Raw genomic sequence first — 56333 nt, 5'->3', positions numbered from 1 at the left:
GCCACCAAACCCGCCAACGGGCCGTTGTGGACAAAGCCAGGGTCATTTTTCCCTGCGACTAACGCTGCTAAAATCCCACCTACCATTGCCATTAGCGAGTTAATCGCGACCAAACCACTTAAGCCGCCAACTTTTTGTGCTGACATAACGTTAAAGCCAAACCAGCCGACGGTTAAAATCCACGCGCCAATGGCTAAAAACGGAATACTGGAAGGTGGATGCGCCGACATCGGTTTGCCATCCTTGGTATAACGCCCGTGCCGATGCCCCAGCATAATTACCGCGCCTAAGGCCAGCCAGCCACCCATTGCATGAACCACTACCGAACCGGCAAAGTCATGGAATGCAACGCCAAACAGCCCTTTAATCCATTCCTGCACGCCGTACAAATTGTTCCAGATCATGCCTTCGTAAAACGGGTAAATGAACGCCACAATCAGGAAGGTTGCCAGCAGTTGCGGGTAAAACCGCGCCCGCTCCGCAATCCCACCGGAAATAATCGCCGGAATTGCCGCTGCAAAGGTCAGTAAAAAGAAGAATTTGACCAAATCGTAACCGTTATTTACCGCCAGTTCGCTGGCACTGCTCAAGAAGCCTGTTTGATAGGCAATCATGTAACCAATGAAAAAATAAGCAATGGTGGAAACGGCAAAATCGACAATGATCTTAACTAAGGCATTTACCTGATTTTTGTGGCGTACCGTGCCCACTTCCAAAAAGGCAAAACCTGCGTGCATCGCGAGAACCATCACGGCTCCCATTAACACAAACAGGGTATCTAATGCGGAAACAAGTTGCTCCATAACAGTGACCTCTACAACACCAAAACGGAAAAAGATGCTCCATCATAAATACCTTGCGCGTGCTGACTAGTGGATTTTGCACAAAACTAGTGATTTTTGAAGATGTTGCGCGGAAATAGGCTTTAATGGGGGTAAATACTCCCTTTTATGGTGCTTTGGTATGAATATGCACTATTGTAGTGCTTTATTTGCACCAAAATGATTTTGCGAGTTGTGCCGTTGATCTGAGAAATGTTGCGCTGCATTGTGCAGGGTAGACAGACTATTCCTATACTTGTGGATTCGTCTTTTAAGGAAACGGTACAACACATGCTCATGACCGCGAAGTTGCCTTTGCCTCACCTTGGCCTGTTTTTGGGGAGTTTGGTGTGGATCATTGCTTTGTTTTTGCCGGTATTCCACACCACCAATGGCGTAGTGATGGGCTATTGGGTATTGGCGACAGGGTGGATGGGATTTATGGTGTTTCAGTTTGCGTGGTATGCCAACTTATTGGAATTACTGGGTATATTGCTGATTTCACGTCACCCGAATTGGGCAATGGGTTTAGCTGTGGCAGGTATTTTGCTGGCTGGGCAGGCATTTTGGTTTGAGGAAATTCCCCGTGATACCGGAACCATGCATGTAGTGCGTTTGGGGTTAGGCTTTTGGCTGTGGTATGTGGGGTTACTGTTGATTACATTTAGCGTGATTTTCGGGGTACACGACGACGAAACGTAAAGGCGTAACGGGTACGCCTTTACGCAAGGGGTTTAGAAGTCGCCTTCCGCGCCGCCTTTCATAATCGCAGTCATGATTTCTTGCACTTTGATGGCTTCTGCATGAAGTTCAGGTGGCAAGGTTTTGCCGCCGTAAATCATCATGTCCATGTTCAGTGAATACAGGTGATATTTTCCTGCTTTGTCTTGAATCATGGAAATCCGGCAAGGGAGGAATGCTGAGAATGCATCACTGAAATCCACCATTTTCATGGCAGTCTGTGGATTACAGAACTGATAGATTTTCAGGAAACGCTGATCTTGTCCGGTTTCCAGTTTCACCTGTTCTGATAATGGCAGTTCGCCGACCGCTTTGATGTTGAGTTTGTTAGCAACGGATTTCATTGCTTCTTCAGCATCTTCGGGGGTAATGCCGTCTGCCAGTGAATATTTCACCACGGAAGCGTCTGCTGAATTGCCGCTTTCCTTGAGCTTTTTCCACATATCGGTGTAAACATCTTTCGCTTTAGGGTCAAGTTGTTGCAGGGCAGCCATTTCGTTGCCCATTTCACCGGCTTTGCTCAGCATGTCGCCGTACTGGGTATAAGCGTATGCGCCGCCGAGAATAGCGACTAAACCAATCAGGGCAAGAAGGTTACGGATAAAGTTCATGAGTTCTCCTAAGCGTTATATTGCACATTCCGCCCATCCATCGTCATGAGGGTTGAGGATGGGGGAATTATCATTCGATTATTGCGTGTTGATTTTTGCCATCAGTGCGAAAGACTTAACGAACGGGCCAGCCATTGCAGGGTTCTTCAGCATTGCGCCGTAGTCACCGGAGAGGAATTTCAGCTTGCCGAAGGTGTAAGCTGTGCCTAAGCCAACCATGCCCATCGGTTCTTTAGTCCATTTCATCCAGTCTTTGCGGTCAGCACGCATATCCCAATCGGGTTTCTCATCCGCGTAATCGCCAGCACGCACGCATTCGCCGTTTTCAACGATGAAAACGCCCATCGGCTTAGCTTCGCCTTTCAGGCCGCAGGTAATAACAGAATTGAACCCAATGGCAGCGAGCTTGTCTTTAACATCAGGGTCTGCGTTCCAAAGATCCTTGAGTTCGTTCATCCAATCAGCAGAAAATAATTGCGGCATAGTTCCTCTCCTAGTACGTGTTATGAAACGGGTTTGATTAATGAATTTTACAATGACCTATATATCCTTCATTCTTGTATTTCGCAACCATCAGAAAGTGATAGAAATGATGCGACACTTTGGTTTACCCCAGTACGCGCTGTTTACAGGGCTGTTTTTAGGCACAATCAACCCTGTCTGGGCTGCAACTTCGCTAGACAGCGAGCCGTTAGCGGTGACATTAATTCCGTTAGCGAAGGTACTGCAAATCAGTGAGCGCAGTGTACCTGCCACCTTAGTCAGCTTAAACGACAGCACGTTAAGCGCGGAAGTGGCGGGCAAAGTCACCCGTCTTTTGGTGGATGTGGGGGCGACTGTCAAAGCAGGGCAGGTCTTAGCAAACCTCGATTGCCGCGATTACACCCACAGTTTGAGTCAGGCGAAAGCCAGCATGACCGCCGCCAAAGCGCGTCTGAGCTTTGCCCAAAGTCAGTGGCAGCGCAATCAGCAATTACGCAAAACGGGTTTGTTACCCGCCGAGCAACTGGAAAAAGCCCAAGCCGATTTTGACAGTGCGCAAGCCGATGTGGCAGTGAATCAAGCGCAAGTAGATACCGCCAGTTTAGCGGTGTCGCGTTGTGAAGTTACCGCGCCGTTTGCGGGACAGATTACCCAGCGTCACCTGCAACTGGGGCAACAAGCAACACCGGGCAGCCCCGCGTTTCAGCTATTACAACACGATGTGCAAGAGTTGAGTGCGCAGTTATCCGCCGAAGAAGTCGCGGAGCAGGCGCAGGGTAAGCAATTACGCTTTGTTGCCGATGGGGTAACGCTTGCGGTGAAGCGTCGTGCGGTGGTGGGGCAAATCAGCGGTAATACCCGCACCCAAGAAGTGCGTTTCAGCCTGCAAGAGCCGACGACGTTAGCCGCAGGGCAAAGCGGACGGTTGGTGTGGCAAAGCCCGTTACCGGCATTACCGGCTAGTTGGCTGGTGCGCCGCGATACGAGTTTAGGGGTTATGTTGGGTGAGGATGATGCGGCTAAGTTTCACCCATTGCCCAAAGCGCAGGAAGGGCAGGCGGCGATCGTGGATTTACCCGATACGACGTTGCTGATTGACCAAAATCGCTTGCGGGTACAGCATGGGCAGGCGATTAAGGTGGAGTCGCCGTAATGTATAAACGCTTGCTGCAAAATCATGTGCTGGCTAATTTGACTTTTGGGCTGGTGTTGGTGATTGGCTTGATTGCCTACAATACGATGCCGCGCCAGCAAGACCCGACGATCAATTTTAACTGGATTTCCATCATTACCGCGTTGCCGGGGGCGAGTGCGGAAGATGTGGAAAAGCGCGTCACAGATCCGTTGGAAGAGGCGATTCGTGGCGTGCCGGATATGAAATTCGTTTCTAGCAATAGTCGTGAAAATATTTCCAGTTTGCTGGTGCGCTTTGAAGACATTGACGAGCGTATGTTCGATAAGCGCATTGCTGATTTGCGCCGCGAAATCCAAAACACTAAAGATTTGTTGCCCAGCGAAGCGGTTGAGTCGATTATTCTGGAAATTACCACGGCGAATGCGTTTCCGGCGGCAATGATTGCGGTACAGGGCGTGGCTGACGATGAGAATTTGCGGGTACAGGCGAAAAATATCAAAAAAGCACTGGAGCAGGTTAAAGGTGTGGAGCGGGTTGATACGATCGCGCTGGATGACCCGGAATTGCAGGTGCGCTTTGATGCCCATGCTTTGGAAGCCTTGGGGCTGTTACCTGGGCAGTTGGCAGATACGGTGCGGGTGTGGTTTCGGGATTTGTCCGCCGGTAGCGTGGATATTGACCGCCAGAGTTGGCTGGTACGACTGAGCGGGAAAGATAGTGATCCGCAGGCATTGGGGGCATTGCCGATTACGGGTTTGCAAGGTGATGTGCCGTTAGCGCGGGTAGCAACAGTGGAACGCGCCCGTGAAAAAGCCACGCAAAAGGTCTCATTGGATGGCAAACCCGCGATTTTATTTGCGGTGATGAAACAGGATAAAGCGAACAGTCTGGATTTATTGGCGCAATTACAAAGCTACCTTGATACCCGCAATGCCCAAACACAATCCACGGGCGTGACCCTGACGCTGGTGGATGATCAAACGGTGCCGACCCGTGAAGCGATTGCGGTGATGGAAAGCAACGCGCTGGTGGGGTTTTTACTGGTGTTGGCGGTCACTTGGCTGTTTTTGGGTTTTCGGCTTGGTTTGCTGACCACGATTGGCATTCCGTTTACTTTGGCGGCGACGTTTTGGGTGTTGTCGAGCATGGGGGAAACCTTGAATGTCTCGGTGTTACTTGGGGTCGTGATTGTGCTGGGAATGCTGGTGGATGATGCGGTAGTGGTGGTGGAGTCCATTTACTATCGCTTGCAACAGGGCATGGATGGAATAACAGCAGCGGTGGAGGCGATGCGTGAAGTTGCGTTGCCAGTGACGACGGCAGTGTTGACTACGGTGGCGGCTTTTTTGCCGTTGATGTTATTGCCGGGGATTTTAGGCAAATTCATGCAAGTGATTCCGATGGTGGTGACATTGGCTTTGTTTTTGAGTTTGATCGAAGCTTTTTGGATGCTGCCAGCCCACGTTGGGGTCGGCAAAATCGACTTTTCCAAACCGTCACGCATTCAGCAATACCGCCAGCGTTTTACCCATGTTTTGCAAGTGAAATACGCGCGGTGGTTGTTGAAGGTATTGCGTTATCCGCGTGCGGCGTTGGGTGGTGTGGTGCTGCTGTTTTTTATCGCCGTGGGCGTGGTTGGTGCAGGTTTGATTCCGATGAACTTTTTCGCATCGGATAATTTGCGGATTTTCTACGTGAATGTGGAAATGCCCAGTTCCACTTCATTAAACGAGACGATGCAAAAAACCTTGGAAGTCGAACAGCAGGTGAAACAACACTTACAGCCACAGGATGCGCGGTCGGTGGTGGCATATGCGGGGATGATGTTTACCGAAACTGAGCCATTGTACGGTGCGCGTTATGGGCAGTTGGTGGTGAGTTTGCAGCCGTTATCTGCTGGCGCACGTGAAGTAAAAGCCATTATTGAATCCATGCGGTCGGCAGTAGAAGGCGTGCCGGGCGCGGTGAATATTGCGTTTTTGGAATTGGCGGGTGGCCCTCCGGCAGCGAAACCGATTAGCGTTAAGGTGCGCGGTGATGATTACGCCGAGATTCAGGCCGCGACTAATGCCCTCAAGCAAAGCCTTGCTGCGAATGCCGGGATCAAAGATATTACTGATGATGCCAGCCCCGGTCGGCAGGAAATGAACCTGAAATTACGCCAAGATGCGATTCGGCAGGCAGGTATTGCACCGGATAATGTAGCGCGAACCTTGCGCTTGTTAGTGGATGGTGAAGTGGTCGCTGATATGCAGGATCAGGGTGAAAAACTCGCAGTGCGGGTGCAAAGTCAGGCAAATGATTGGCAGGCTATCCGGCAATTGCTAGACGTGCGTTTGCCCACGCCCAGTGGCGGTAGTGTACCGTTGAGTGAGTTGGTCGAAGCTAACGAAGGGGTTTCGATTGGGAATATTCGTCATTACAACTTCCGGCGTGCGATTACGTTGGAGGCGGATTTGGTGAAACGCCCGGATGAGCCATTTTACGATTGCCGTTTAAAGCCGGTGTTTACGGCTGCTGCCCCCGATTACAGCTTGTGTGCGCTGGATACGGTGCAGGCAAATCAGTGGTTGTTGGCGGCATGGGAACAGCGTAAAGCGGAGTTTCCTAACATTGATCTGGATTTCGCAGGACAGTTGGATGATTTGCAGGAAAGTCTGGATGCGATTGGGGTGCTGTTTTTGTTTGGTATCGGCTTGATGTATTTGATTTTGGGAACGCAGTTTAGTAGCTATTGGCAGCCGTTAATGATTCTGTCGACCGTGCCAATGGCGTTTACCGGCGTGGTGTTTGGGTTGTTGCTGACACAAAATCCGCTGAGTTTGTATACCTTGTACGGCGTGGTAGCGTTGGCGGGCATTGCGGTGAATGCGGCGATTGTATTGATCGCGGCAGCCAATGATCGTATTGAGCTGGGAATGAGCGTGTTATATGCCACGGTTTATGCGGCGCGGCGGCGATTGATTCCGATCTTAATCACCTCATTGACCACGATGGCGGGCTTGTTTTCCTTGGCAACCGGCTTGGGTGGTAAATCGCTGTTGTGGGGGCCGGTAGCAACAGCGATTGTCTGGGGTGTCGGGTTTTCCACGGTACTGACGCTTTTTGCGATTCCGGTGCTGTATCGCGTCGTCAGTCGGCGGGGTTAACGGCAACTCGCGGCTTGCTGGCGTAATTGATTGGCCTCGCGGAATAAGCGCATGGATGCCTGACGATCACCGCGTTGCGAGGCTATTACCGCTTGGCTTTCACGCTGTTTGGCAAGGGTAAACAGGTGTTGGCGTTGTGCGTCGCAAGACGATGGCGCGTTAGTAACAACCGGCGGGCGATTGGCAGGAATAACGCGCACGCTGACATCTGCTGCCGGACGCATTACCGCTGCGGGCGAAGAAGGCGTGGTACGGCGTGGCGTGACAGGCTGTGGCGCGGCGCGGGGGCGTAATGCCATGATTGCATTGTTACGCTGCGGCAAGCTTCGTATATTCGGTGGCGGCAAGGGCGCGGGGCGCGTTGTAACCGCCAACGTGTGGGCACTATTACCGTAACAGTAAAACGATGTGCCGCAGTTGTCGGTGGTGGCGTATGCAGGGTTGTAAATGCTGGCGAGGCCAGTTAACAGTAAGAGCAGTTGCGGTTTCATTGGGTGTTTCCTTGAAAGAATTATCCCACGAGTGTAGTCAATGAATCCGATTCTTGCCTATATGTGATTGATATTTATACATAAAATAAAAAGTCCGCACGGAGCGGACTTTTCTAGCAAGGCGTAATAGCGTTAAATCGCTGCCAATGCCGCATCGTAATTAGGTTCTTGAACAATTTCAGGTACTTGTTCGGTATAAACTACGTTGCCGTCTTTGATCACAACCACTGCGCGTGATAATAAGCCTGCCAATACGCCGCTAGTAATGGTTACGCCATAATCGTTGCCAAATGCAGGATTGCGGAAATTAGACAGTGAGACCACGTTTTCCAAACCTTCCGCCCCGCAGAAACGCCCGTGTGCAAACGGTAAGTCAGCGGAAATACACAGCACAGCTACGTTGTCATTGCTGCTGGCTATTTCGTTGAAACGGCGCGTGGATGTTGCGCAAACGCCGGTATCAATGCTGGGGAAGATGTTTAAAATGACGGTTTTTCCGGCGAAATCGCCTAAGCCGACTTCAGATAAATCGGTTTTAACCAGTGTAAAGGCCGGAGCGGCTGCGCCAACCGCAGGCAGTGTGCCAACAGTTTCTAGCGGGTTGCCTTGTAAAGTAATCGTTGCCATGAGTGTCTCCTTTGTTAATGAATTAGTGATTGTGTCCGCAACCGCCGTGGCTGTGAACATGACCGTGAGCCATTTCTTCATCAGTAGCAGCGCGAACATCCAAAATAGTGACATCGAATGTCAATGCAACGCCCGCTAGTGGGTGATTCGCGTCAATCGTAATCGTCGCGTCGTCGACTGCCGTGATGGTAATAACCTCAATCCCGCCGTTGGTTTGCGCTTGGAATTGCGCTCCCACAACCAATTGCTCGGTAGGCACATCGCCAAACATTTCGCGTGGAATTTGTTGGGTTAAACGCTCATCACGTTCCCCGTAAGCGTCTTCAGCAGTCACATTAACCACTGCACTATCGGTGGCTTGTTTACCCACTAACGCATTTTCCAAGCCCGGAATAATGTTGTTGGCACCGTGCAGGTACACGAAAGGGTGATCGGTATCCGCTTGATCCAATACCACGCCCTGTGGGTTAGTAAGGGTGTAAGTCATGGTGACAACGGTGTTTACTGCGATTTGCATGAAGATTCCTTAATATAAGCGTCGTAACGGTTGCCGCCTTCGGGTCTGTCCTTAAAGCGGCGATGAGTCCACAAATATTGGGCGGGGAACTCGCGAACCTGTTGCTCAATGATGTGATTGATTAATGTCGTGTCTGCGAGCATGGAGTCGCTGGGGAAATTTTCAAGAGCGGGTAGAAAACGCAGCAAATAACCTGTTTCAGTACGCAACGTGAAAAAGGGGACAACTTGCGCGTGACCGAGTTTGCTAATACGGCTAGTGGCGGTGTTTGTCGCTGCCGGAATGCCAAAAAATGGCGCGAATACGCTGTTTTTGTGCCCAAAATTTTGATCTTGCGCGTACCACACCACATGTCCTTGGTGCAGGCTGCGTAACATGGCACGAATATCATCACGTGGAATGGCTTTGCCGTAACGTTTGCTCCGTAAACGGGCAGTACGCCATTCAATCAGGGGATTTTGATGCGGACGGTACACCACATGCAGCGGTAACTGTTGTGCGAGTAAACGACCACCGAGTTCCAAACTGGTAAAATGCGCACTGAGTAAGACTACCCCGCCACGTTCGTGTGCCGTCAGAACGTGTTCTAAACCTTCCAGTGTGGTGCGTTGTGTGAGTTTTTCAGCATTTCCCCACCAACTGAGAGCCGCTTCAAACACGCCTTTTCCTAAGGAAATGAAATGGTCACGATTGATTTGATAACGTTCATCGACAGTGGTGTTGGGGAAAGCCAATTCCAAATTGATACAACTGATTAAACGCCGTCGCGGTAGCGCGTGGAACATGGATAACCCGATCATTTTGCCGAGCCACATTTGCACCGCCCAAGGCAGTTTGGTGACGAGCCATAAACATCCCAAACCGAGCCAAGTAGGCCAGAAGCGCGGGTGCATAAATTGTTTGCCAGAAATTCTTTCCACGTACAGTTTCATGTTTGGATAAGCTGCTTATGGTAAACTTTCCAGCCTGCTTTTTCCTGTTTTTGTGTGAAAATAACGATGAGTTTACAAATTCCAGCCTTTGATCAGGCGCGTGTATTGGTTGTTGGTGATGTGATGCTTGACCGCTATTGGTCGGGACAGACTTCGCGCATCTCCCCGGAAGCCCCGGTTCCAGTGGTGCATGTGAATACCAATGCGCGTGATGAACGCCCAGGTGGTGCGGCAAACGTGGCGTTAAATATTGCCAGTCTTGGTGGGCAGGTGAGCTTGCTGGGGTATATCGGCGACGATGAAGCGGGTGAGTCCTTATCACGTGTTTTGCAGCAGCGTGGGGTGAAAACCCGTTTTATTACCCTCGACAATACGCCAACGATTACCAAATTACGCATTCTCAGCCGTCATCAGCAATTGATTCGTCTGGACTTTGAGGAAGGTTTTTTGGGGCGTGACCACAGTGCGTTGCTGGCGCAGTTTACCCAATTGCTGGCCGAGGTGGATGTGGTGGTGCTGTCGGATTACCGCAAAGGTACGTTGGAACACGCCCAGCAATTGGTGGCTTTGGCACGGGCGGCGGGTAAGCCGGTGGTGGTTGACCCCAAAGCGCAGGATTTTGCGAGTTACCAAGGTGCAACGGTGATTACCCCGAATCTGGCGGAATTTCGAGAAGCAGTGGGCGACTGGTTGGACGAAGCGGATTTGGTGCGGCGTGGGCAGGCATTATTGCAACGCTGCGAACTCGACAATTTACTGCTGACCCGCAGCGAACAGGGGATGACGTTATTACGCCCGGATGCTGCACCGGTTAATTTGCCCACTCGTGCGCAGGAAGTGTTTGATGTGACGGGTGCGGGGGATACGGTGGTGGCGGTATTAGCCGCTAGCATGGGTGCGGGTTTAAGCGTGGAACACGCAATGGCATTGGCTAACTTGGCGGCGGGCATTGTGGTGGGCAAGGTAGGTACGGCTACGGTGAGTGTGCCTGAATTACACAAGGCGTTGCAGCAGCATAAAGCGCAGCTCAAAGGCGTGGTCTCAGAAGCGCAATTACTGGCGGCGGTGCAAGAAGCGCGTATCCACGGCGAACGGGTAGTGATGACCAACGGTTGTTTTGATATTTTGCACGTCGGTCATGTCACGTATTTGCAAGAAGCCCGTAAGTTGGGCGATCGTTTAATCGTTGCGGTGAATACCGATGAGTCGGTGCGGGCATTGAAAGGCGAGACGCGCCCGGTCAATACGATGGCAAATCGCATGAAAATGCTGGCAGCATTGGCTTGTGTCGATTGGGTGGTGGATTTTAGTGAGGATACGCCGGAACGATTGATTTGTGCGGTTAAACCCGATTTGTTGGTCAAGGGTGGAGATAATGATCCGCAGAAAATTCCGGGTAATCGCTGTGTGTGGGAGAACGGCGGCGATGTGGTGGTGTTGAGTTTTGTTGATGGGGTTTCCACCACTAATACCATTGCACGGATTCAGAATATGGCGAAGGAGTCTTGATGAACGTCGATGTGCTGATCGTCGGTGGTGGTATCGCAGGATTGTGGTTGCTGGCGGAATTGCGTGCAGCAGGTGTTAACGCACTGCTGGCGACGGATGAACTTGGCAAGGGACAAACCATTGCTTCTCAAGGGATTATTCACGGTGGTACGAAATACGCGCTGACGGGTAAACTGACTGGGGCAACGCTGGCGATTGGCGATATGCCGCGCATTTGGCGCAGCGCACTCAATGGCGAGGGTGCGGTTGATCTTAAGCGCGTCAATATTTTGGCGGAATCACAATTATTGTGGACTTCCGGCGGTATTGGTTCACGTTTAACCGGATTTTTTGCCAGCAAAGCGATGAAAAGTCGCATGGAAGCCGTGCCGAATCACGCTTACCCCGAATTATTTCAAACGGATGCCTTTCATGGCGGACTGTATCGTTTGGATGAGCCAGTGTTGGATGTGCCTTCACTGTTGATGGCGTTGCGTGAACAGTTGGCGGAAGCGTTGATGCAGGTTGATGTTGCCCGTTCGCGCTTGCGACTGCGGGATGGCAAGTATTATTACGAGGCTGTATTGCCCGATGGCACGGTGGTGGATGTCATGGCGCAACAGATTGTGCTGACGGCGGGAGCGGGTAATGAGGCATTGTTGGCTTCCACTGCGATTAGCCAACGGATGCAGCGTCGCCCGCTACAAATGGTGATGATGCGCGGCGATATGCCGATGGTTTATGCGCACGCGCTGGGGATGAGTGATAAGCCACGCGCTACGATTACCTCGCACAAAGATTCGCAGGGGAAAACCGTTTGGTATATCGGCGGGCAACCTGCGGAACAGGGTGTTGGTAAACCGCCTTCCGAGGTGATTGCCGCTACCCGTCACGAATTGGCTGAGTTGTTACCGTGGGTCGATTTTAGCAATACCGAATGGGCAACGTGGGATGTTGACCGTGCGGAAATGGCGCAATCCGATGGTGGTCGCCCCGACCAGCCCGGTGTGACTCAAGTGGCAAATGTGACAGTGGCATGGCCTACTAAGCTGGCTTTTGCCCCGATGTTGGCACGTCAGTTGTTAGACGCTTTTGCTTCCCCCGCAAGGGGGGAAGGGGGCAAGAGAGAAAAGTGGGGATTTGCGCTTCCCCCCGTCGCCACTCCAATCTGGGATCAGGTCACATGGAACACGTATTAACTCAACGCCGCCCCGTTGCCCAAACTGGCATTACTATTAGCCCGCTGGGGTTGGGTACGGTCAAGTTTGGGCGCAATCAGGGCGTGAAATATCCCCAAGGTTTTGAGTTGCCTTCTGATAATGAAGTGCGTGATTTGTTGGCGTTGGGTTTTGATTTGGGCATTAATCTGCTCGATACCGCACCTGCTTACGGCTTGAGTGAGGAACGTATTGGCAAGTTGTTGCCCAATTCACGCCACGAATGGGTAATTGAAACCAAAGTGGGGGAACGTTTTATTGACGGCGAGTCCAGCTTTGACTTTAGTGCTATCGGGACGCGCACGAGCGTGGAAAACAGTTTGCGCCTGCTGAAAACCGATTATCTCGATATGGTGCTGATCCATTCAGATGGCGATGATGTGCGGATTTTGCGTGAAGAGGCGGTGCTGGATACCTTGTTGCAGATGCGTGAGGAAGGTTGGGTGCGGGCTGTCGGGATTTCTTCTAAAACCGTCGATGGTGCGTTACTAGCGTATGAATTGGGTTGTGATGTGGTGATGGCGGCGTATAGCCCATTATATACCGACGAATTGCCGGTATTGGAATCAGCAGCAGCACAAGGGCGTGGGCTTTTAGTAAAAAAAGCCTTTGCCAGCGGTCATCTCGACAAACTGGGCGGTAAGAACCCGGTGGAGTACGCGCTGGATTTCATTTTTTCCCAGCCGGGTGCAACCAGTGTGGTATTGGGGACAATCAACCCAAAGCATTTGCGGGAGAATGTGGCGGTGGCAAGTGAAGTACTTGCTGATAAGCTCGCAGCACTTCCATCACGCTAATATCGGCAACATCACGACTGTCAGGTTGCAGCAGAACGTGCGGAACACCCCACGGATGCCACTGTTCCGCGCAAGAGTCGCCGAAGAAACAAACCAGTGGTTTACCTAGCCCAGCGGCAATGTGCATAGCACCACCATCACTACAAATAAACTGGTCACATAAACTAATGCCCGCAATCAATTGGCGCAGCGTGGTAGTCGGCATCGGTAGGATGGGCAACTGATTGAGTTGCGCCATGATGCGTGCGGCTTTTTGGTCATCACCGGGGTGCAATGGGTTGTTTTCATCACCGGGTGCCCAGAACAACAGGATCTGTACTTGATATTGTTGGTGAAGTTGTTGAATTAGCTCACTGAAATGCTGCTCCGACCAGCGTTGGCTGGGTTTACGGGAGCTGATGTGGATACCGATGGTGGGAACGTGTTGATGCCAAGGTTGTTCGTACAATTGGGCGCGTAGTACGGCTTGTTCATGTGGGTCAGGGTGCAAAGTCAGTGGGTGCGTTTGTGCTGAAATACCTAGGGGTTGTAGCAACAGCAGGGTTTTTTCGACTTCATGCAAAGGTTGTTTGGGTTCAGGAACGGAAATTGTTATGTCATCGATTTCTTCGCCATTGGGAGCTGGACTGAGGATAGCTTTGGGTTTGGCACTTTTTGCCAGTTTCAAGGCGTGGCGTGAGAATGCGCCACTGGCTAAGATGGCAAGATCATAGTGTTTACGGCGTAGTGTCAGGGTGAGCTTGATGCGCTGCCAGTATACGCCTAGTAGACTTTGCCCAGCATCGCGGTGTTTTCCTTTGGTGTAAACATAAACATGGTTGATGTCAGGGTTATGTTCCACGGCCTGATAGTTGTAGCTGTTGACGAGGATGTCGATTTCCGCGTTGGGGTAGTGACTACGTAAGTTGCTGATCAGTGGGGTGGTGCAGATCAGGTCGCCGATGTTGTCACGGCGGATGAGGAGGATACGATTCATGGATGGTTTGCTTGATTTCAAAGGGATATTCTTGCATTGATGTGCTAGGATTCGCAATGTTTTTAATCGTTGGGATGTTGTAACGATGCTTTTGAAAAAGAGTTTGAGCAGTGAGTATGTTTTTAAGGGTGAAACATGCCAAAGTTAATAGAGTTGAACTTATGGTCTGGTAGTTTTCTTTTGTTAATATTGCCTGTTACGCATACGGCTGGTATTCGTGCTTTTTTACTGTCTGTTTTTTTTATATCGGCACTTTTCTTGTTGAAGGAATTTAAACCCGTTAAAATTCAGTATTGGTTTGTGATTCTGCTATGGGCTTTGTTACCGCTTATTCTCTTGCCATATTCAAATAATATTGAGTTTTCCCTTAAAGAAATAAAAAGAGAAGTAATTTATGGGATGATGGCATTTTTGGGTTTTTTTATCGTAACCTATGATGAGAAAATACTTAAGCGATGGTTTTTATTTTTAGCTATAGGCTGTTCATTCTTAGTGTTGTGGACTTCAAGTAATTATGTTTTTTATGAAAGGGATTTAGAATCTTTGTATGCTTGGCGATGGCATCATGGATATGCTAGTGTGGCCACGTACATAACAATCTTGTTACCCTTGTTTATTCCAGCATGGTTGTTGTTTGAGAGGTATAGATATGTAGTCTTCGCTGTATTTATTGGGGTGTTGTGGATGGCTGTTTTTTCTTCGCAAAGAGCTATGATTTTTGTATTGATCGGTCAATTATCTGTATTTACTTTTTTGTTATTTAAGTCAACTGATGTCGCCAATGATGGAAAAAAAAGATTGTGGTTTTTTTTGGGGGGGGGCTTATTTTCATTAGGTGCATCTTTTTATTTTATGTATGATCGGTTAAGTGTTTTATGGAAAAGTTCTGATTTTTTAAGTTCGGATATTAGAATACTTCAGCTTCCAATGTTGGCTTTTGATTTAATCATACAAAATCCATTAGTCGGCCATGGATTTGGTCGAACATTAATGCGCAGTCACTTTGAGCAAGTTGGCTTGGAACACGCTCATAATATAATTCTATCTTATGGTGTGGAGATGGGTATTTTGGGGATGTTGATCATTGTTTTGTTGTTTTGGTCTTTATTTTTTAATTATTATAAATTATTTCGATCAAGTTTAGATAACAAGATTGTACGCAGTGTCGTTCTTGCTGGTACTATGGTTGTAGTTGGTGTTTTTATCAGGGAGCAGTTCAACTACATGTTAAATCGAGAGTTATCTATTTTATTTTGGGCGGTTAATGGAATGTTGTTGGGTTTTGCATTGAGGCAAGGTGAACGATGTTAAAATTGGCTATTATTCGTCAATCATACCGTCCTGATGGTGGGGCAGAAAAAATTATTAGCCGTCTATTAGATGGCTTGCGTCGCCGTGCTGATGTGCAAGTTTCGATAATTACTCAAAAATGGCAAAAAAATATACTATCCGATAGTGTTTCTATTCTTCAAGTAGCGCGTAAAGGTTGGTTTCGTAGTAGCCGTTTTAAGTATTTTATCAATGGTGTTAATCGGGTGTTGCACACCACACACTTTGATCTAGTTCAATCTCATGAACGAGTTCCTGGATGTCAAATATATCGTGCGGGTGACGGTGTTCATGCAGAATGGTTACGTATTAAGATAAGCAGAGAAGGAATATTAGGTCGTTTATTTTCTTTTTTTAGTTTGTTTCATCGCGTAATGTTGAGGGCAGAGTCTAAGCTTTTCCATCATCCAAATTTAGAGGTGGTTATATGTATTTCACAACGAGGAAAGCGAGATGTTTTACATCATTATCCAACAATTGATCCATCTAAGATAACGTGTATTTACAATGGAATAGATATTGATAACTATCATCCCCAGTTTAATGTTATTAATGATCCAGTGCGAGTAAAATTGGATTTTTCTCCAGATACTCCAGTTGCTATTTTTGTCGGCTCAGGTTTTACTCGTAAAGGTTTGGACGATCTTTTGGAAGCATTAGTATTTGCTGTTGATTGGCAATTATTGGTTATTGGTAAAGATAAGAAGCAGAATCGATTTATAGAAAAATCCCGGAAATTAGGTGTAAATAATCGGGTGCATTTTCTTGGCGTACAAACGCAGGTGCAGGATTTTTACAGCGCAGCGGATCTATTGATTCACCCCGCATGGTACGAGCCTTTCGGTAATGTTGTTTTGGAGGCCATGGCAATGGGGCGTGGCGTATTGGTTTCTAGTAATTGCGGGGCAAGTGAACTGGTAGAGGAAGGAATTAATGGGTATGTTTTTGATACAGGGGATAGTAAGCAGCTTGCCAATTTACTGGATAAGTGCAAGGATCGCACTCTTTTGAAGTCGTTAGGAAGTAATGCACGTCGTACTGCTGAGCAGTATCCAATTTCACGTATGGTGGATGAGTTGTTAGCGGTTTATCAAACATTATTGACAGAAAATTTCGATGAAAATGAGAAATAATTTGCGTATATTACATACTGAATCTTCTTGTGGTTGGGGGGGGCAGGAAATTCGCATACTTAATGAAGCTGCCGGTTTTATTGCGCGTGGACATCAGGTTGAATTGGTATGCAGTCCTGATTCAGAAATTGCATCAGCCGCTGAAAGATTAAATATTCCTGTTCATAAACTGCCTATTGAAAAGAAAACGTTATCTGCTTTAAGGGCTATGCGTAAATGGTTGTCCAATAATCAATTTCGATTTGATTTAATCAATACTCATAGTTCGACAGATAGTTGGTTATGTGCCTTAGCTAATCTTACGTTATCAGCGTCGCTTCCTATTGTACGTACTCGGCATGTTTCAACACCTGTTAATTCGTCATTTACTACAAAATGGCTTTATCGGTCAGCGACCAAGCACATTGTCACGACAGGAGAACGTTTGCGTCAGCAGCTTGCTAAGCAGAATGGTTTTATATTAAAGCGTATGACTTCTATTCCAACTGGGGTGGATTTTAAGGTATTTCATCCCCTAGAAAAATCTGAATGTAGACATAAACTGGGTATTTCTGATGTAGGTCAGTTTACGATTGGTATTGTTGCAACGTTGAGGAGTTGGAAAGGGCATACAGATCTGTTTGACGCTTTAGCTATCATCAACGGTGGGATTCCTTGGCAGTTAGTCATTGTAGGCGATGGCCCTTATGAGGAAACGCTACATAAAAAGGTTACGTCATTGAATTTAGAGGGGCAGATCAAGTTTGTTGGCAGACAAAGTAATGTTGCAGAATGGTTAAACACATTTGATTTGTTTTGCTTGCCTTCTTATGGTGAAGAAGGCGTTCCTCAGTCGATTATGCAGGCAATGTCATGTGGAGTACCTGTTATATCTACACCCATTGGGTCTATTTCTGAAGCTGTACTAGATGGAGAAACTGGTATTTTAGTTCCTGCAAGAGACACCGCACGTTTAGCTGATGCTCTCTATAAGTTGATGAATGATGATGGTTTAAGAGAGAGAATGGGGCAGGCTAGTTTGAAATATGCTCGGCAAACATTTGATATGAATGTTATGTTAGATAAAATGGAACATGCATTTTATCAAGCTCTTGTTGGTGTGAAAAATGATGAATAGTCGATTGTGGGGGCGTTTATTTTTAATATTGATGGCTTTTCCTCAGCTTGTTGTTAAGCCTTGGAAGAAAAAGCCTGTTAGTGCGCATCGAATTTTAGTGCTTAGTCACTTATTATTAGGTGATACGTTAATGTTAACCGCTTTATTGAAGCGGTTGCATTGTAAGTATCCAGATGCAATTTTGACATTAGTGTGTCAAGAAGCTGTTGTTCCTTTGTATCAAACGCAACCTTATGGGATTAATGCTATTGCATTTAATCCTAAGAAATTTTCTTCTATTTTTTACCTAATTCGTCACTGTCGCCAATATGATTTGGCATTTATTCCTGGTGATAATCGTTGGTCATGGTTGGCATTAGCAATGGGAAGTCGTTGGATTGTTGCTTTTTCAGGAGGAGCTGCATGGAAAAATTTACCTATTAGTGAATTGAAAAGTTTTCCTGTTTCTATTTTATCTTGGGGTGATTTGGTTGCATCTTTAGCTGGTGATTTGCCGCGCGTCGAATATAACCCAGATGATTGGATAGCTCCATCTTGTTACCCGTTTGATCTACCTTCGTCCCCTTATGCAGTGCTTCATTTGGGTGCGAGTAAGCCTCATAAATATTGGGATGCAGATAATTGGATGGCCGTGGCAGAGTGGTTGCGTGTTAGAGGTATAACAATTGTCTGGAGCGTGGGAGCAAAAGAAATCACATTATTGGAATCAATTCGGCAAATGGATGGTGATTATTGCTACAAAGGTGAGCTTGATTTGACTCAGTTATGGCATTTATTAAAATATGCGCAAGTATTAGTTTGCCCTGATACGGGAATTGCCCATTTGGGGCGTTTAACAAATACGCCTACCATAGCCTTATTTGGCCCTGGTTCTCCTTTGATTTCAGGTGCGGGAAGTTTTTGGAAGAATAGCCCTTTTATGCCAGTTTGGGATGAAAGCGTGTTGTGTCGTGATATGAATCGTTTGTTTCAGAGACAGATTCCTTGGGTTAAACATTGCTTGAGAGGATCAAAGGAATGTCCTACTCCCTATTGTATGGATAAAATATCTGTAGATAATGTACTAGAATTACTCACTAAATCTTTTGATTCGGTAAATGACTTATAAAAGTTGCAGCGCGATGGCTATACATATGATTTTCTAAGACTTGATAGTGTAGTGCTTCTGCACGATCGCGTAAGGTATTTAAGTTTTTTAAATAGAATATTACTTTTTCTACGCACTCTTTCGTATCGTGGAAGTCATCATACGTTGTTGCTATGAAAGTATCTTTAAGGCAATCTCGATATTCGGTGAGGAGAAAACCTCCAGCAGCAGGTATGCCAAATACTCGTTCTGGAAGTCCCCACGAAAGCTGTTCAGGAAGATCGCAGTTCGCTCCATAATTTAGATTAATTTTACTACGTTGGATTAACTGTAGCTGTTCTCGTAATGACGGTTTTTCAATGCTGGTGTCTATAATTTTGATGCGAATGGATGGATTTTGTTGTTTTAGTAGATGTTGCAATTCTTTGACAAATAATCGGCGTTGTAGACAACCTGCTCGTTTAGTATTTTCTAATGCCCCCATAAAACAAATATCATATAAATAATGTTGCTCATCTCGTAATTCTTCTAGATTTCCTGTGAACTTATATTCAGGGCGGGCAGCATTTGGAAGATAACAAAATTGTTCGCATGGGAAGTGTTCTTGACCGGAATGTGTGAAATAAATGTCTAGTGGTTTCATTGTATGAAGCACCCAGCGATGCCATGTTTTCATGCCGCAATTCCAAGGTGCATCACGATTCCAAAAGACATAAGGTATTGAATGCTTACGTAGTTTTGATACTAGGTTGTATAATGCGATAGGATGTTTTAGTTCAGTAAAAAGATTGCTGAACCATAAGTCCACCGTTTCTAATGGAATAGTAGAAAATTCTTCTATCTTTTTTATGTGGGTAATTTGTACCCCCTCTTCGATAAGCGCTCGAATCAGAGGTTGTGATGGAGAATGGGTGGTTAAAATATGTGTCATACAGTTATGCTATATTCGATGTATTTTGTGATATTCGATTGAGATTCATTAGGTTTTTCTACGGCAATGTTTCTAGGCAATTACTGCGTTCAATCCCTTGTGGTATCTATTTTTTTCTTAATAAAAAATTTCTTTTCTTTGATTTTGTTATATTCTTGCATGGCGTTAATGATCTTTTGTTTATCTCGAATATCAAGAAGCCATAGTCTCGAATAATTTCTTCAACTTTTCTCATGGAATTCTTGTCGCTTTCTTTGAGCTCTATTAATATGGTTGGAGAGTTTTTGGTGAAAAATTCTTTTCCCCCAAGTAAAACATTAGCTTGATAACCTTCAACATCAATTTTTATAATATTGGCAGGTTTTATTACTTTATTGCTCAGTAAGTTATCAATAGAGTCTATTTTTATGATTTCATGATGCTTTTTTGTGTCACTTTCAACAATTGATGCCGTTCCTTCCGCACTGTTAGCATTATCATAATATAAGTTAACATCTTCTTGTTGTGCTCCTATTCCTAATTGATAGGGGGTGACTTTTTCATCGAAATTGTTGTTATTTATTTGTCGGCATAAGTATTTATAAGTTTCTTTAGCAGGCTCAAAGGTATAGACATGTCCATTGGTTGAGATGTTTTGTGCAAAAAAACATGTGTAAAAACCAATGTTTGCACCAATATCCCAGCATATGTTGTTAGGTTTTATGAGTGATTTTAAACAGTTTGTTTCATAGCGCTCATCATGATCGCTATATAGCCACATTCTTAGATGCTCTGAGTTGGATAAATTTAGCTCAAGATTGAAGCCATGCTTCATCGTCGCCATTTGATTTGGATTTGCTGGTATGATAAACCGTTTTGTGAGGTTAATGAGCTGTTTTTTTCCCTCGGTAATGGGGGATGTTTTTGTATACCACCGAATTAGATTGCTGAGTTTCTCTAAGTACATGTTGTTTTTTACCTTTTCGCTATTTCAATAGTGATGTTATTGTTCCAATAATAATATTTGGATATAAGTTGTTCAAGCATTTGCTGATTTTGGTATTATTACAACCCGCCTGCCCGCAAGGTACGCACTCCAAGTCGTGGCGTATAACACTGTGTTTTCTAATGTTAGATATGCCCCTATCTCCAAAATCAGGATTGTTATTTATCTGTGTCCACCCATTTGGCCACGGCCCCCAATCGAATGCACCCGATGGACCAAAAATGGCTACAACAGGTGTATCCACTGCTGCTGCTATGTGCATTGGCGCACTATCCACTCCAAAAAATAGTTTTGCTAGTGCTGACAATGAACCCATTTGTTTCAGGCTTAATTGTCCACCCAAATTAATAGGCTGAGTTTGGCAGAGGGTAATAATGTCCGCTAGTTTGCCCAATTCGCGTGTATCAGGTGCACTAGTCAACACGATTTGATAGTTTAATTCTTGCTGAAGATGGTCGATAAGCTGTGCCATATAATCATCACGCCAGCATTTAAAAAACCAACGCGATACAGGGTGTACATGAATTAACGGTTGTTTCCCATCCCAACCTGCTTGTTTGAGTTTCTCAATGACTGCTTGTTTATCCTGTGCAGTAAAATGGAAGCTTACTTGAATATCAGTTGGGGTAATTAAGCTGCGGATCAAGTCGAGATTTCTCAGGACGGTGTGAAATTTTCCCTGACGTTCTGTATACGGTTCAGTGACAAGCTGTTTGCGCCACCATTTTTCTTGTTTTTTGAGGTATCCAATGCGACGTTTTGCACCACTTAGCCAGCCTAAAATGAGGCCACGATCTCCTTCTGTTGTATTAATACTAATATCAAAATGTTGCGAACGAATGGTTTTGATAAATGCCAGTTGACGCAATAGAAACGCGATTTTCTTTTCCCCGTTTTTCTTTTCCGGTAAGGTTAGGACGGAATGGATGTCTGGATGTCCCGTTAGCATTTCTTCTGTGCCTTTTTTGACTAAAAAGGTCACTTCTGGTTTATCAGATAATGTTGCAAGTCCAGAGGCCATTGGACTTGTTAGCAACACATCTCCAATATTTCGGAATTTCATAATCAGGATTTTCACATTTTCCCCAATAAGAAAGGTAATGCTTCAGCAATCCTCTGCGTAAATGCGTCCAAGGTAAATTGCTGTAAATGTTGCTGATGTGTGCTGGGCTGTAGCCGTTCTTTGTCCCCATTGATGATGTCATTCAGTATGTCATGCAAATGTTGCCCTTGGTCTCGACGGGGGTCATTGAATAAATAGCCCGTTTTACCATCGAGTACAGTTTCCTGAAATGGAAGAGCATCTACCGCTAAAACAGGGAGATTACAGGCTTGAGCCTCTAAAACATTTAATCCTAGAGCTTCTTTTTCAGGTAAGCCGGTTAAAAGAAAGTCTAATTTATTATAAATTGAGGCAACATTGTTTTGATGCCCCCAAAATCGAACTTGATTTTTAATAGGTAGTAAAGCTTGTTTCAAATCACGGACAGAGGCGTAACCACCACTGCCGAATATTTCGATATTGAGGTTTGGAATCTTATGTAAAGTAGGTGCAATGGTATTAAATAGCAAAGGAAATTGTTTGATGGGCGTGATACGCGACACAATACCTAGTGTTAGCCCCGACTTTTTTTGCCAAACAGTTTTTGGAAGGAATGGGGTGTATAAAGGTTCAATCCAAGACAATAGACGGTCGCGTCCTTTGCGTAAATCCCAGTCATAAAGGGATTTATGTGTGATGGTTTGGCTGGTATCCGTCATACGGTGCAAATTGGCAACACCGTACCAAGGTTGCGGATATACCGATTTCAAGCCAGCATCATGCAGACTATCGACCACGTATTGCGATACACCAATCACGCAGTCATATCCATCAAATGCCTGTTGATCGCGCCCGTATAATGGCATATGGACAATACCTACCAGTCGATGACCAGATGCAGTGATTCGCATCCGCCAGTCTTTGGGAATACTGCCATGAGTCAATACAGTAGCATTGGCGGTCATATTGTCTAAGATAGGTTGAATGTCCGGCGTAATAGCTTGGATACGAGTATTGCCGAATACCATATCGTGCCAGAAATTTGCATTGGGATGAACAAATAGGGTGTGATTAATTCCCACATTATCCAGTGCTTGACAGAGAAACTGGGTATAGACTTCCCCACCACCAAATTGTTTCTGAAAGTTAATTTGATAAAAAGGAGTAGTGTTATGGGTGTGCATTATTATTCCTTTTTACCCATAAATCCGCATACTTGGCAAATGTAAAATACGCATTCGTCACTGCAATTAAAAAACCCTGTACGCCATCTAATAATCCCCGCCGAATAATATACATGCGCAAGAAACAACCTATGCCGTGAGTAATTGCTTGACCGATAGAGCTGCTTTTACCTTCATGTGCTTTTTGTTCTGCCCACAAATTTGAATATTGGCTCATCTTCGCAAGGTATTGCGGCATATCGCGGTAAGTGTAATGCAGTAAATCCGTTTTCAGTGTTTGGATTTTGCTATTAGGTGGCAACAGAACCTTTTCATGCACCAACGAATCATCATACTGCGTCAGTTGAGTAGGATATAACCGCAGCACATAATCAGGATACCAGCCCGAATGCCGGATAAAACGTCCAAATGCCCAAGACAAGCGAGGCATGGCAAATACCGTATCCGCAGGTGGATTTTGCAATACTGCTAAAATTTCGTCACGCAATTCCGGTGTTACCCGCTCATCTGCGTCAAGCCAAAGCACCCAATCCGCTTGCACATGGCTTTGCGCAAGCTGGCGTTGTTTCCCGAAACCCGGCCAGTCAGCATTGATGAATACCCGTGCATTCAATGACTCGGCAATACTGACAGTAGCATCGGTACTCCCGGAATCCAACACCACTATTTCATCGACCCAATCAGCAACGCTGGCAAGGCACGCAGCCAAGTTGTCCGCTTCATTTTTGACAATGAGCGCGACAGCAAGCGTAGGGCGTTGTGGGTGCGTGTTTGTCATCCAATATCCAATAAATCTGCAAAGCGTTGCACAACAATCGCGGCATCATTCACCTCTTCGCCCGCCAACGTAATCATCGGGTGAGGGGCGGTGCTATTGCCAACAATGCCAGTCAATTGCGCAGCGGTGACAGGATACAACGCCACGCCGCGTTGGTCGAGTGCGGCAGCAATGTGCATTAAGCCCGTGTCCATGCCGATTACACCTTTAGCTCCTTGCAGGATCGCTGCTAATTCACTTAATCGGCAACGCGGCAGGCAATGGGCGTAAGGGTGTTGTGCCAAACGGGTGGCTCGTGCTTGCTCTCGCGCATTGCCCCACGGTAATAGGGTGTGAATGCCGCGTTCCGCCATGTTCTGAATCAGCATTTGCCAGTGGGATTCTGCCCATTCTTTCGCGGGGCGACTCGTGCCGTGTAACGCGACGATATAAGGTTGTGGTAACGCGCTGTCAGGCTTGGCAAAAGTATGCTGGGCAATGCCGTAATCCAGCGGCAAACCTTCCAGCGTATAGTCCAACGCAGCAGCAGTCAGCAAGCGATTACGTGTAACCGCGTGTTGGGTTCGCGAAACCGTATGGCGGTGCTGGTAACACAAGCTTGCCAGTGGTTCTCGGATGCTATGCCAGTCATACCCATGGCGTGTGCCGTGAGCAAAACACCCTACCAAGGCACTTTTTAATAGACCTTGAGTATCCATTATTAGGTCATAATTTGTTTGCTGCAAGGTTTCGCGCCATGCCTGAATTTCTGCGCGGGTTGTGGCGGCAAACAAGCTCTTGCGCCAACGACGGATCGCCAGCGGAATGACACGCGATACCCCCGAATGCCACACGGGAACTTCCGCAAAACCTTCTTCCACTACCCAGTCCACGCTTAAATCAGGGATGCGTGCATGGGCATCGCTGATGGCGGGGAGCATGTGTACCACGTCACCCAACGAAGAGGTTTTGACGACGAGGATTTTCATGCGCTTGCCCCTTGTGACGCGGGGTTGGGGGATAGCAATGCGCTGATAGGCTGCATGATGCAGGCTAATACACCTTGTTGCTGGGCAAAAAATTGCGCTGCATTTGCGCCAACTTGCTGCCGTTGTTGCGGATTTTGCAACCAGTTCAAACACTGTGAGTACAATGCGCTTTCATCGCTGGTTTCGACTGCACCACCTGCTGCGTACAATGCGGGAAAGATGTCGGGAAAGTTGTGGGTGTGCGTACCGCTGACGACTGGTACGCCAAATGCTGCCGCTTCCAACGGGTTATGCCCGCCGTGCGCAACAAGACTGCCACCGATAAAAGCGATGTCCGCCATCGCAAACCACAATAACATTTCACCCATGCTATCACCGAGGAGTACGGCGGTATTGGGGGTAATCGTTTGTGCGGTACTGCGCCGGATGGTGGTTAACCCCGCATTGCTGCACTGTTGATAAACATTGTCGAAACGTTCCGGGTGGCGCGGCACGAGGATTAATAAGGCGTTCGGGATGGTTTGTTGCAGGCAGGTGAAGACCCGTAACACGATTTCATCTTCCCCCGCATGAGTGCTGGCGGCGACTAATACCGGGCGTTCGCCCCATTGTTGTTTCAGCTCATGTGCCGTTTCGCGCAATCCGACTGGGATTTGCAGGGCGAATTTGAGGTTGCCGCAGGTTCCGATTTGCGCGGGTGTTGCGCCGAGTTGTTGGAAATAGTGCGCATCTTGCGTGCTACGTGCGCCAATCCAGTGAACACAGCGCAGCGTGTCGCGGGTTAATGCCCCTAGTTTGCGGTAACGTCGAAAAGAGCGTTCCGACAACCGCGCATTCAGTAACAACAACGGTACGCCGCGTTGCTGGCAGGCAGCGTACAAGTTCGGCCAAATTTCGGTTTCCATCACCAGTAACAATTGCGGTTGGACACGTTGTAAAAAACGCGCCATCGCATCCGGCAAATCGTAAGGGAAGTAACTGTGTTGTACTCGTGCGCCGTATAAACGTTTGACCGTATCCGAGCCGGTCGGGGTGGTGGTGGTAATCCAAATGCGGTGCGCGGGGTATGTGTGTAACAGGTGTTCGACTAATGGGCGGGCCGCAAGGGTTTCCCCGACCGAAACACTGTGTATCCACACACACGGTTGCTGCGAAGGATTGCGCACAAAGCCAAAACGCTCTGCCAGTCGTTGCCGATACGCTGGATTGCTACGCCCACGCCACCAAAGCCGCAGCACCAACACGGGCAGCAATAGGTAAAAGGCAAGGCTGTAGAAAAAACGTGTCACGGGTGCAGGATTTCGTTTCAGTCAAGATTTGCGGCATACTACAGGGCGTTTATCTGAAATGGAATGGAGAATTCTGTGCCTAAAGTGTTTTTACTGGCGTTATGTGCTGCAACGTTGACATTAACTGCGTGCGGCGAAAAACAACCCGCTGCCACCTCGCCCAACGCGCCACCCTCGGCCACCATGCAACCTGTCAGCGATTTATCCGGCAAAGCCTTGCACGATGCGAATTGCATCAGTTGCCATGATTCGGCGGTGTATACCCGTGCGGAGCGTAAAGTACAGGATTTGTCAGCATTGGGTGCGCAAGTGCGGCGTTGCAATGCGAATTTGGGGACGCAGTTATTTGACGAAGACCTCGACAAGATCGTTGTTTATTTGAACGATTCCTTCTACAAATTTCCGAAGTAATGACGATGGCTTATAACGTTAAAATCAAAAATACTCCGTATCATTTCACTGTTGATGCTGGTGAAAGCCTGTTACAGGCGGCATTGCGCCAAGATATTCCCGTGCCGTGGGGTTGCGGCGGCGGGGTTTGCGGGGTGTGTATGTCGCAATTGGTGAGCGGCACATTGAGTTACCCCGACGGCGATCCGCTGGCACTGTTTGAAGAAGATGCAGCGGATGGCAAATGTTTATTGTGCGTCGGCTATCCGCAATCCGATGTGGTTTTGGAAGTGCCGGAAATGGGCGAAAACTGGGAGCCGTTTGCGTAACTATTCGCTGGTGAGCGCGTCCCGCCAAGGTTTGCCATTAATCAGCAAATCTTTAATGACGGCATTGCCTTGCGCATCGACGGCTAATACCAGTGAGCCTTGTTTATCACGGACTTTGCTATCCAGCACCGCAGCATGTTCTTCGGGAATATAAAAACGGTTCAGGTTTTCCACCGAAAATCCTGTATTGGTGTCGCAATACCCGCGTAAAAACAACCGGCAATCGTCCGGGCGTTGATTGTGGGGGTAAACAGCGCGGGTTGGCTCTAAGCATAAGTCAGCCTGCGTTTCGTACATTTCACCGCAACTCGTTGGTATGCCGTAATCCACGCGGTACGTCAGATAATGCCCGGATAACAAATCACGCGGATCAAAGCCCTCAATTGGTAATACGACCTCTACGCCGCTGGCACGTTGTTGCGCTTTCATGCCCGCCACAGCAATTAGTGCTAGGATCGGAATAGCTAAAGCGATAGCCAGTAAGACACGCTGGTTCATGCTTGCGCCCCCTTGCTCCAGTTGCGTAAACGTTCGCGCCACGAATGCCAAGCCCATGCCACTCCAATAATCAGTAACCCGGAAAGGATTAAACCGACTCCGGTTGCCGCTAACCCGCCGACCGCTTGAAAGTACAACACCACAAAGCGCAGTCCAATCAAAAATGTCATCAAGTTAAAAGTGCGCTGATGCCCAATATTGCCCGCATGAATCGCGTATAAAAACAAAATGGTTAAGGTCAACAATGCCGCACGAATATCATCACCCAGCCACCAGCTACCCCCCGCATCCGCACCCAACGTGGTGTAATGTTCGCCGCTAAACAGTCCGCCCGGTTGGTAATACAGCAGTAACAAGCCCAACGCGCTAAGCAGTAAGATTTTATTTAGCCAACGATAAGTGGGGTGCGTCGCAACGCCTACCACCAATAATCCCGTAATGATGTAAGTTAACGTCATGTGCCATGCATTGCCTAAACCGCTGGTTTCACCCATTGAACGGCTACCATCAATGAAAACGAGCGAAGCTACTGCACTGATTTGAAACCAGAAAAATAAGCTGCCCGCAAAATCAAGCAACTTATGCACGCGATTACTCAAACCGTACAACACCCCGACGAATAACGGCGCGAGCAGAAAGAAAGTCGGTAGGATTTCCACATCGCTGTAAAAATCTACGCTATTGAAATGCAGTTTCACCATGCTCCACAACGCTCCGTGCAGAAACAGCGTGATCCAAAAGAAGCGGGTAAACACGTGACGTGCAAACAGGCTCAAGGGTAGGGTAATACTCGCCCAGAACAGCAAAGCGTGATACCACGCGCCGCCAGTGTGGAAGATTTGCGCAATTAGCCCAATGCTTGCCAAACATAACAATAAGAAGCTGATGGTTAATACTTCAAACCCGACACCGTGTAGCCGCTGCGGGTATTGGCTATAAATCCCCCCGGCAAGCAGGGTTAACAACGCAAAGTCGCTTCCCAATTTGACGCTATCCGGGATTTCCGACCAATTCGCCGCAATCAAAGAGATAATCCCTAAGCCAATAATGACTGCGCCGAGAATCATAAAGCTGTACAGCCACCAGCTTGCGCGTTGCGGTTGTTTGGCTTCAAATTCCAACAGAGTGGTTTGTTGTTCAATAGTCATCAGTCCGGCTTGCACCCATTGTTGCAATTTTCGGTCAATGATTCCCATGCCATGCTCTCACTGTTATTGTTGTCTATTGAGTATTATCCTGCTTTTTGTGTTTAAGTGTAGTAATGATTGAACTTGACCAGACACAACACGACGAAACGCTGCACCTCAGTTTGCAGGGGTGTTGGGTATTGGCTGAGTCTGTCGCTATTCACAACGCTTTAAATGCCATCAAACCCGCGACAAATAACGTATTGGTGCTGGATGCCAGTCACGTAGAAAGCGTGGATGTCAGTGGTGCATGGTTGGTTTATCAGCAAGCACAACGCTGGCAACAGCAGGGAATCAACGTCCAGTTTGAACAGTTCCCCGCCGAATATCTCGCTTATTTCACTGCCACTTCTTCTGCATCCTCTGAAGCGGGAAAATCGGGCGGGGTTGTTTCGATGATTCAAGGTTTAGGCAAGCGAGTCTTCGGTTTGGGCAACACCCTCCATTCTGCCATTGCCTTTTTAGGTCACAGTGTCATCGCGCTGTTCCAGAGTTTGTTTGCACCGCGTGAATTCCGGTTGCGCTCGGTATTGCATCACGTTTTTGCCACAGGTATTACCGCAACTCCGATTGTGGGGCTGATTGCGTGCCTGATTAGTATTGTGATTACTTACCAAGGCGGGGGGCAGTTGCGCGAATTAGGGGCAGAAATTTATACCGTGGATATGGTGGCGATTTCGGTGTTGCGTGAATTAGGCGTGTTGTTGACGGCGATTATGGTGGCGGGGCGTTCGGGCAGTGCGTTTGCGGCGGAAATTGGTTTGATGAAAACCAATCAGGAAATTGATGCGCTTGAGGTATTAGGCAAAGACCCGATCCTGATTTTAGTTGTGCCGCGTTTGGTGGCATTGGTGATTGCATTGCCGTTGTTAACCATTATTGCCGATATTATGGCGTTGGTGGCGGCAGCGTTGATTGCGTCGACGATTTTGGATATTTCCTTTACCCAGTTTTTTGCGCGGGTGGCGGCGAATATTGAGTTTAAAACCTTTGCCGCTGGATTAATCAAAGCACCCTTTTTTGCGGTGGGTATCGCCCTGATTGCGTGTTGGCAGGGAATGCGCGTCACCGGTTCTTCGGAAAGTTTGGGTAAACACACTACCAAAGCGGTGGTGGATGCAATCTTTTTGGTGCTGGTGTTGGATGCGCTGTTTTCCATGTTGTTCTATCGGTTGGGGTTTTAGGCATGGAAACGCTGATCAATATTAAACATCTCGTCAATCAGTTTGGCACGCAACGGGTACATGACGATTTGAATCTGGAGATTTATCGCGGGGAAATTCTTGGCCTGGTGGGTGGCTCTGGTTCGGGTAAATCAGTGTTGTTACGCACGATTTTAGGCTTACATCGCGCTAACAGTGGCGAGATTTATTTCGGTGAGCAAGAAATTACGCGCTTGTCAGCCGAGGAGTTTGCGCGATTAAAGCAGTATTGGGGGGTGATGTTTCAGCGCGGCGCATTATTTTCCTCGTTGAGTGTGGCGGATAATATTCAATTTCCGTTACGCGAATTTTCCGGTTTGAGTGAGCGTGAATGCCGTGAATTGATGTACGTGCGCTTGCACATGGTGGGCTTGGATCGTAGCGTGGCGCAAAAATTTCCAGCGGAATTGTCCGGCGGCATGGTGAAACGGGTGGCGTTAGCACGTGCGTTGGCACTGGATCCGGTAGTATTGTTTTTGGATGAGCCGACTTCGGGGCTTGATCCAGTGTCGGCGGAAGCGTTTGATAACTTGATTGCCAGCTTGCATCGGCATCTGGGCTTGACGGTTGTCATGGTGACGCATGACATGAATAGTCTATTCTCTTTGTGTGACCGCATTGCGATGCTGGTTGATAAACACATTGTGGCGGGTTCGCTGGAAACGTTACTGGCGCATCCGCACCCACAAATTCAGCAATATTTTAGCGGGGGGCGTGCGCAAGCCTTGACAGGAAATCGGCATGGAGCGTGATACACATTATTTAATTGTCGGATTGTTTGTATTGCTTACCTTAGTGGGGGGATTTTTCTTTGCGGGGTTGTTCTACGATAAGCCGGTGTTGAATACGCAACGTTACGCGATTCACTTTGGGCATTCTGTCGATGGTTTAATGCGCGGCAGTGAAGTGCGTTATATGGGGTTGAAAGTCGGTGAAGTAGCGGCTATCGCGCTACCGAGCGCGGGCGGGCATTATGTTGAAGTGCAAATCAAGGTGGATAGCAATACGCCTGTGGATACGGCAACGGTCGCCAGTTTACGCCAGCAGGGTTTGACTGGCGTGCCGTTCGTGAATTTGACCCAAGATAGCCAGCGTAAAAGTCAGCCACTCTCACCATCCACCGATGCTTTAACCGTGATACCCAGCCAGTTGTCAGATATGGATGCGTTAATGCAACGTCTGCCACTGTTGAGCACGAAATTGGACAGTTTATTAGATGCAGCCAATCAAGCCTTGAATGCTGAAAATCGTGAAAATCTCAGCGGTTTACTGGCGAATTTGCGTGAAACCAGCGATGGTTTGCCCGATTTGGTGGGCAGTTTACAAAGCACCAGTCGGGCGATTGGCACGTTGACTCAGCATTTAGATGGTGTTTTAGGGCGCAATGAAAAAGGCTTGAATGCCACCGTGCAACAAGTCCAGACGACGTTATCCGCGTTGCAACAAACCGCAAAAAGCATCGACACGCTGGCGCAAAACCTTGATCAGGTGGTGGTGGATAACGAGGGCAGCATTCAAAGTTTGCTGGCGGAATCGCGCACAATGGCGGCGAGTTTGCGTGAGTTGGGCGATAGTTTGAAACAAAATCCATCACAAATTATTTACCAACCTGCACCGCAGGGAACGGAGTTACCACCATGAAATACTTGTGGTTATGGTTAAGTTTGGTGGGTTTATTGGCAGGGTGTAGCGCACCGTTGAAAAGCGATTTACCCAACGAACAAGTATACCGACTCGCGCCTGTGGTTGATATTGCCGCGCGGCGTTTACCGCTGACGCTGTATGTGCCGCCGCTTACCGCAACACCCGCACTGGATTCCGCACGGATTAGCCTGATTAAACCGCCGTCACAACAAGATTTCATTGCGCACAGCCGCTGGCCTGATGAGTTACCCAGCTATTTACACGCGCTGATTTTGGAAGGGCTGGCACGTAGCGAAGGCTTTCAAGCGGTCTCGGAACAACGTTTGGGACGTGATACATCACTGAAATTGTTGCTGCGTGTCACCGATTTTCAGGCCGAATATTCAGCCGATGGCAAAGATGAAGCGACGATTGTGGTCGGCATTACCGCAACGCTATTAACCGGAAAAACTCCAAATTTACTGAAACAGCAACATTACGAAGCCCGCCAAACGCATGTCGCGTTACGCACTGGCAGTATCGTGGCGGCAATGAATCAGGCATTGAGCGAAGTCATGGCAGCGTTGCTGGTGGATTTACAGCGGGCGTTGTAAAGCCGATTGCAGTGCGGATTCCGCCACCGGATAGCGCAATACCTGATGAATTGGGAATAATTCCAGTAATTTATCCACATACTGCACTTCGCTTGGATGCACAAATACCAGCACTTTGGTGCGCGGTGAAAAACGTTGTAATGCCCGCAGCGTCACGTCCAGATTGCACACATTCGCCCCAGCGTAATTGTTGCCAAAGCCGTAGATAAATTCCCCGACCAGAAAATCCGGTTGCTGCGTTTGCAAGGCTTTGTGCAACTTGCGGGCAGCGGTGAAACGTTCCTCTGTTATGCCAAGTTGCTGATACAACGCACTGAAGTTAGGGTGCATCGGTGATTCGATCAAAGAAAAAAGTGTTCGCATAGTCCCGCCAATAATAACCCTGTCACTGCCAATTATCGCACGATAGGGCATAATGTCTGCAATCTTGCAACACACTGAAAACAACATGGCAAACAATCACCTTATTCCACGCCACCGCACGGTTCCTGTGAAGGTCGGCAACGTCACCGTCGGCGGCGCTGCGCCCGTCGTGGTGCAATCCATGACCAATACCGATACGGCGGATGCGGTGCGTACAGCGGCGCAATGCGCGGAACTGTTTCGCGCAGGCTCTGAACTGGTACGTATCACCGTGAATTCACTGGAAGCGGCGCAAGCTGTTCCCGAAGTGCGCGAACGCCTCGACAAAATGGGCTGCGACGTACCGCTGATTGGCGATTTCCATTTCAACGGACACAAGCTACTGACCGCTGTGCCCGAATGTGCGCAAGCCCTCGCCAAATACCGCATCAACCCCGGCAATGTCGGGCGCGGCAAAAAGCGTGATGAGCAATTCGCGCAAATGATCGAATTCGCCTGCCGCTATGACAAGCCTGTTCGCATCGGCGTGAACTGGGGTTCGCTCGATCAGGAATTGCTGGCACGCAATCTGGATGACAATTCCAAACTCGCCCAGCCGTTGGAATTGTACGATGTGATGCACGCCGCGCTGATCGAATCCGCGTTGACCAGTGCCGCGAAAGCCGAAGAATACGGTCTGCCGCACGATCACATTATTTTGTCGTGCAAACTCAGCGAAGTGCAGGGTTTGGTACGGGCTTACCGCGATTTGGCGAGCCGTTGCGATTATCCCTTGCACCTCGGTTTGACCGAAGCAGGTATGGGCAGCAAGGGCATTGTGTATTCCACCGCTGCGCTCTCGATCCTATTGCAGGAAGGCATCGGCGACACCATCCGCATTTCCCTCACCCCCGAACCGCACGCCAAACGTGAAAAAGAAGTGATCGTTGGACAGGAGATTTTGCAGGCACTCGGTTTGCGTTCGTTCACGCCGCAAGTGGTGGCTTGCCCCGGTTGTGGGCGCACCTCCAGCGACTATTTCCAACGGCTTGCCGAACAAATCCAAAACTGGCTGCGCGAACAAATGCCCGTATGGAAAGATCAATACGCAGGCGTGGAAAGCATGTCGGTCGCAGTCATGGGCTGTGTGGTTAATGGGCCGGGCGAAAGCAAACACGCTAATATCGGAATCAGTTTACCGGGCAGTGGCGAAACGCCAGTTGCCCCCGTTTACGAAGACGGACATAAAACCGTCACGCTCAAAGGCGACAATATTGCACAAGAGTTTCAGGCGTTGGTTGAAACCTATGTGCAAAAAACTTACGGATAACCCCAAAGGAGCACAACATGAAAAAAGTCTCAATGCTGGCAATCGCTGGCTTATCCCTGCTGGCAAGCAACGTCATGGCAGCCGTTAAAAGCGAAGCCGTATCCTATGAACTCGATGGCACAAAATTCGTCGGTCAGATGTATTACGACGATGCCGTAACGGAAAAACGCCCTGGTGTGTTAGTCGTCCACGAATGGTGGGGTTTAAACGATCACGCCAAAACGCAGGCACAAAAACTGGCGGAGCTGGGCTACGTAGCGTTCGCAGCGGATATGTACGGCGAAGGCAAATCCACCGACAAGCCAGAACAAGCAAAAGAATGGATGACGGAAGTGACCTCTGATGTTGATGCATGGCGTGCTACCGCGAACGCAGGTCTGGAACAGCTTAAGAAAAGCGACAAAGTAGACGTGGAAAAACTTGCAGCAATTGGCTACTGCTTCGGTGGTGGGACGATGATGCAAATGGCTTACGGCGGCACGGACATTGACGGCGTAGTCAGTTTCCACGGTTCCTTGCCTTCAGCACCGGATGGCACCGAAATCAAAACCAAAATTCTTGCGTTCCACGGCAATGCCGATGCGATGGTTCCACAAGCAACTGTGAACAAGTTTACCGAGCAGATGGAAAAAACCGGCGCGGATTGGCAGTTCGTCGCGTATGGCAGCGGTGTCCGTCACGGTTTCACCAATCCGAATGCAGGCAAATACGGCATTGAAAACCTGAAGTACGATGAAAAAGCCGACCAGCGTTCATGGGCTGGCATGAAGGCGTTTTTCGACGAAATCTTCAAATAAGCTCAGAGCGAACGTGCCACGCGGAAACCACGAAATATCTGGCGACCGCTGGCATAATCTTTGACCCGATAGGCTGCGCGTAAATAGCGCGGTCTGTCGTTCCAGGAACCGCCACGCAGCACCCGCTCGTGGCAGTTACCGCCTTCTTCCCACGCTTGCCCATTCGCGGGCGCACCTTGGTACGAGTCGTGCCAACAATCTTGTACCCATTCCCACACATTCCCCACCATATCGTGCAGGCCAAAAGCATTGGCTGGGTATTGCCATACCGGGCTGGTCATGCCGACCTGCATCGCGTAATTCGCGTGGTGTTTTTCTGCCGAATTGCCCCAAGGGTAGGCAGTAGGTCGACCGCCACGCGCACTGTATTCCCATTCCGCCTCGGAAGGCAGCCGATAGCTGCGCCCGTCCATCTGACTGAGCCAGTCGCAATATGCCTGAGCGTCTTCCCAACTGATATTGATGACCGGGCGGCTGTCACGCCCCCAACCCGCATCATCGGGTAACGGCGTGTAAGTGGCGAGGCAAAACGCATCGTATTCTTCAAACGTGACCGGGTATTTACCCATCTCAAACGCAGGAATATACAGGGTGCGTGGCGGGCGTTCGTGCGCTTGATTGCCACCTTCCACATCGTCGCGCCCTTCTTGCGCACCCATTATGAAACGCCCCGGTGGAATCGTTACCATCGTTGGAAAGCTCCACTCATTGGCGTGTTCACGCAAATACACTTGGCGGCGTTGCTGCTGCGCGTGCATTTCCACAGGGGGTGTCAGCTCGATATACATGATTTTTATAACTATGGGTGGATTCGATTACCCATCTTAATAAGTAATTATCCAAAAGTTATCGTGTATTTTTCGCCAAAGCCAGCCAGTATAGCTAACACCAGTTCCTTCATGTCCTTGTAGCTTTTATAGGCATCCAGCGGCAACCATTCATATTTGATTTTTCGCCAGAGTATTTCGATAGGATTGAGTTCAGGGCTGTAGGTTGGCAAAAAATGTAAGCAAATTCCCGCCAACATCCAATCTTCACGTTTACCAAGAAAGGCTTTGCTGGTTTGTATCGGGGCGTTATCCAGAATAACCAAGCAAGGTATTTTTGTTTGTGCAAATTCTTCGGCATAACGGTCAGCAAAGGCATTAAAGGCGGCGATGGCAGCTTGTGAGTCAACGCGCCCTTCCACCGTGTGGAAAAAACTATCGTTGTCTAGGCTCATAAAACCCAAGACATTCAAGCGTTTGCTCTGAGCTGTGAGTAGCCTGCGTGTTTCCCCCGTTTCTGCCACCCGTAAGGGACGCAAGGAGTTGTGGTAAAACCTGAACCATCGAAGTAGTAAATAAGCAACTTGCCAGCCGCCGCTTGCTGGTGGAGTAATGCTTGAATTTCCTGCTCACGCTTGAAAGCCACGGGGTCACGTTTATCTTTCAATGAGTTACGCATCCGCTTCCAGAGGTAGTGGAACTTTTTTTTAACAGGCGTTTCAAGGTGCTGGTACTGGCTACTTTCTGGGTTAGATCAGCCAGTTTGGTTTGAGCCGTCTTGATTTGGCGTGGCTCTTCGTCCACTAGGGTTTTCAACAACGCTACTTCAGCTTCTGTGTATATCCGGGGGCAACCAGAGCGGGGACGGTCGTAAAGTCCCAGCAGCCCTTCATGTTCCCAGCGGTCGAGCCACTCACTGATGGCATCGCGCCGTACATCCAAGATTGACCACAGTTCCGCAAGGGTAAAGCCGCGTGTACTCAACAAAATTGCTTGCGCACGTTGACGACAGCGGAATGTAGGGTGGTTCATATACATTTCCTGCAAGGTCACGCGGATTTCTTCAGGGATCGGCTGGGCAAATTTCATCGGTGCGGACATTCTTAAGTGACAAACTACCAGTTTACACCAGCAGGATCTTATACGTGGAAACTTCTAGCTAGTTACTTAATTTATAGAGCGAGCTTCCTGTTTGGCTGACAAGCTGTCGATGGCTTATCCCAAAAACCGCTGATATGCCGGATTTTCCGTCTCATCCCAATACTCATAACCCAGCTTTTCCAAAAACTCACAAAATGCCCCGCGATCTTCCGGCAGCACTTGCACCCCAACCAACACCCGTCCGAAGTCCGAGCCGTGGTTGCGGTAATGGAACAAGCTGATATTCCACCCCGCGCTCATGCTGGTGAGGAAATGCAGCAACGCGCCGGGGCGTTCCGGGAACATGAAACGGTACAACACCTCATTTTGCGCACCGTTGGCATGACCGCCAACCATGTAGCGCAAATGGATTTTCGCCACTTCATTATCGGTTAAATCGCTGACGGAATAGCCTTTGGTGCGTAAATCGTTGAGCAACAGCTCGCGCTCTTGTTTGCCCCCGGAGATTTTGACCCCGGCGAATACTTGCGCATCCCGCGAATCGGCGTAGCGGTAATTGAATTCGGTAATCGTGCGGTTGCTAATATCGTGGCAAAACTCGCGGAAACTGCCCGGACGCTCAGGAATCGTCACCGCCAGCAACATCTCGCGGCCTTCTCCCAATTCAGCACGTTCGGCAACGTGGCGCAAGCGGTCAAAGTTAATGTTCGCGCCGCTGGCAATCGCAACTAGATGTTTGTTTTGCAGCTTGTGTTGCGCTACGTATTTCTTTAAACCGGCGACACCTAACGCGCCAGCGGGTTCTAGTAAAGTGCGGGTGTCTTCAAATACGTCTTTGATGGCAGCACACGTTTCGTCAGTAGTGACTAAAATCACTTCATCGACGATGTGACGGGCAATTTCAAAGGTTTTTTCGCCGATTAATTTGACCGCCGCGCCATCCGCAAAAGTGCCGACTTGCGCCAGTTGCACCCGTTCGCCAGCCTGCAACGAGGTGTAAAGGGTGGGGGCTTCTTCGTGTTCCACACCGATAATTTTAATGTCGGGGTAAAGGTACTTGAGGTAACTCCCGACCCCGGCAATCAAACCGCCGCCGCCAACGCACAAAAATACCGCTTCGATAGCCCCGGAATGTTGCCGCAAGATTTCCATACCGATCGTGCCTTGCCCTGCGATAACATCCAGATCATCGAAGGGATGCACAAACGTCATACTGTGCTGTTGTTCCAACTCACGGGCATGGGCGTAAGCTTCGTCGTAGGAATTGCCGTGTAAAACTGCTACTCCGCCGAAGGCTTGCACCGCTTTCACCTTAATTTCCGGGGTGGTTTTGGGCATGACAATGGTGGTGTTAATGCCGAGTTTGGAACCTGACAATGCCACACCTTGCGCATGATTACCGGCGGAAGCAGCGACTACGCCGTGGGCGCGTTCTTCCGGTGTCAGCGAAAACATTTTATTGAATGCGCCGCGCAGCTTGAAGGAAAACACCGGCTGTAAATCTTCGCGCTTGAGGTAAATCTCATTCCCAAGGCGGGTGCTGAGACTGCGGGCGCGTTCCAGTGGGGTTTCGGTAGCCACATCGTAGACGCGGGCAGTGAGGATGCGTTTGATCAGTGATTTGCTCATGGAATAATCTTGTGTCGCTGTGCTTTACGTGCGGGCTAGTATATTGCAAACTCAGGCACGAAAACTAATTTTGCACATCACAGGTATTATTTATGAGCCAAGACGCTATGAAAAAAGCGGCTGCTGAAGCCGCCCTCGCTTTTGTTGAACCCGGTATGATCATCGGTATCGGCACGGGTTCCACCGCGAATCACTTTATCGACTTGCTGGCGGGAATCAAAGGCAAGATTGATGCAACCGTGGCGAGTTCGATTGCCAGTGCCGAGCGTCTGAAAAGCCACGGCATCCGCGTGCTGGATCTCAATGAAGCAGGGCAGTTATCGCTGTACGTGGATGGCGCGGATGAATCCACCGAACATTTACACCTCGTTAAAGGCGGTGGCGGTGCATTGACCCGCGAAAAAATCGTCGCGGGCGCGAGTGATAAATTCGTGTGTATTGCCGACGATTCCAAGCTGGTACGCACTTTGGGCAAATTCCCGCTGCCGATTGAAGTGATTCCAATGGCGCGTGCTTTAGTGGCGCGTGAAATGGTGAAAATGGGTGGCAATCCGGTGCTGCGCCAAGGTTTTACCACCGATAACGGCAATGTGATTTTGGATATTCACAACTTAACTATTATGAATCCGGTGGAAATGGAAGATCGCATTAACCGCATTCCGGGCGTGGTGACGAATGGTTTGTTCGCGATTCGTCCGGCGGATGTGCTAATTCTGGGCGGTGTTGGTGGAGTGCAGACGTTGATTTGATCAGCGTTTGACGTGTGTTTCTGCCGTGTATGCATGGCAGAAACACCCTTATCCACTCACTTTAATCCCCGTAAACAACCTCAACGCCCGTTCGCGACTTTTCCCCAAATCCACCAGCGGTAAGGGGTAATCTTTCAACCCATCACCCAATTCACGCGGTAAATGGATCAGTTTGTTATCCCGCCGCGCCAATTCAGGAACCCAGCGGCGAATGTATTCACCTTCCGGGTCGAATTTCTGGCTTTGCAAAATCGGGTTGAAAATGCGGAAGTAGGGGGCTGCATCCGCGCCGCACCCGGCTGTCCATTGCCACCCGAACACGTTACTGGCTAAATCGGCATCTACCAAGGTATCACGAAACCAGTTTTCGCCCGCTTGCCAAGGTACGAGTAAGTTTTTGGTAAGTAACGAGGCGACGATCATCCGCACCCGGTTATGCATCCAGCCGGTGTGCCACAGTTCGCGCATTCCCGCATCGACAATCGGAAATCCGGTTTTGCCGTGTTGCCAACGTTGCAAGATTTCGGCGTAGTTATCCGCCCATGCAAACCGCTCGAAACGTACATCCAACGGGCGATCCACGGTATGCGGAAAGTGATAAAGCAAGTGGTAGGAAAACTCGCGCCAACCGATTTCTTGGATAAAATGGCGTACCCCCGCTTCTGCGTGCAGATTTTCCGCGAGGTAATGTTCGGCAAAATACACCGCTTGGCGCGGGCTGATTTCCCCAAAATGCAAATGCGGCGATAACCGCGCCGTGCCGGGTTGCGCCGGGATATTGCGGGCGGTTTTGTAATCCGCTGCATGTTGCGTCAAAAACTGCTGAAGTTTGTGCCTTGCGGTGGTTTCGCCCACTTCCCAATGCGCCATCATGGGTACATCCCAGCGAATATCCGGCAATAATCCCAAATCGGTTATGCTCAAACTGGCGGGCAATACGGTGGGTGCGGGAATGCGTGTGGGTAATGGCAATGGCGGTTGCACCACGCCGATTTTGAGTGCGGCTTTCCAAAACGGAGTGAATACTTTGTAAGGGGTTGCGTCGGCTTTCAACACGTCCCACGGTTCTTGCAGCAAACTGGCGTTGTAACTGTGTACTTCGCACACCGCTTTCAAGGTTTGTTTCAGGTGTTTATCACGCGCCAGACTTGCGGGTTCGTACACACGGTTCCAAAACACGCGGGTTGCCCCAGTTTCCGCCAATAACGCCTGCAAGGTGCTTAATGCTTCACCTTGGCGCACGATTAAACGATTGCCGAAGCTGCGTAACGCGCTATCCAACGCCTGCAAACTGTGATGTAACCACACGCGGCTGGCTGCCCCTAATTGGGTGGTGCTGGTCGGGGTAGGGTCGTCAATAAAAACCACTACCGCCGACTCATCGCTACGGCAGGCGTGATACAGCGCGGGGTTATCTGCGAGGCGTAAATCTTGGCGCAACCACACCAATGTCGTCATGCGACGGCAGTTTCCAGCACCAGATCTAACGCTTGCGAAACTTCTGCCAACTCACTCGGTAAGTTATGCAAGTGCTGGTTCGCCAGCGAGTTTATTTCAGTGCCGCTAACAAACGCGGGTAAGTGATACAGGGTGATTAACGACTGCAATTGCGTCAAATTGACCGCATCCCCCAGCACCAGCAAAGCACTAAACGCGGTGCGTTCCAATACCAGTGGTAAATGTTCAAGCGTGATGTAGTGGCTTAATAAGCTCACCAAATAGCCATGCTGACTCAGCGTATTCGCCAGTAACAAGGTTTCAACGTGTTTGGTGGTGGCTTGAGTATTCACCAGCAACAAGCGTTTGCCATTTGCACGGCTATTGTGTTGCAGGTAACGTGAACTCAGGCGGGCGCACAAAAATTCGTGGAAAAACGCATAATCTGCGGTAGTCGCGCTTAACCATTGCTGTTGTTGCGCAAGATCATGGTACAGGGGTTGTAACAGTTTTTTTGCCACTAACTCCAGCGAATACAACGACACCGCTTCATTGAACGTTTGTTCCAGCAAGCGCATGTCCATTCTATGAATAAAGCGCACCATTTGCTGGCGATAATGTCGCCAAGGATCATCGGTTTCCACGCTACTGGCAAGGCGCAATGCAGGTGGCGCAACGCGATTATCCAATACATCACGCACCCGGCTCACCGGAATACCTTGTTCCAGCAACACCAATACCTGTTTTACACGCTCCACATCGTGTTCACTGTACAAACGATGACCTTTTGGGGTGCGGTGCGGTTTTATCAGGCCGTAACGCCGTTCCCATGCCCGCAACGTAACGCTATTTACGCCCGTTTGTTCAGAAACTGTCCCAATGGGAAACAGCGCGGCAGCATTAGTCAATTCGGTGGATGGTTTGGTTCTCATAGATTCCGTAGTCGCTTTGTACAATGACAACCAAACTATAAAGCTTGTATAAGTTTGGGCGTAATAGACGTGCAAAAACTAGGGTTTCAACTAGGTAAGAAAGCCTTGATAACGTTGCAAAAACTGCGTCATTCCCGTTTGGCTAAATTGCTCAACATCCCACGGGCGATAATCCACGACATGCTGATAAACAGGATTTAAGGCATAAACCCAAGCAGCAACAGCACCGTTTGCCAGCTCAATATTAACGGGAATGCGGTGGTAATAGTCGCCTTCAAAGGTATCCAGACGAGTGACATCTTGCGCATTCACGTTCCAATACAATATGCCGTCAATGTAGGCATCGCAGGCTGGAATGGCTATTGGATAAGTTTCGTTGATGACGCAGCAACGCTGGTAGCCGGGTAAGCGGGCGCGACTGCTGGTGTAGGTATGGGTGACTACCCGTGACCACACAGGGTCAAACATTAAAGAGCCGTAGGTGAAAATGTGCTGCATTGGACGATTATAGCAGCAGAAAAACAATACGGGGCAGCTTGCAGGAGGAAGGGCAAGCCACCCCGTAGGTGTTTGTTATTGCTCGTCGCTTGGTGCAACGACAACCAGTGCAGGTGCAGATGCTGCTGGCGCAGTAACGGCAACCGGAGCTTTTGCTACTGGTTCTGGTTTTGCAGCCTTGTTAACGCCAGTCGCAGCAATCAACGCAGTCAGAATGAAGCCTAAAGTTAGGGGGTCGGCAATGCCGCGCATCTTTTTCATAAGAAAAACCTCTGTTTTGATACAATGTTGTGACGGGTACAGAATACGTCCTCAGCGTCAACGAAAGGTCAAAGCTGGACACGCGGATGCAAAAATTTAAATTAATGTTATTTGGTGGATTTCGCTTGGTGAATGCCGATGGCGAATTGGTCATGCCCCATGCGCGAAAAGCCAAAGCGTTACTGGCATGGCTGGCAATGAATCCAGATCAGCAGCATTTGCGTGAAAAGCTGGCGGCAGTGCTGTGGCCGGACAGCGACGAAGTGCAGGGCAGACACAGTTTGCGCCAAGCGTTGGGGGATTTACGCAAAATCATGCCGGGTGATGCCGAGCCGCTGTGTACCACCAAAGACTGGATTTTGCTCGACAGCAAACAAATAGCGATTGATGTGGTTGAGTTTGAACGTGCGTTAGTTCAGGCAGATACCGTCGCTCTCGATCAGGCTATTGAATTGTACAAAGGCGAATTTCTGGAAGGTTGTAATCCCAACTCCGATTCGTTTGACGAATGGCTGTCGATTTCCCGCAGCCGTTACAGCGTGTTAGCTTCCAACGCGCTGGAACAACGTTTAACCAGTTTATTGGCGCAAGCCGATTACGAACGCGCCAGTTACGTTGCGGTGCGTTTGCTCAGTATTAACCCCTTGCAGGAAACCGCGTATCGGGCGTTGATGCAAGCACATTGGCAGTTAGGCAATCCTGCTACCGCGTTGCGTTGGTATCGGCGTTGCCAGAGTTTGTTGCAACGTGAATTGGGCGTAGCTCCTGATCCGCAAACTCAGGCATTACACGCTACTTTATTGACAGCAAGCGATGAGGCTGAGACGAATAAATTAGCAAAAATGCCCAGTGGCTGCGCTTGTCGCGCACCTTTACCCACAACCGTTGCACACTCTTTCGAGCGTTACCTATACGTGATGGAATCGGCGATTGAAGGCGTGCTGGATCATATTGGTGGGCAAGGTTTTTTGCTACGCGGTGAGAATGAAACCCAGAAAACGGCGTTGTTGCAGCGTATGCAGCAGTTAGCAATGGCACATCAGTTTGCAACTTGCCAGCATACCTTGGTTGCGCCCGACACGGCGGAGGGGGATGCAGTGTTGCAACAATGGGTTAACGGGGTGGCGGCATGTTTGTTAAATCCACCTGCGTTGCTGATCGTTGAACACATTCACCACGCCAATTTGGAAACCTTGAAACTGTTGGCAAGTTTGATTGCGGCAGCAGGCGGTGGCGCGTTGTTGTTGGTGATGACTTCGTGCTTTGAAGGTGAGCCGCTTGATCCGTTGTGGCGCGGCGCAATGCGCGGCGCACCGTTAACAACCATTGATTTATAAAGGCAGTGTTGTGGAAAAAACCTTGAACCGAACCGTGTTAACCTCACCTGTGCATTTTTTGGCATTTGGGTTCGGCAGCGGTTTATCACCGAAAGCACCGGGAACGATGGGGACGCTGGCAGCGATTCCGTTATATTTGCTGCTGATGAATTTGCCATTGACGAGTTATCTGCTCGCAGTGTTGCTGATTTCGGTGGCAGGTATTTGGATTTGCGGGGAGTCCTCGCGGCGTTTAGGTGTACACGATCACGGCGGTATTGTGTGGGATGAATTCGCAGGTTTTTTGCTCACGATGACTGCTGCTCCGCAAGGCTGGGCGTGGATTGTGTTGGGATTCGCGCTGTTTCGGTTGTTCGATATTTGGAAGCCTTGGCCTGTCAGGGTGGCGGATCGGCAGCTACACGGCGGCTTAGGTATTATGCTGGATGATATTTTAGCGGGCATTTACGCATGGCTGGTGTTGCAGGCCGTGGCGTATGTAGTTTAGGCTTAAAGCTTTCACCCTTCGTTGATTGGATTTGCATGAACGTCAGAACCCGTTTTGCCCCTAGCCCTACCGGTTATTTACACATTGGTGGCGCACGTACCGCGCTGTTCTCTTGGATGTATGCGCGTAAAATGGGCGGCACATTTATCTTGCGTATTGAAGATACCGACCGTGAACGTTCTACCCAAGCGTCGGTGGATGCGATTTTGGAAGGGATGGAATGGCTAAATTTAGGCTATGACGAAGGCCCTTTTTACCAAACCCATTGCTTTGATCGTTACAAAGCGGTGATTCAGCAATTGCTGGATAGCGGGCACGCCTACCGTTGCTATTGCAGCAAGGAAGAGCTGGAACAAATGCGCGAACAGCAAATGGCGCGTAAAGAAAAGCCACGTTATGACGGGCGGTGGCGCGAACGTCAGGATGAAACGCCACCCGCTGGTATTGATCCGGTCATTCGTTTCCGCAATCCGCAAACCGGGGTGGTCGAAATTGACGACTTGGTGCGCGGTAAGATTGTCATCAGCAATACCGAGTTAGACGACCTGATTATTGCGCGTTCTGACGGCACACCGACCTACAATTTGACCGTGGTGGTGGATGATATTGATATGCGGGTTACGCATGTCATTCGTGGCGATGACCACATCAACAATACCCCGCGCCAGATCAATATTATGCGTGCCTTGGGATTTGAACCGCCAAAATTTGCACACGTACCCATGATTTTAGGTGCGGATGGGCAACGTTTATCCAAACGACATGGCGCAGTCGGCGTTATGCAATATCGCGACGACGGTTATTTGCCGCAAGCACTGATTAACTATTTGGTGCGTTTGGGTTGGTCACACGGCGACCAGGAAATTTTCTCGCGCGAAGAAATGATTGAACACTTCACCCTTGAAGGCATCAATCGTGCGCCCTCATCGTTTAACCCCGACAAATTGCTGTGGTTGAACCAGCACTACATCAAAACTTTGCCTGCTGAAGAAATCGCCTCACAGTTGCAATGGCATTTAACCGCACAGCAACTAGCCACAGACACTGGCCCTGCGTTAACTGCCGTGATCAACGCACAACGTGAACGCGCCAAAACCTTGGTGGAAATGGTCGCGATCAGCCGTTATTTCTACGAAGAGTTCAGTCAATACGACGCAACCGCCGTCCAAAAACAGTTTAAACCGGAAACTGCTGACACCTTGCAGGTGGTACACACGGCTCTGCAAGGCTTAGCTGAATGGCAGGGCGAAGCAATTCACGGTGCGATTCAAGCTGCCTGTGAAACCTTGGGTTTGAAACTGGGTAAAGTAGGGCCGCCATTACGGGTGGCAGTGACGGGCAGTGCTTCTTCACCGTCGTTGGAAATTACGCTGGAATTGATTGGTCGTGAGCGTAGTCTGGCGCGAATTGAGCGAGCCATACAATTTATCCGTCAGAATGCTACTACAGTCTAAACTACCCTAAAAGCCATATGGTATTGGGGTATTTTCGTGGTATGTTCATTTACCAAGATATTTAAATGAGGAGGATGCATGAAAGTTAAAGACATTATGAATACCAACGTAAAAACCGCTCAGGCGGATACACCGGTACGCAGCATTGTTGAAGTAATGTGTTTCAATAAAATCAGTGGGTTGCCTGTTGTCGACGCTAACAATAACGTCGTTGGTGTGGTTTCTGAAAAAGATGTGCTGCGGAAAATGTTCCCAGACATTTCTGACGTTGCCAGAGAAGAGGGCGTGCCCGATTTTGAACGTATGGAGAAAGACTATACGGATGCACTGTCTCTGAAAACCGGCGATATTATGAGCCGTTTAGTGGCTTCCGCAACGCCAGAAATGCCGGTCATGAAAGCTGTTTCCATGATGTGCGTGCAGAAAATCCGTCGTATTCCTGTTTTGGAAGGCAGCAAGTTAGTCGGCATCATTAGCCTCGGCGATGTGCATAAAGCAATTTTTGCAAATTCCTTAAAAGCTTCTTGACAGACGGGGCGGATTCCTTCAGAATTCGCCTCTCTTTCAGCCCGTGGGGCTATAGCTCAGCTGGGAGAGCGCTTGCATGGCATGCAAGAGGTCAGCGGTTCGATCCCGCTTAGCTCCACCAAATCTGACCAGCAGGAATGAAAGTGGTACTATTTGGTCGAATCGTGCTCGTTGTAGGATTGTTGTTAACATTCATTAGCCTAGTATTAGGTTTCGGATTGATGTTTAACGGCGGTTACGATGAGTGGGCACAGTTTTTTTTCATGGTGATACCTTTAGGGTTTGTTATAACATTCGCTGGGTTATCTACCATAGTGTTGTTGTCCCCTAGAGGCAATAACCAGTAAGGTTTGGAAGTTTACACAGCGTCCCCATCATCTAGTGGCCTAGGATATCGCCCTTTCACGGCGAGTACCGGGGTTCGAATCCCCGTGGGGACGCCACTTTTCCAAGCTAATGATTGCTTAGCAATCTTGTGGGTTTCATACAGCGTCCCCATCATCTAGTGGCCTAGGATATCGCCCTTTCACGGCGAGTACCGGGGTTCGAATCCCCGTGGGGACGCCACTTTCCCTCTTCTCACCTCAGTTCCTCTTTTCATCACCTTCGTTAATGCTTCGTCCTCGTAACAGTCTATAATGCGCCCTATGCATGGTGTCGATTAAGATCAAAGGGATGAAATAACAATGAGTTGCCGTATTCATCGCTGGTTTGTGCCGCTGTTGGCGTTGCTGATAAGCGCGTGGTTTCCTGTATTGCGTGCGAGCGAGGCCGCTCAGCAAGCCATTCCCACTTATACCAATGAAGAACGTTTAACCCAAATGTTGCTGGTGGACATCACCGAGCGTTTATTGGATGGGCAACCCGCGTTAGCGATTACCTTTTCCCAAGATTTAGAACCTACCACCGATTTTAATGCATTCATTACCTTGACCAGTGATGGCAAAGCCGTTGCCGGTCAGTGGCAGTTAGCCCGAGAACCCCGCCGTTTGTATTTCAGTAATATCCAGCCAGAAACCCAGTATCAGGTGCAAATTCGTCCCGGTATTGTCAGCAACAATAATGTGCCGCTGATGCAGCCGGTGAATCAGTTGGTGACGACACGTGCTATTCAGCCCGCTTTTGATTTTTCGAGTCGCGGTAGTATTTTACCCGCAACCTTGCACGGTGGTTTACCGATTAGTGTGGTCAATGTGCCGGAAGTGGATCTGGAGTTTTTGCGGGTTCAACCTGAAAAACTGGCGGAGGTGTTGAAACGTATTCGCTTAGGTGATCGCCTGCGTCAATGGCATTTGGAAGATATTCATCCGTTGGCGCAGAGTGTATTTTCACAGCGTTATGCGACCAATGCGAAACAAAATGCACGGACTTCACTGGTGATTCCATTGCGCAATATCGAGGCGTTAGCAACACCGGGCGTGTATTTTGCGGTTATGCGTCAACCCGGGCGTTTTAACGAGGCGGCGTATCGGATTAGCCCGTTTGTAGTGACGAATATCGGTTTGCATGTGCGCTTGTATCCGCGTGGTTTGGAAGTATTTGCGCACGCACTGGATTCGGGCAAGCCTTTGGCAGACGTGGCTTTGCAATTGCAGGGTGATAAAGAATCTAGCCAGCAGCGCAGCGATGAGAATGGGCATGTGAGCTTTATGCACCGTCCGCAAGGTGATTTGCTGTTAACGGCAATGCGCGATGGACAGTTTGCGTTTTTGGATTTGCGTGACGCACCGTTGGATTTGGCGGAATACCCGGTGCAGGGTTTGGCGGATCGGGCGTTGGCTCCTTTTTTCTACAGCAGCCGTGATTGGATGCGTCCGGGTGAAACGCTGGATTTTTCGCTGTTGTTGCGTGACCGCGATGGTTATCCGTTGGCAATGGATCGTGCGCAATTACGGATTGTGCGCCCTGATGGTAAGGTTTGGACAGAGGAAGCGTTGACTGCTAGTTACCCAAAATTAGGCTTGTTTGAATACGCACTGACTTTGCCAGAGACTGCGTTAAATGGTGAATGGAGTGCGGAAGTGCGTTTGAATCCGCAAGATGCCCAGCCTGCGGCACGGTTAGCATTTCGGGTGGAAAGCTTTTTACCGGAGCGAATGAAGCTTGCGCTGACTTCAGAAAACAAGCATTTGGCAAATGCAGAGAAGTGGCTGGTAGCGGTGCAAGGTGATTATTTGCATGGTGTGCCTGCCCGTGGCAATGCGTTTAGTGCGGTGCGTACTGCACAGTTGAATCGTCACCCGTTGCAAGGTTTCGAGACTTACTATTTTGGTGATCCGGCGGATGCGCAATGGTTGGGGCGGGCGAATTTACCGGCGTTGATCTTGAATGAAACTGGCGGGGCATTTTTGGAAGTACCACCGTTTGCAGGTAAGGTGAATTCGCCATTGACCTTAGGTGTGGAAGGGCAGTTGCAAGAGCCGGGTGGACGCAGTGCGCATCAAGCGTTGGAGGCAAATTTTTGGCCCGAGCAAAGTTTGGTTGGGATTGATCCTTTATTTGACGATGACGGGGTGGCAAGCAATAGCGAGGCACGTTTTTCATTGGTGCGGGTGAATGCGGCGGGGCAGCCGAGTGTGGGAACGCGCCCGTTGGCAGTGACATTGGTGCGTGAGCAGCGTGAATACTTGGCGGAATATCACGCGACACAAGGCTGGCAACGTCGCGCATTGGTGACACATTACCCAATGATCCAGCAAAAAATTAGTTTGGATGCGCAAGCGCGTGGCAATGTGGTATTTGCGGTGCAATCGGGGCATTACCGTTTGGAAGTCGAGGATGCTGAAACCGGGTTGAAAGCGGTTTACCCGTTTCAGGCTGGTTGGGAGGAAGCTGAAACCACGATGCAGCGTCCTGATCAGATTACTTTAACATTAGATAAATCGAGTTATCGTGCGGGTGAACAGGCAAGGTTACACATTACGCCGCCGTTGGCAGGTGAAGCGATTGTTGCGGTGGAAGGTGAGTCGATGCTGTGGTCGCAGCATGTGAGTTTGCCCACCACTGGCACGAGTATTAGCATTCCACTGGAAAAAGCTTGGAATCGCCATGATTTATACGTGACAGTGACGGCGTTTCACCCTTTGAGTAAAGCGCAAAATCAGCAGCCGAGCCGTTCATTTGGAGCCATGTTCTTGCCTCTGGAGCGTGTGGAACGTCAGTTAAAAGTGACCTTGGAGACGGATGATAAATGGTTGCCGGAGCAAACAGCCAGCGTGACACTCAGGGTCGATAATTTAGCAAAGCAGTCCGCCGTGGTGACATTGGCAGCGGTGGATGCCGAGGTGTTGCAGGCAACCGGGTTTAAAACCCCCGACCCGTTTGCCTTTTATTTTGCGCAACACGCTTACGGCGTAAAAGTCCACGATGCTTACGGGCATTTGATTAAGGGCGGGGAAGGCGCGATAGCCGAGCCAATAGTGACCGGGAGCGAATCTGCATCATCCGCGCAAGCTTTGAATGCCGCATTGCCAGCGCAGAGTGTGGCGGTGTTTAGTAAAGCAGTGGCATTTGATAGCGCGGGTGTGGCGCGTATTGATGTGCCGTTGCCTGCATTTGAAGGTCGGCTGCGATTAATGGCAGTGGTTGCAACGACAGATCGTTTCGGTAGTGCGCAACGCGAAGTACAAGTGGCATCGCCGGTGGCATTGCAAGTGAGCGCACCGGCATTTTTAGCCAGTGGGGATCGTGGTGTGGTAACGGTTGGGCTGCGCAATACCACCGATACGACTCAAGTAGTGCAACTCAAAATGACTGCCGATTCGCGTTTGGATTTAACACCAGAGCTTTATGAAGTGGTTTTAGAGCGCGGTCAAGCGCAGCAATGGCGCGTGCCCGTATTGCCTCGGCAAACGCTGGGGGTAGGGAATGTGAACGTGATGCTCACCGGCACAACGTTTCGTACCCAACGCCAAGTGCCTGTTGTGTTGCGTCCTGCATTCGCGGAAAAGCACGCGAGTCAGCGGCGCGAACTGAAACCCGGTGAGTCGTGGGTTCTTGATGCCAGCACGCTGCAAGGGTTTGCTCCCGAAGGTGTGCAAGCGCACTTGAGTCTTGCCCCTGCGCCGGTCTTGCCATTGCGTAGTGTGGTGCAGCGTTTGTTGCAATTACCTGCGGTGGGCTTGGAGCAACACATCAGTCGTGCTTGGCTAACCTTGCTATTGGATGATAAAGCGTCGCAACGCTTGGGGTTGGAGCCGTTAACCACGACGGAACGTGATGCGCAAGTCAATGCTGCCGTGTTGCAATTAGCAATGGAGCAACTTGATAGTGGTGGTTTTAGTTTGTGGAATGGTCGCGAAGATACGCCGGAAGATGATTGGTTAACGCCGTATGCCGTTGATTTTTTACTCGATGCGAAAGCAAGGGGAATTAAATTACCGTTTGGCTTGTTGGAACGTGCTGCTCGGCAATTAGTCGCGCAATTGAGTGTTGCCGCGCCTTCGGTGGAAACACGTTACGCCTTTTCTGAGATTCCTGCGCATTTGGACTTTGCTACCCGTGCTTACGCACTGTATGTGTTATCGCGTCACGACAAACAGATGGTGGCTTTGAGCCAGTTGCAGGCGATGTACGATAAAGAAAAGGGCAGTGCGCAAGCAGGTTTGCCATTGGTGCATTTGGGTTTGGCACTGAATGCGTTAGGCGATGCGAAACGCGGCGCGGAAGCCATTGCGAAAGGTTTGGCGGTGGTGCGTGATGATAAATTATACGCTGGTGATTACGGTAGCAGCTTGCGCGATGAGGCAGCGATGTTGCACTTGTTATTACGCAATAAAGTGCCCATTGCGCAACAAGCGAGCCGCGTGACCCAACTCACAGATGCTTTGCATAATCGCACGACGCTCAGTAGTCAGGAATTGCTGTTTACCAGTTTGCTGGGTTTGCAGTTGCAAGCGGCGGGTGGTGAAGCTTGGCAAGCGCAATTAGTGGTGGGTAATCAGGAAACGCTACTGAGTGGAAAAGGAATGCAGGCGCAGGCATTAAGCGCGGAAGCGTTGCAGTTAGGGGCTAAATTAACCGTTACCGGCAAACAATCCGTATTTGTGAATGTGGCAGTGGATGGCTACCCCAGCACGATTCCGGCGTTGGACAGTGATCCGATTGAGGTAACGCGCGAATGGTATACGATGCAAGGGCAGCGTGTTGCCCCCGAAACCATCAAAGTAGGTGATTTATTACTGACGCAATTGACGGTGCGCAGTGATGTAGCGGTCAATGACGCGCTGGTAGTGGATATGTTACCGGCAGGTTTTGAGATCGAAAATACCGCGTTGGGGGATTATGACAGTTTGGCGAGTTTACCACTGGAAGGCAGTGAACGAACCGTGGCGGAACTGTTTAAAGGCACGAGGCCGCATAGCGAAGTGCTGGGCAAAGACCGTTACCTTGCGGCATTGTCGTTGCAAGCGAAGGTGCGTTACCGTTTGTTTTATCGGGTGCGGGTGGTGGCAGCGGGGGATGCAATGATCCCGCCGCCGCGTGTTGATGCGTTGTATCGCCCAGCAATTAATGGTGTGGGACTTGCCGGTGGTAAATTATCCATTCCCCCTTAAACCGGCAGGTGTAAACGTACCCGTGCGCCCACATACGGCGATACCAATAGCTCGATTTTACCGTTAATCGCGGAAATGATTTCGGTACTGACGGCTAAACCAATGCCTTGGCCTTCGCTTTTGCTGTCTTCACGGATGCCGCGCTGTAACAGTTTCGACGGGTCATCGCTGGGAAAACCCATGCCGTCATCGTCAATATCAATGATCAGCATATTGTTTTCGTGATGTGCTGATACTTCCACCACATCTTTACAGAAGCGGCAGGCGTTATTGAGCAAGTTACCGAGTAACTCCATCATGTCCTCGGAATCCATCCGGCACTTGGCGTATTCATCGACATTAATCCGAAACTCGAAATTTTTGTCGCGGTAAACTTTTTGCAAGGTATCGCGTAACCGGAACAGTATCGGACGCACCGGTTGCGCCATGATCATGGCACTATGGTTAGTGACCATTGCACGGCGTAATTGGTGCGCAATGATTTCGCGCATCCGTTCAATTTGGATTTCCAGCACTTTTAGGCCGGGGGCAAATTGCATATTACCGACGGCTTCGCGTTGCAACTGATCCAACTGGTTTTGCATCGCTGCCAGCGGCGTTTTAATGCTGTGGGCGAGGTCATCCAGCGAGTCTTTATAGCGTTGCTTTTGGCCTTTTTCGTAGCCCAGTAAGCTATTCAGCGCGTTCTTGATCGGGGTCAGTTCATCCGGGTAGCTTTTATCAACGGTTTCGCGCTCACCCGTTTCAATGGATTTAACTTCATCCTCAAACTCTTTGATAGGGGCTACTACCCAAAAACTCAGAGCCATTTGCGCAATCAATACTAAAACGGCTGAAAAGAACAGCAAAATAGCAATGAAACCCCGCATGGTTTCCATGTCCCTTTCCACGTCCGCAATCGACATGCCCACAATAAACTGGTAAACCCCGCCCGGTTTTAGGTGGAAGTTTTGTACAGATAACAGGTAAGCACGCTCGTAAATCTTACGTGCAGCAGCATCGTTGGCGAGTCCTTCGGGGTTAATGACCGGCGGCTTAGGTTGCTTGATCACCACAAGAGGTTCAAAACCCTGCGCTTCACTGTCGACATCAAAGTACAGGTAACGGTCGGGATTAATTTGTGTGCCCGGTTCTGAGGTGCTTTGCGAACTCCAAATGATTTGCTGGGTGTGCACGTCAATAACGTAAGCAAAACGTTCGCGAGCCGGGTCATTCAGGCGGTGTTCGTCAATGGTTTCCTGCGCTTTCTTTTCCATCGCAGGGTCGTCGACCACCATGAACTTATTGTCACGAAATTCTAAGAATCCCAGAATATTGAACGAGATACCTTTGATTTCGTCTTCTTTTTGGTCAATTTTGTGGTGGTAGGTGCGCCATAAAAGCAAGCTGCCCAGCATTACGATGCCGACCATAATAACGCCAAAACCACTGATTAATTGCCGACTGCGTAATGATTTTGTCATAGCCTAAACTTTTGGTTGTTTATTCACCAGGTCGTTTTACCTCAGGTGCGCGTGAGTGTAAAGCGATAGCCGCGTCCGCGTAAGGTTTCGATAGGTTTTAGGGTATCAGTCGGGTCAAGTTTAATCCGTAAGCGGCGGATGAAAACTTCAATCACATTGCTATCGCGGTCAGCATCTTCTTCGTACAGGCTGTCGGTAAGACGGGTTTTGGAAACCACTTCGCCAGCGTGTAGCATCAGGTGTTCTAAGACGCGGTATTCGTAAGCGGTGAGGGTAACTTCGTCATTATTGACGTGAACCCGTTGCTCTGAGGTATTTAAACGAATCGGACCACAACTCAATTCCGCTTGCGTCCAACGTCCAGTACGGCGCAATTGCACCCGCAGACGCGCCACCAATTCTTCGGTGTGGAACGGTTTAGTGACGTAATCGTCAGCACCGGATTCCAAGCCTTCGACTTTGTGCTGCCAGCGATCACGCGCTGTCAGAATGATAATGGGGTAATCTTTGCCTTTGGCGCGGGCGGTACGGATAATGTCCAAGCCCAGTTCATTGTTGACCGGTGCGCCTTTGGTGCTGGGTAATCCTAGGTCAATGACCGCAACATCAATAGGATACTCCAACGCAACGTAAAGCCCTTGGGAGTAATCTGCCGCGACATCCACGGTGAAACCATTCTTCTTTAAATCATCAGCAACCTGCTCGCGGATAATTTTTTCATCTTCAACGATAAGTACACGCATAACAGTTATTCTTTAAAGTTAATCAGTCAGTTAATTCAAGCGTGCTTGCCCTTTATTGCTATGGATTTAGCCGCTCGCCCCAGATTGTACACCAGCTTATCAGGAATAAAAAACCATCATTTTGCCTTTCCACAAAAACAAATGCCCGGATACTCCCTCAGTTCTCCGGGCATCTGCTCTTAGGTTTGGCTGTAGTAGCCTCGCCACCAGTACTTAATCACAAGCAACGTTTATGGTCATGTACTCACCAGTTAGTGACATCATGCGCACAATGTGGCAATCCGGCGCACCACTACTCGGCTTGGCTTGCAGCGACATGATCCGGCCTTTATAGCGCGTCTCGACTGCTGAAAGCACTTCATCACGAGTCAGTGGTTTATCTGGATTGCTACGTTTCATAGCAATTTTGTACTGCGTATCGGCTGCATGGATAGCAGGCGACACTGACAATAACGACACAATGGCGATGATAAGACCGCCCACGACAATAATGGATTTTTGACAACCCATACGTTTTTCCCCTGTTAATAAAAAATCTTAGCCTAGTACTCCCATCGACAAAACCCTCACATCTTGCTTTTATACGAAATACTAATGGCTACATCTTAATTAGCTAATGCTGAATTTCAGATTAACGGTGGTGTTTTAAGCCATAAAAGCAAGTAATGAGTCTTGACTCTGCTTAATTATTGATATTTATCAATCCTGCTTCGAGTAAATCACGCCATAGCTCCAGTGCATTTTTGTCCTGTAGATAGGTTTTGTAGCTATTGTGTTTGAAAATAGTGGTATTGCATAAGTATTGTATGAATTGCAATTGCTCAGCCGCCGCTCTGTGTAATGTGCCATTCGCAAACAAACAAATTTCGTCATCATTAATAAAGTATAAAAAACGAATGCCCGGTAGTTTTTCAAAGGTGGCGCGGCGGTTAATTAATTTGATTAACTCGGCCTTGCTAAGGCAGCTCGGTTCTAATGTATCATTATTATCCACTTTGGGTTGGCTGAGGTATTTACCCAGCCATAATTGCAATGCTTGGGTATCTTGTGGCAGTGCGTCTACCACGAAATCAATTAAGCGTTCCATGTCGCCAGCGGTCAACTCACCGGGGTGTGCTTGGCACTCACGTTCGCTATCGTTGAAACGCTGTTTTAAACGCGGGTCTTCCAGCAGGTTTTCGACCAGATTTTCCAGCATTTCAGCTTGCGAAGGCGCACGGAAACCCACGGAATAAGTCATGCATTCGTTCAGCGCAACCCCGTAATGTGGCACATTAGGTGGTAAATACAGCATATCACCGGGGTTGACGACCCATTCCTGCTCTGCTTCAAAATCACGCATAATGCGCAGATCCAGACCCGCTAAAAAATTATCAGGTTTGGCAGGTTGGGTGGTAATTTGCCAGCGACGTTGCCCTTGCGCCTGAATCAAAAATACATCGTATTCGTCAACGTGAGGGCCTACCGAACCGCCTTCCACTGCGAAGCTAATCATCAGGTCATCAATGCGCCAGTCGGGAATGAAGCGGAATGGTTCCATAACCGCTTTCAATTCCGCTAAATGCTGGTCGGTATCGTTGACCAGCAGTGTCCAGTGCGTTTCCGGCAGGTTGGTGAAATCTGCATCGTCAAATGCACCGTGGCGCACTTCCCATGCGTGTTTCCCGCCTTTCTCAATCACAATCCGTGCGGTATCGGTTTCGCAGGCCAACCCTGCCAGTTCGTCCGGCGTAATCGGCGACTCGAAATCAGGAAAAGCGTTACGGATGAGCAGCGGTTTTTTCTGCCAATAGTCACGCAGAAATACTTCAATGGAGATGTCACCAAACATAGTTAGATCTTCTTCGCTTGTTCAACGGCGTTGCCAATGTAGGTTGCGGGATTCATCGCAATCAGTGCATCTTTTGCGGTCTGTGGCATGTCCAGCGTATTGACGAATTCGCGCAAGCCTTCCGGGGTAATGCGCTGACCACGGGTTAACGCTTTGAGTTTTTCGTAAGGCTGTTCAATCCCGTAACGGCGCATTACGGTTTGAATCGGCTCGGCTAAGACTTCCCAATTGTTGTCTAAATCAGCAGCAGTGCTGGCGACATTAACTTCCAGTTTACTGATGCCTTTCAGTGCGGATTGGTAAGCGATTAATGAATGCCCTAAACCTACCCCCAGCGTGCGTAACACGGTGGAGTCTGTAAGGTCACGTTGCCAGCGTGAAATAGGTAGCTTCTGTGATAAATGCGTCATTAATGCATTGGCAATTCCGAGATTACCTTCGGCATTTTCAAAATCAATCGGATTGACTTTATGTGGCATAGTGGAAGAACCAACTTCGCCCGCAATCACTTTTTGTTTAAAGTGACCCAAGGAAATATAACTCCAAATATCGCGGCAGAAGTCGATTAAAATGGTATTAAAACGTGCCACAGCATCAAAGTTTTCCGCAATATAATCGTGCGGTTCAATTTGAATGGTGTACGGATTCCAGTTTAAACCGAGTGATGTGACGAATTGTTCGGCAACGGCTTGCCAGTCAATGTCAGGGTAAGCACTCAAATGGGCGTTGTAATTGCCGACCGCACCGTTAATTTTGCCTAAGTATTGTCCAGCAATGATTTGTTGCTGCTGGCGTTGCAGGCGATAGGCAACGTTTGCCATTTCCTTGCCTAAGGTGGTCGGCGTGGCGGGTTGCCCGTGGGTGCGCGATAGCAACGGGATGTCAGCATAACTGTGCGCGAGGGTGCGTAACGCTTGGATGACTTTTTCGAGTTCGGGCTGGATTACTTGTTCCATGCCGCCTTTGAGCATCAGCGCGTAGGATAAGTTGTTGATGTCTTCGGAAGTGCAGGCGAAATGGATGAATTCACTAACGGCTTCGAGTTCAGTTTGTCCGGCGATTTTTTCTTTGAGGTAGTATTCAACCGCTTTGACATCGTGGTTGGTGGTGCGCTCAATCGCTTTGACGCGCAACGCATCGGTTTCGCTGAATGCGCTGAGGATGCTTTCCAAAAATGCATTGGCTTGGTCGGAAAACGCAGGAACTTCGGCGATTTGCGGGTGATTAGCCAGCATTTGCAGCCAACGGATTTCTACCAATACGCGGTGATAAATCAAACCGTATTCGCTAAACCACGGGCGCAATGCCTTGGTTTTGTCGGCGTAACGCCCATCAGTAGGGGAAAGTGCGGTCAGTGCAGAGAGTTCCATGCCGTATCCTAGGAGTTGCTTGCAAAAGTGCGAAGTTTACCGCAAATCGGG

At 49.0% G+C, this 56333-nt stretch carries 56 protein-coding genes and 3 tRNA genes (2 of these 59 cut by a window edge); 27 read left to right on the top strand and 32 right to left on the bottom strand.

Features of this window, described 5'->3' with window-relative positions; all coding sequences use genetic code 11:
- On the bottom strand, positions 1 to 803 hold the 5' portion of the coding sequence (locus J9260_RS11685) for an ammonium transporter (RefSeq protein ID WP_210217937.1). The gene continues 391 nt to the left of window position 1, outside the view; 803 of the gene's 1194 nt are visible here — the first part of the coding sequence; the start codon lies at positions 801 to 803; the stop codon falls past the left edge of the window.
- A gap of 309 nt (positions 804 to 1112) precedes the next feature.
- Here J9260_RS11685 and J9260_RS11680 point away from each other — a divergent pair, with 309 nt between their 5' ends.
- On the top strand, positions 1113 to 1523 hold the full coding sequence (locus J9260_RS11680; protein WP_210217936.1) for a hypothetical protein: 411 nt from the start codon (positions 1113 to 1115) through the stop codon (positions 1521 to 1523).
- A 32-nt stretch (positions 1524 to 1555) separates the two neighbouring features.
- On the opposite strand, the gene J9260_RS11675 is transcribed toward J9260_RS11680, so the two are convergent.
- The gene (locus J9260_RS11675) at positions 1556 to 2173 is read right to left on the bottom strand and encodes a DUF302 domain-containing protein (protein ID WP_210217935.1); all 618 of its coding nucleotides are present in this window, start codon (positions 2171 to 2173) and stop codon (positions 1556 to 1558) included.
- A 78-nt stretch (positions 2174 to 2251) separates the two neighbouring features.
- Positions 2252 to 2656, bottom strand: coding sequence for an SCP2 sterol-binding domain-containing protein (locus J9260_RS11670; protein ID WP_210217934.1), 405 nt, complete (start codon positions 2654 to 2656; stop codon positions 2252 to 2254).
- A 106-nt stretch (positions 2657 to 2762) separates the two neighbouring features.
- Here J9260_RS11670 and J9260_RS11665 point away from each other — a divergent pair, with 106 nt between their 5' ends.
- Both J9260_RS11665 and J9260_RS11660 read left to right on the top strand, forming a co-directional pair.
- Entirely contained in the window at positions 2763 to 3809 is a 1047-nt protein-coding gene (locus J9260_RS11665) for an efflux RND transporter periplasmic adaptor subunit (RefSeq protein ID WP_210217933.1), read from the top strand.
- Positions 3809 to 6940 carry an efflux RND transporter permease subunit gene (locus J9260_RS11660; protein ID WP_210217932.1) on the top strand — a complete coding sequence of 1044 codons (3132 nt, stop codon included), beginning with the start codon at positions 3809 to 3811 and terminating at the stop codon, positions 6938 to 6940. The genes J9260_RS11665 and J9260_RS11660 overlap by 1 nt, the downstream gene beginning before the upstream one ends.
- On the opposite strand, the gene J9260_RS11655 is transcribed toward J9260_RS11660, so the two are convergent.
- The 4 genes from J9260_RS11655 to lpxL form a co-directional block, all read right to left on the bottom strand.
- A complete protein-coding gene (locus J9260_RS11655; RefSeq protein ID WP_210217931.1) occupies positions 6937 to 7431 on the bottom strand; it encodes a hypothetical protein in 495 nt (164 codons plus the stop codon). The genes J9260_RS11660 and J9260_RS11655 overlap by 4 nt on opposite strands.
- A 132-nt stretch (positions 7432 to 7563) precedes the next feature.
- On the bottom strand, positions 7564 to 8058 hold the full coding sequence (gene tpx, locus J9260_RS11650; protein ID WP_210217930.1) for a thiol peroxidase: 495 nt from the start codon (positions 8056 to 8058) through the stop codon (positions 7564 to 7566).
- A gap of 22 nt (positions 8059 to 8080) precedes the next feature.
- On the bottom strand, positions 8081 to 8575 hold the full coding sequence (locus J9260_RS11645; protein WP_210217929.1) for an FKBP-type peptidyl-prolyl cis-trans isomerase: 495 nt from the start codon (positions 8573 to 8575) through the stop codon (positions 8081 to 8083).
- Positions 8560 to 9507, bottom strand: coding sequence for an LpxL/LpxP family Kdo(2)-lipid IV(A) lauroyl/palmitoleoyl acyltransferase (gene lpxL / locus J9260_RS11640; protein WP_210217928.1), 948 nt, complete (start codon positions 9505 to 9507; stop codon positions 8560 to 8562). The genes J9260_RS11645 and lpxL overlap by 16 nt, the downstream gene beginning before the upstream one ends.
- Positions 9508 to 9573: 66 nt before the next feature.
- Here lpxL and hldE point away from each other — a divergent pair, with 66 nt between their 5' ends.
- From hldE to J9260_RS11625, 3 genes are read left to right on the top strand one after another with little or no spacing between them, the layout of a single operon-like run.
- A complete protein-coding gene (gene hldE, locus J9260_RS11635; RefSeq protein ID WP_210217927.1) occupies positions 9574 to 11016 on the top strand; it encodes a bifunctional D-glycero-beta-D-manno-heptose-7-phosphate kinase/D-glycero-beta-D-manno-heptose 1-phosphate adenylyltransferase HldE in 1443 nt (480 codons plus the stop codon).
- A complete protein-coding gene (locus J9260_RS11630; RefSeq protein WP_210217926.1) occupies positions 11016 to 12194 on the top strand; it encodes an FAD-dependent oxidoreductase in 1179 nt (392 codons plus the stop codon). Before hldE ends, J9260_RS11630 begins: the two co-directional genes overlap by 1 nt.
- Positions 12179 to 13009, top strand: coding sequence for an aldo/keto reductase (locus tag J9260_RS11625; RefSeq protein ID WP_210217925.1), 831 nt, complete (start codon positions 12179 to 12181; stop codon positions 13007 to 13009). Before J9260_RS11630 ends, J9260_RS11625 begins: the two co-directional genes overlap by 16 nt.
- Here J9260_RS11625 and J9260_RS11620 read toward each other — a convergent pair.
- Positions 12927 to 13985, bottom strand: a complete 1059-nt coding sequence (locus J9260_RS11620; protein WP_210217924.1) for a glycosyltransferase family 9 protein — start codon at positions 13983 to 13985, stop codon at positions 12927 to 12929. The genes J9260_RS11625 and J9260_RS11620 overlap by 83 nt on opposite strands.
- 135 nt (positions 13986 to 14120) lie before the next feature.
- On the opposite strand from J9260_RS11620, the gene J9260_RS11615 reads away from it, so the two are divergent.
- From J9260_RS11615 to J9260_RS11600, 4 genes are read left to right on the top strand one after another with little or no spacing between them, the layout of a single operon-like run.
- Positions 14121 to 15296, top strand: a complete 1176-nt coding sequence (locus tag J9260_RS11615) for an O-antigen ligase family protein (protein ID WP_210217923.1) — start codon at positions 14121 to 14123, stop codon at positions 15294 to 15296.
- On the top strand, positions 15290 to 16447 hold the full coding sequence (locus J9260_RS11610; protein ID WP_210217922.1) for a glycosyltransferase family 4 protein: 1158 nt from the start codon (positions 15290 to 15292) through the stop codon (positions 16445 to 16447). Before J9260_RS11615 ends, J9260_RS11610 begins: the two co-directional genes overlap by 7 nt.
- Positions 16431 to 17564, top strand: coding sequence for a glycosyltransferase family 4 protein (locus tag J9260_RS11605; protein WP_210217921.1), 1134 nt, complete (start codon positions 16431 to 16433; stop codon positions 17562 to 17564). The genes J9260_RS11610 and J9260_RS11605 overlap by 17 nt, the downstream gene beginning before the upstream one ends.
- Positions 17554 to 18672 (top strand): glycosyltransferase family 9 protein, encoded by a 1119-nt coding sequence (locus tag J9260_RS11600; RefSeq protein ID WP_210217920.1) that lies wholly within the window; start codon positions 17554 to 17556, stop codon positions 18670 to 18672. The genes J9260_RS11605 and J9260_RS11600 overlap by 11 nt, the downstream gene beginning before the upstream one ends.
- On the opposite strand, the gene J9260_RS11595 is transcribed toward J9260_RS11600, so the two are convergent.
- From J9260_RS11595 to waaA, 7 genes are all read right to left on the bottom strand, one after another.
- Entirely contained in the window at positions 18641 to 19582 is a 942-nt protein-coding gene (locus tag J9260_RS11595; RefSeq protein ID WP_210217919.1) for a glycosyltransferase family protein, read from the bottom strand. The two genes, J9260_RS11600 and J9260_RS11595, sit on opposite strands and share 32 nt — an antisense overlap.
- A 106-nt stretch (positions 19583 to 19688) precedes the next feature.
- Positions 19689 to 20528 (bottom strand): FkbM family methyltransferase, encoded by an 840-nt coding sequence (locus J9260_RS11590; RefSeq protein WP_210217918.1) that lies wholly within the window; start codon positions 20526 to 20528, stop codon positions 19689 to 19691.
- 19 nt (positions 20529 to 20547) lie between these two features.
- A complete protein-coding gene (gene rfaQ / locus J9260_RS11585) occupies positions 20548 to 21645 on the bottom strand; it encodes a putative lipopolysaccharide heptosyltransferase III (protein ID WP_210217917.1) in 1098 nt (365 codons plus the stop codon).
- The gene (locus tag J9260_RS11580; RefSeq protein WP_210217916.1) at positions 21642 to 22793 is read right to left on the bottom strand and encodes a glycosyltransferase family 4 protein; all 1152 of its coding nucleotides are present in this window, start codon (positions 22791 to 22793) and stop codon (positions 21642 to 21644) included. Before J9260_RS11580 ends, rfaQ begins: the two co-directional genes overlap by 4 nt.
- Positions 22780 to 23571 carry a glycosyltransferase family 2 protein gene (locus J9260_RS11575; protein ID WP_210217915.1) on the bottom strand — a complete coding sequence of 264 codons (792 nt, stop codon included), beginning with the start codon at positions 23569 to 23571 and terminating at the stop codon, positions 22780 to 22782. The genes J9260_RS11580 and J9260_RS11575 overlap by 14 nt, the downstream gene beginning before the upstream one ends.
- Positions 23568 to 24539 (bottom strand): lipopolysaccharide heptosyltransferase I, encoded by a 972-nt coding sequence (gene waaC, locus J9260_RS11570; RefSeq protein WP_210217914.1) that lies wholly within the window; start codon positions 24537 to 24539, stop codon positions 23568 to 23570. Before waaC ends, J9260_RS11575 begins: the two co-directional genes overlap by 4 nt.
- Positions 24536 to 25828: a lipid IV(A) 3-deoxy-D-manno-octulosonic acid transferase gene (waaA, locus tag J9260_RS11565; protein WP_210217913.1), complete on the bottom strand. Its 1293-nt coding sequence runs from the start codon at positions 25826 to 25828 to the stop codon at positions 24536 to 24538. The genes waaC and waaA overlap by 4 nt, the downstream gene beginning before the upstream one ends.
- 75 nt (positions 25829 to 25903) lie before the next feature.
- Between waaA and J9260_RS11560 the strand changes: the two genes are divergently transcribed.
- Both J9260_RS11560 and J9260_RS11555 read left to right on the top strand, forming a co-directional pair.
- Positions 25904 to 26239, top strand: a complete 336-nt coding sequence (locus J9260_RS11560; protein ID WP_210217912.1) for a c-type cytochrome — start codon at positions 25904 to 25906, stop codon at positions 26237 to 26239.
- Between the two features lie 5 nt (positions 26240 to 26244).
- A complete protein-coding gene (locus tag J9260_RS11555) occupies positions 26245 to 26547 on the top strand; it encodes a 2Fe-2S iron-sulfur cluster-binding protein (RefSeq protein ID WP_210217911.1) in 303 nt (100 codons plus the stop codon).
- Here the strand turns inward: J9260_RS11555 and J9260_RS11550 are convergent, their stop codons facing one another.
- The gene (locus tag J9260_RS11550) at positions 26548 to 27045 is read right to left on the bottom strand and encodes a GDYXXLXY domain-containing protein (protein WP_210217910.1); all 498 of its coding nucleotides are present in this window, start codon (positions 27043 to 27045) and stop codon (positions 26548 to 26550) included. It abuts the gene before it with no gap.
- Positions 27042 to 28241 carry a DUF2157 domain-containing protein gene (locus J9260_RS11545; RefSeq protein WP_210217909.1) on the bottom strand — a complete coding sequence of 400 codons (1200 nt, stop codon included), beginning with the start codon at positions 28239 to 28241 and terminating at the stop codon, positions 27042 to 27044. The genes J9260_RS11550 and J9260_RS11545 overlap by 4 nt, the downstream gene beginning before the upstream one ends.
- 65 nt (positions 28242 to 28306) lie before the next feature.
- Here J9260_RS11545 and J9260_RS11540 point away from each other — a divergent pair, with 65 nt between their 5' ends.
- Genes J9260_RS11540 through J9260_RS11525 form a run of 4 tightly spaced genes read left to right on the top strand, consistent with a single transcriptional unit; the run spans position 28307 to position 31671 of the window.
- Positions 28307 to 29416 (top strand): MlaE family ABC transporter permease, encoded by a 1110-nt coding sequence (locus J9260_RS11540; protein WP_210217908.1) that lies wholly within the window; start codon positions 28307 to 28309, stop codon positions 29414 to 29416.
- 2 nt (positions 29417 to 29418) lie between these two features.
- On the top strand, positions 29419 to 30186 hold the full coding sequence (locus tag J9260_RS11535) for an ABC transporter ATP-binding protein (protein ID WP_210217907.1): 768 nt from the start codon (positions 29419 to 29421) through the stop codon (positions 30184 to 30186).
- Positions 30176 to 31075 carry an MlaD family protein gene (locus J9260_RS11530; protein WP_210217906.1) on the top strand — a complete coding sequence of 300 codons (900 nt, stop codon included), beginning with the start codon at positions 30176 to 30178 and terminating at the stop codon, positions 31073 to 31075. The genes J9260_RS11535 and J9260_RS11530 overlap by 11 nt, the downstream gene beginning before the upstream one ends.
- Positions 31072 to 31671 (top strand): ABC-type transport auxiliary lipoprotein family protein, encoded by a 600-nt coding sequence (locus tag J9260_RS11525; protein WP_210217905.1) that lies wholly within the window; start codon positions 31072 to 31074, stop codon positions 31669 to 31671. Before J9260_RS11530 ends, J9260_RS11525 begins: the two co-directional genes overlap by 4 nt.
- On the opposite strand, the gene J9260_RS11520 is transcribed toward J9260_RS11525, so the two are convergent.
- Positions 31654 to 32034, bottom strand: a complete 381-nt coding sequence (locus J9260_RS11520; RefSeq protein ID WP_210217904.1) for a hypothetical protein — start codon at positions 32032 to 32034, stop codon at positions 31654 to 31656. The genes J9260_RS11525 and J9260_RS11520 overlap by 18 nt on opposite strands.
- An 85-nt stretch (positions 32035 to 32119) precedes the next feature.
- Between J9260_RS11520 and ispG the strand changes: the two genes are divergently transcribed.
- Together ispG and J9260_RS11510 are read left to right on the top strand one after the other, a co-directional pair.
- Positions 32120 to 33343, top strand: coding sequence for a flavodoxin-dependent (E)-4-hydroxy-3-methylbut-2-enyl-diphosphate synthase (ispG, locus tag J9260_RS11515; RefSeq protein ID WP_210220778.1), 1224 nt, complete (start codon positions 32120 to 32122; stop codon positions 33341 to 33343).
- A gap of 17 nt (positions 33344 to 33360) precedes the next feature.
- Positions 33361 to 34140 (top strand): dienelactone hydrolase family protein, encoded by a 780-nt coding sequence (locus J9260_RS11510; RefSeq protein ID WP_210217903.1) that lies wholly within the window; start codon positions 33361 to 33363, stop codon positions 34138 to 34140.
- A gap of 2 nt (positions 34141 to 34142) precedes the next feature.
- On the opposite strand, the gene J9260_RS11505 is transcribed toward J9260_RS11510, so the two are convergent.
- The 4 genes from J9260_RS11505 to ilvA all read right to left on the bottom strand — a co-directional run bounded on the left by J9260_RS11505 (position 34143) and on the right by ilvA (position 37637).
- Complete coding sequence (locus tag J9260_RS11505) at positions 34143 to 34928, bottom strand: formylglycine-generating enzyme family protein (RefSeq protein WP_210217902.1); 786 nt, start codon at positions 34926 to 34928, stop codon at positions 34143 to 34145.
- A 47-nt stretch (positions 34929 to 34975) separates the two neighbouring features.
- A complete protein-coding gene (locus J9260_RS11500; RefSeq protein WP_210217479.1) occupies positions 34976 to 35431 on the bottom strand; it encodes a transposase in 456 nt (151 codons plus the stop codon).
- A gap of 139 nt (positions 35432 to 35570) precedes the next feature.
- Positions 35571 to 35996 (bottom strand): helix-turn-helix domain-containing protein, encoded by a 426-nt coding sequence (locus J9260_RS11495; RefSeq protein ID WP_210217478.1) that lies wholly within the window; start codon positions 35994 to 35996, stop codon positions 35571 to 35573.
- 126 nt (positions 35997 to 36122) lie between these two features.
- Complete coding sequence (ilvA, locus tag J9260_RS11490) at positions 36123 to 37637, bottom strand: threonine ammonia-lyase, biosynthetic (protein WP_210217901.1); 1515 nt, start codon at positions 37635 to 37637, stop codon at positions 36123 to 36125.
- A 92-nt stretch (positions 37638 to 37729) separates the two neighbouring features.
- Between ilvA and rpiA the strand changes: the two genes are divergently transcribed.
- On the top strand, positions 37730 to 38386 hold the full coding sequence (rpiA, locus tag J9260_RS11485; RefSeq protein ID WP_210217900.1) for a ribose-5-phosphate isomerase RpiA: 657 nt from the start codon (positions 37730 to 37732) through the stop codon (positions 38384 to 38386).
- 48 nt (positions 38387 to 38434) lie between these two features.
- On the opposite strand, the gene J9260_RS11480 is transcribed toward rpiA, so the two are convergent.
- From J9260_RS11480 to J9260_RS11465, 4 genes are all read right to left on the bottom strand, one after another.
- A complete protein-coding gene (locus J9260_RS11480) occupies positions 38435 to 39844 on the bottom strand; it encodes a cryptochrome/photolyase family protein (protein ID WP_210217899.1) in 1410 nt (469 codons plus the stop codon).
- Positions 39841 to 40755: a MerR family transcriptional regulator gene (locus J9260_RS11475; protein ID WP_210217898.1), complete on the bottom strand. Its 915-nt coding sequence runs from the start codon at positions 40753 to 40755 to the stop codon at positions 39841 to 39843. Before J9260_RS11475 ends, J9260_RS11480 begins: the two co-directional genes overlap by 4 nt.
- Before the next feature lie 90 nt (positions 40756 to 40845).
- Positions 40846 to 41253: a gamma-glutamylcyclotransferase family protein gene (locus J9260_RS11470; RefSeq protein WP_281419389.1), complete on the bottom strand. Its 408-nt coding sequence runs from the start codon at positions 41251 to 41253 to the stop codon at positions 40846 to 40848.
- Positions 41254 to 41328: 75 nt separating this feature from the next.
- Positions 41329 to 41514: a hypothetical protein gene (locus J9260_RS11465; RefSeq protein ID WP_210217896.1), complete on the bottom strand. Its 186-nt coding sequence runs from the start codon at positions 41512 to 41514 to the stop codon at positions 41329 to 41331.
- Between the two features lie 86 nt (positions 41515 to 41600).
- Between J9260_RS11465 and J9260_RS11460 the strand changes: the two genes are divergently transcribed.
- From J9260_RS11460 to J9260_RS11425, 8 genes are all read left to right on the top strand, one after another.
- Entirely contained in the window at positions 41601 to 42851 is a 1251-nt protein-coding gene (locus J9260_RS11460; protein WP_210217895.1) for an AfsR/SARP family transcriptional regulator, read from the top strand.
- A 22-nt stretch (positions 42852 to 42873) separates the two neighbouring features.
- On the top strand, positions 42874 to 43338 hold the full coding sequence (locus J9260_RS11455) for a phosphatidylglycerophosphatase A family protein (RefSeq protein ID WP_246499415.1): 465 nt from the start codon (positions 42874 to 42876) through the stop codon (positions 43336 to 43338).
- A 35-nt stretch (positions 43339 to 43373) separates the two neighbouring features.
- On the top strand, positions 43374 to 44792 hold the full coding sequence (gene gltX / locus J9260_RS11450) for a glutamate--tRNA ligase (protein WP_210217893.1): 1419 nt from the start codon (positions 43374 to 43376) through the stop codon (positions 44790 to 44792).
- Between the two features lie 78 nt (positions 44793 to 44870).
- A complete protein-coding gene (locus J9260_RS11445; RefSeq protein WP_210217892.1) occupies positions 44871 to 45320 on the top strand; it encodes a CBS domain-containing protein in 450 nt (149 codons plus the stop codon).
- A 45-nt stretch (positions 45321 to 45365) separates the two neighbouring features.
- A tRNA-Ala gene (locus J9260_RS11440) sits at positions 45366 to 45441 on the top strand.
- A 246-nt stretch (positions 45442 to 45687) separates the two neighbouring features.
- Positions 45688 to 45763, top strand: a tRNA-Glu gene (locus J9260_RS11435).
- A gap of 48 nt (positions 45764 to 45811) precedes the next feature.
- Positions 45812 to 45887 (top strand) — tRNA-Glu (locus tag J9260_RS11430).
- Positions 45888 to 46006: 119 nt separating this feature from the next.
- The gene (locus J9260_RS11425) at positions 46007 to 50875 is read left to right on the top strand and encodes an alpha-2-macroglobulin family protein (protein WP_210217891.1); all 4869 of its coding nucleotides are present in this window, start codon (positions 46007 to 46009) and stop codon (positions 50873 to 50875) included.
- Here the strand turns inward: J9260_RS11425 and J9260_RS11420 are convergent.
- The 6 genes from J9260_RS11420 to J9260_RS11395 form a co-directional block, all read right to left on the bottom strand.
- Positions 50872 to 52338, bottom strand: coding sequence for an ATP-binding protein (locus J9260_RS11420; RefSeq protein ID WP_210217890.1), 1467 nt, complete (start codon positions 52336 to 52338; stop codon positions 50872 to 50874). The genes J9260_RS11425 and J9260_RS11420 overlap by 4 nt on opposite strands.
- Positions 52339 to 52379: 41 nt before the next feature.
- Positions 52380 to 53081 carry a response regulator transcription factor gene (locus tag J9260_RS11415; protein ID WP_210217889.1) on the bottom strand — a complete coding sequence of 234 codons (702 nt, stop codon included), beginning with the start codon at positions 53079 to 53081 and terminating at the stop codon, positions 52380 to 52382.
- A gap of 213 nt (positions 53082 to 53294) precedes the next feature.
- Positions 53295 to 53591, bottom strand: a complete 297-nt coding sequence (locus J9260_RS11410; protein WP_210217888.1) for a hypothetical protein — start codon at positions 53589 to 53591, stop codon at positions 53295 to 53297.
- A gap of 172 nt (positions 53592 to 53763) precedes the next feature.
- Positions 53764 to 54912 carry a cupin domain-containing protein gene (locus J9260_RS11405; RefSeq protein WP_210217887.1) on the bottom strand — a complete coding sequence of 383 codons (1149 nt, stop codon included), beginning with the start codon at positions 54910 to 54912 and terminating at the stop codon, positions 53764 to 53766.
- A gap of 2 nt (positions 54913 to 54914) precedes the next feature.
- Positions 54915 to 56282: an adenylosuccinate lyase gene (gene purB / locus J9260_RS11400; protein ID WP_210217886.1), complete on the bottom strand. Its 1368-nt coding sequence runs from the start codon at positions 56280 to 56282 to the stop codon at positions 54915 to 54917.
- Between the two features lie 36 nt (positions 56283 to 56318).
- On the bottom strand, positions 56319 to 56333 hold the end of the coding sequence (locus J9260_RS11395) for an MGMT family protein (protein ID WP_210217885.1). 345 nt of this gene lie beyond the right edge of the window; 15 of the gene's 360 nt are visible here — the last part of the coding sequence; the start codon falls outside the window, past its right edge; it ends in the stop codon at positions 56319 to 56321.

Source organism: Thiothrix unzii (assembly GCF_017901175.1).
Classification (GTDB): Bacteria; Pseudomonadota; Gammaproteobacteria; order Thiotrichales; family Thiotrichaceae; genus Thiothrix; species Thiothrix unzii.
The sequence above is the reverse complement of the archived record's forward strand: the minus strand, read 5'-3'. Positions and strand labels throughout refer to the sequence as shown.

What these genes read in the sequence shown, in the direction of transcription:
- ilvA (WP_210217901.1), bottom strand. Translation starts at nt 37,637, where the DNA reads ATGAGCAAATCACTGATCAAACGCATCCTCACTGCCCGCGTCTACGAT.
- J9260_RS11475 (WP_210217898.1), bottom strand. Translation starts at nt 40,755, where the DNA reads ATGAGAACCAAACCATCCACCGAATTGACTAATGCTGCCGCGCTGTTT.
- gltX (WP_210217893.1), top strand. Translation starts at nt 43,374, where the DNA reads ATGAACGTCAGAACCCGTTTTGCCCCTAGCCCTACCGGTTATTTACAC.
- J9260_RS11425 (WP_210217891.1), top strand. Translation starts at nt 46,007, where the DNA reads ATGAGTTGCCGTATTCATCGCTGGTTTGTGCCGCTGTTGGCGTTGCTG.
- J9260_RS11420 (WP_210217890.1), bottom strand. Translation starts at nt 52,338, where the DNA reads ATGACAAAATCATTACGCAGTCGGCAATTAATCAGTGGTTTTGGCGTT.
- J9260_RS11625 (WP_210217925.1), top strand. Translation starts at nt 12,179, where the DNA reads ATGGAACACGTATTAACTCAACGCCGCCCCGTTGCCCAAACTGGCATT.
- J9260_RS11535 (WP_210217907.1), top strand. Translation starts at nt 29,419, where the DNA reads ATGGAAACGCTGATCAATATTAAACATCTCGTCAATCAGTTTGGCACG.
- tpx (WP_210217930.1), bottom strand. Translation starts at nt 8,058, where the DNA reads ATGGCAACGATTACTTTACAAGGCAACCCGCTAGAAACTGTTGGCACA.
- J9260_RS11525 (WP_210217905.1), top strand. Translation starts at nt 31,072, where the DNA reads ATGAAATACTTGTGGTTATGGTTAAGTTTGGTGGGTTTATTGGCAGGG.
- J9260_RS11405 (WP_210217887.1), bottom strand. Translation starts at nt 54,912, where the DNA reads ATGTTTGGTGACATCTCCATTGAAGTATTTCTGCGTGACTATTGGCAG.
- J9260_RS11655 (WP_210217931.1), bottom strand. Translation starts at nt 7,431, where the DNA reads ATGAAACCGCAACTGCTCTTACTGTTAACTGGCCTCGCCAGCATTTAC.
- J9260_RS11545 (WP_210217909.1), bottom strand. Translation starts at nt 28,241, where the DNA reads ATGGGAATCATTGACCGAAAATTGCAACAATGGGTGCAAGCCGGACTG.
- J9260_RS11445 (WP_210217892.1), top strand. Translation starts at nt 44,871, where the DNA reads ATGAAAGTTAAAGACATTATGAATACCAACGTAAAAACCGCTCAGGCG.
- J9260_RS11590 (WP_210217918.1), bottom strand. Translation starts at nt 20,528, where the DNA reads ATGTACTTAGAGAAACTCAGCAATCTAATTCGGTGGTATACAAAAACA.
- J9260_RS11415 (WP_210217889.1), bottom strand. Translation starts at nt 53,081, where the DNA reads ATGCGTGTACTTATCGTTGAAGATGAAAAAATTATCCGCGAGCAGGTT.
- ispG (WP_210220778.1), top strand. Translation starts at nt 32,120, where the DNA reads ATGGCAAACAATCACCTTATTCCACGCCACCGCACGGTTCCTGTGAAG.
- J9260_RS11580 (WP_210217916.1), bottom strand. Translation starts at nt 22,793, where the DNA reads ATGCACACCCATAACACTACTCCTTTTTATCAAATTAACTTTCAGAAA.
- J9260_RS11600 (WP_210217920.1), top strand. Translation starts at nt 17,554, where the DNA reads ATGATGAATAGTCGATTGTGGGGGCGTTTATTTTTAATATTGATGGCT.
- J9260_RS11670 (WP_210217934.1), bottom strand. Translation starts at nt 2,656, where the DNA reads ATGCCGCAATTATTTTCTGCTGATTGGATGAACGAACTCAAGGATCTT.
- J9260_RS11530 (WP_210217906.1), top strand. Translation starts at nt 30,176, where the DNA reads ATGGAGCGTGATACACATTATTTAATTGTCGGATTGTTTGTATTGCTT.
- J9260_RS11510 (WP_210217903.1), top strand. Translation starts at nt 33,361, where the DNA reads ATGAAAAAAGTCTCAATGCTGGCAATCGCTGGCTTATCCCTGCTGGCA.
- J9260_RS11645 (WP_210217929.1), bottom strand. Translation starts at nt 8,575, where the DNA reads ATGCAAATCGCAGTAAACACCGTTGTCACCATGACTTACACCCTTACT.
- J9260_RS11665 (WP_210217933.1), top strand. Translation starts at nt 2,763, where the DNA reads ATGATGCGACACTTTGGTTTACCCCAGTACGCGCTGTTTACAGGGCTG.
- J9260_RS11680 (WP_210217936.1), top strand. Translation starts at nt 1,113, where the DNA reads ATGCTCATGACCGCGAAGTTGCCTTTGCCTCACCTTGGCCTGTTTTTG.
- J9260_RS11550 (WP_210217910.1), bottom strand. Translation starts at nt 27,045, where the DNA reads ATGAACCAGCGTGTCTTACTGGCTATCGCTTTAGCTATTCCGATCCTA.
- J9260_RS11555 (WP_210217911.1), top strand. Translation starts at nt 26,245, where the DNA reads ATGGCTTATAACGTTAAAATCAAAAATACTCCGTATCATTTCACTGTT.
- J9260_RS11620 (WP_210217924.1), bottom strand. Translation starts at nt 13,985, where the DNA reads ATGAATCGTATCCTCCTCATCCGCCGTGACAACATCGGCGACCTGATC.
- J9260_RS11480 (WP_210217899.1), bottom strand. Translation starts at nt 39,844, where the DNA reads ATGACGACATTGGTGTGGTTGCGCCAAGATTTACGCCTCGCAGATAAC.
- J9260_RS11410 (WP_210217888.1), bottom strand. Translation starts at nt 53,591, where the DNA reads ATGGGTTGTCAAAAATCCATTATTGTCGTGGGCGGTCTTATCATCGCC.
- J9260_RS11630 (WP_210217926.1), top strand. Translation starts at nt 11,016, where the DNA reads ATGAACGTCGATGTGCTGATCGTCGGTGGTGGTATCGCAGGATTGTGG.
- J9260_RS11520 (WP_210217904.1), bottom strand. Translation starts at nt 32,034, where the DNA reads ATGCGAACACTTTTTTCTTTGATCGAATCACCGATGCACCCTAACTTC.
- J9260_RS11470 (WP_281419389.1), bottom strand. Translation starts at nt 41,253, where the DNA reads ATGCAGCACATTTTCACCTACGGCTCTTTAATGTTTGACCCTGTGTGG.
- J9260_RS11465 (WP_210217896.1), bottom strand. Translation starts at nt 41,514, where the DNA reads ATGAAAAAGATGCGCGGCATTGCCGACCCCCTAACTTTAGGCTTCATT.
- J9260_RS11660 (WP_210217932.1), top strand. Translation starts at nt 3,809, where the DNA reads ATGTATAAACGCTTGCTGCAAAATCATGTGCTGGCTAATTTGACTTTT.
- rpiA (WP_210217900.1), top strand. Translation starts at nt 37,730, where the DNA reads ATGAGCCAAGACGCTATGAAAAAAGCGGCTGCTGAAGCCGCCCTCGCT.
- lpxL (WP_210217928.1), bottom strand. Translation starts at nt 9,507, where the DNA reads ATGAAACTGTACGTGGAAAGAATTTCTGGCAAACAATTTATGCACCCG.
- hldE (WP_210217927.1), top strand. Translation starts at nt 9,574, where the DNA reads ATGAGTTTACAAATTCCAGCCTTTGATCAGGCGCGTGTATTGGTTGTT.
- J9260_RS11615 (WP_210217923.1), top strand. Translation starts at nt 14,121, where the DNA reads ATGCCAAAGTTAATAGAGTTGAACTTATGGTCTGGTAGTTTTCTTTTG.
- J9260_RS11575 (WP_210217915.1), bottom strand. Translation starts at nt 23,571, where the DNA reads ATGACAAACACGCACCCACAACGCCCTACGCTTGCTGTCGCGCTCATT.
- J9260_RS11610 (WP_210217922.1), top strand. Translation starts at nt 15,290, where the DNA reads ATGTTAAAATTGGCTATTATTCGTCAATCATACCGTCCTGATGGTGGG.
- purB (WP_210217886.1), bottom strand. Translation starts at nt 56,282, where the DNA reads ATGGAACTCTCTGCACTGACCGCACTTTCCCCTACTGATGGGCGTTAC.
- J9260_RS11605 (WP_210217921.1), top strand. Translation starts at nt 16,431, where the DNA reads ATGAAAATGAGAAATAATTTGCGTATATTACATACTGAATCTTCTTGT.
- J9260_RS11540 (WP_210217908.1), top strand. Translation starts at nt 28,307, where the DNA reads ATGATTGAACTTGACCAGACACAACACGACGAAACGCTGCACCTCAGT.
- J9260_RS11505 (WP_210217902.1), bottom strand. Translation starts at nt 34,928, where the DNA reads ATGTATATCGAGCTGACACCCCCTGTGGAAATGCACGCGCAGCAGCAA.
- waaC (WP_210217914.1), bottom strand. Translation starts at nt 24,539, where the DNA reads ATGAAAATCCTCGTCGTCAAAACCTCTTCGTTGGGTGACGTGGTACAC.
- J9260_RS11675 (WP_210217935.1), bottom strand. Translation starts at nt 2,173, where the DNA reads ATGAACTTTATCCGTAACCTTCTTGCCCTGATTGGTTTAGTCGCTATT.
- J9260_RS11495 (WP_210217478.1), bottom strand. Translation starts at nt 35,996, where the DNA reads ATGAAATTTGCCCAGCCGATCCCTGAAGAAATCCGCGTGACCTTGCAG.
- J9260_RS11460 (WP_210217895.1), top strand. Translation starts at nt 41,601, where the DNA reads ATGCAAAAATTTAAATTAATGTTATTTGGTGGATTTCGCTTGGTGAAT.
- J9260_RS11595 (WP_210217919.1), bottom strand. Translation starts at nt 19,582, where the DNA reads ATGACACATATTTTAACCACCCATTCTCCATCACAACCTCTGATTCGA.